Source organism: Nocardioides lijunqiniae, from assembly GCF_015024225.1.
GTDB classification, from domain to species: domain Bacteria; phylum Actinomycetota; class Actinomycetes; order Propionibacteriales; family Nocardioidaceae; genus Nocardioides; species Nocardioides lijunqiniae.
Genome location: NZ_JACJGM010000009.1, coordinates 55109 through 111651 on the forward strand (window position 1 = coordinate 55109; position 56543 = coordinate 111651).

General features: G+C 73.1%; 51 protein-coding genes (2 of these 51 running past the window's edge). 30 read left to right on the forward strand and 21 right to left on the reverse strand.

The window, feature by feature from the left end:
* Window positions 1-389 carry the 5' portion of a MarR family winged helix-turn-helix transcriptional regulator gene (locus tag IRQ30_RS07905; RefSeq protein ID WP_193612397.1) on the reverse strand. The gene continues 118 nt to the left of window position 1, outside the view, so the window shows 389 of its 507 coding nt (coding positions 1-389); it begins with the start codon at window positions 387-389; its stop codon lies off the left edge, out of view.
* A 39-nt stretch (window positions 390-428) separates the two neighbouring features.
* On the opposite strand from IRQ30_RS07905, the gene IRQ30_RS07910 reads away from it, so the two are divergent.
* On the forward strand, window positions 429-1343 hold the full coding sequence (locus tag IRQ30_RS07910; protein WP_227467201.1) for a DMT family transporter: 915 nt from the start codon (window positions 429-431) through the stop codon (window positions 1341-1343).
* Here the strand turns inward: IRQ30_RS07910 and IRQ30_RS07915 are convergent.
* Both IRQ30_RS07915 and IRQ30_RS07920 read right to left on the reverse strand, forming a co-directional pair.
* Window positions 1262-1831, reverse strand: a complete 570-nt coding sequence (locus IRQ30_RS07915; RefSeq protein WP_193608583.1) for a hypothetical protein — start codon at window positions 1829-1831, stop codon at window positions 1262-1264. The genes IRQ30_RS07910 and IRQ30_RS07915 overlap by 82 nt on opposite strands.
* A 73-nt stretch (window positions 1832-1904) precedes the next feature.
* Window positions 1905-2330 (reverse strand): nuclear transport factor 2 family protein, encoded by a 426-nt coding sequence (locus IRQ30_RS07920; protein ID WP_193608584.1) that lies wholly within the window; start codon window positions 2328-2330, stop codon window positions 1905-1907.
* Between the two features lie 46 nt (window positions 2331-2376).
* Here IRQ30_RS07920 and IRQ30_RS07925 point away from each other — a divergent pair, with 46 nt between their 5' ends.
* The 6 genes from IRQ30_RS07925 (at window position 2377) to IRQ30_RS07950 (ending at window position 8021) form a co-directional block, all read left to right on the forward strand.
* Window positions 2377-3255 (forward strand): TIGR03619 family F420-dependent LLM class oxidoreductase, encoded by an 879-nt coding sequence (locus IRQ30_RS07925; RefSeq protein ID WP_193608585.1) that lies wholly within the window; start codon window positions 2377-2379, stop codon window positions 3253-3255.
* Window positions 3252-4415, forward strand: a complete 1164-nt coding sequence (locus IRQ30_RS07930; protein WP_193612399.1) for a hypothetical protein — start codon at window positions 3252-3254, stop codon at window positions 4413-4415. The genes IRQ30_RS07925 and IRQ30_RS07930 overlap by 4 nt, the downstream gene beginning before the upstream one ends.
* Entirely contained in the window at window positions 4412-5269 is an 858-nt protein-coding gene (locus IRQ30_RS07935) for an SDR family oxidoreductase (protein WP_227467202.1), read from the forward strand. Before IRQ30_RS07930 ends, IRQ30_RS07935 begins: the two co-directional genes overlap by 4 nt.
* A gap of 1 nt (window position 5270) precedes the next feature.
* Window positions 5271-6428 (forward strand): sulfotransferase family protein, encoded by a 1158-nt coding sequence (locus IRQ30_RS07940; RefSeq protein ID WP_227467203.1) that lies wholly within the window; start codon window positions 5271-5273, stop codon window positions 6426-6428.
* Window positions 6425-7504: an NAD(P)H-dependent amine dehydrogenase family protein gene (locus IRQ30_RS07945; RefSeq protein ID WP_193612400.1), complete on the forward strand. Its 1080-nt coding sequence runs from the start codon at window positions 6425-6427 to the stop codon at window positions 7502-7504. Before IRQ30_RS07940 ends, IRQ30_RS07945 begins: the two co-directional genes overlap by 4 nt.
* A 70-nt stretch (window positions 7505-7574) precedes the next feature.
* Window positions 7575-8021 (forward strand): hypothetical protein, encoded by a 447-nt coding sequence (locus IRQ30_RS07950; RefSeq protein ID WP_193612401.1) that lies wholly within the window; start codon window positions 7575-7577, stop codon window positions 8019-8021.
* Here IRQ30_RS07950 and IRQ30_RS07955 read toward each other — a convergent pair.
* A complete protein-coding gene (locus IRQ30_RS07955) occupies window positions 7961-8944 on the reverse strand; it encodes an AraC family transcriptional regulator (RefSeq protein ID WP_193612402.1) in 984 nt (327 codons plus the stop codon). The genes IRQ30_RS07950 and IRQ30_RS07955 overlap by 61 nt on opposite strands.
* An 80-nt stretch (window positions 8945-9024) precedes the next feature.
* On the opposite strand from IRQ30_RS07955, the gene IRQ30_RS07960 reads away from it, so the two are divergent.
* Window positions 9025-9480, forward strand: a complete 456-nt coding sequence (locus tag IRQ30_RS07960) for an anthrone oxygenase family protein (protein ID WP_227464189.1) — start codon at window positions 9025-9027, stop codon at window positions 9478-9480.
* Window positions 9481-9483: 3 nt separating this feature from the next.
* On the opposite strand, the gene IRQ30_RS07965 is transcribed toward IRQ30_RS07960, so the two are convergent.
* On the reverse strand, window positions 9484-9879 hold the full coding sequence (locus IRQ30_RS07965; RefSeq protein ID WP_193612403.1) for a hypothetical protein: 396 nt from the start codon (window positions 9877-9879) through the stop codon (window positions 9484-9486).
* 33 nt (window positions 9880-9912) lie between these two features.
* Window positions 9913-12372, reverse strand: a complete 2460-nt coding sequence (locus IRQ30_RS07970; RefSeq protein WP_338089617.1) for a metallophosphoesterase family protein — start codon at window positions 12370-12372, stop codon at window positions 9913-9915.
* A 174-nt stretch (window positions 12373-12546) separates the two neighbouring features.
* Here IRQ30_RS07970 and IRQ30_RS07975 point away from each other — a divergent pair, with 174 nt between their 5' ends.
* A complete protein-coding gene (locus IRQ30_RS07975) occupies window positions 12547-13287 on the forward strand; it encodes a response regulator transcription factor (protein ID WP_193612404.1) in 741 nt (246 codons plus the stop codon).
* On the opposite strand, the gene IRQ30_RS07980 is transcribed toward IRQ30_RS07975, so the two are convergent.
* Window positions 13200-14066 carry a hypothetical protein gene (locus IRQ30_RS07980; RefSeq protein ID WP_193612405.1) on the reverse strand — a complete coding sequence of 289 codons (867 nt, stop codon included), beginning with the start codon at window positions 14064-14066 and terminating at the stop codon, window positions 13200-13202. The two genes, IRQ30_RS07975 and IRQ30_RS07980, sit on opposite strands and share 88 nt — an antisense overlap.
* Window positions 14067-14125: 59 nt before the next feature.
* On the opposite strand from IRQ30_RS07980, the gene IRQ30_RS07985 reads away from it, so the two are divergent.
* Window positions 14126-15505 carry a M1 family metallopeptidase gene (locus tag IRQ30_RS07985; protein WP_338089618.1) on the forward strand — a complete coding sequence of 460 codons (1380 nt, stop codon included), beginning with the start codon at window positions 14126-14128 and terminating at the stop codon, window positions 15503-15505.
* On the opposite strand, the gene IRQ30_RS07990 is transcribed toward IRQ30_RS07985, so the two are convergent.
* The 6 genes from IRQ30_RS07990 to IRQ30_RS08015 all read right to left on the reverse strand — a co-directional run bounded on the left by IRQ30_RS07990 (window position 15502) and on the right by IRQ30_RS08015 (window position 23163).
* Window positions 15502-18435 (reverse strand): helix-turn-helix transcriptional regulator, encoded by a 2934-nt coding sequence (locus IRQ30_RS07990; protein WP_193612406.1) that lies wholly within the window; start codon window positions 18433-18435, stop codon window positions 15502-15504. The two genes, IRQ30_RS07985 and IRQ30_RS07990, sit on opposite strands and share 4 nt — an antisense overlap.
* 67 nt (window positions 18436-18502) lie before the next feature.
* A complete protein-coding gene (locus tag IRQ30_RS07995) occupies window positions 18503-18643 on the reverse strand; it encodes a hypothetical protein (RefSeq protein ID WP_193612407.1) in 141 nt (46 codons plus the stop codon).
* A gap of 74 nt (window positions 18644-18717) precedes the next feature.
* Window positions 18718-19428 carry a CDP-alcohol phosphatidyltransferase family protein gene (locus IRQ30_RS08000; protein ID WP_193608593.1) on the reverse strand — a complete coding sequence of 237 codons (711 nt, stop codon included), beginning with the start codon at window positions 19426-19428 and terminating at the stop codon, window positions 18718-18720.
* Between the two features lie 11 nt (window positions 19429-19439).
* Window positions 19440-20597, reverse strand: a complete 1158-nt coding sequence (hutI, locus tag IRQ30_RS08005) for an imidazolonepropionase (RefSeq protein WP_193612408.1) — start codon at window positions 20595-20597, stop codon at window positions 19440-19442.
* Window positions 20594-21964 (reverse strand): formimidoylglutamate deiminase, encoded by a 1371-nt coding sequence (locus tag IRQ30_RS08010; protein WP_193612409.1) that lies wholly within the window; start codon window positions 21962-21964, stop codon window positions 20594-20596. Before IRQ30_RS08010 ends, hutI begins: the two co-directional genes overlap by 4 nt.
* Window positions 21961-23163 (reverse strand): allantoate amidohydrolase, encoded by a 1203-nt coding sequence (locus tag IRQ30_RS08015; RefSeq protein WP_193612410.1) that lies wholly within the window; start codon window positions 23161-23163, stop codon window positions 21961-21963. Before IRQ30_RS08015 ends, IRQ30_RS08010 begins: the two co-directional genes overlap by 4 nt.
* Before the next feature lie 22 nt (window positions 23164-23185).
* Here IRQ30_RS08015 and IRQ30_RS08020 point away from each other — a divergent pair, with 22 nt between their 5' ends.
* The 3 genes from IRQ30_RS08020 to IRQ30_RS08030 all read left to right on the forward strand — a co-directional run bounded on the left by IRQ30_RS08020 (window position 23186) and on the right by IRQ30_RS08030 (window position 26716).
* Complete coding sequence (locus tag IRQ30_RS08020; RefSeq protein ID WP_193612411.1) at window positions 23186-23794, forward strand: nitroreductase family protein; 609 nt, start codon at window positions 23186-23188, stop codon at window positions 23792-23794.
* 106 nt (window positions 23795-23900) lie between these two features.
* Complete coding sequence (locus IRQ30_RS08025; protein WP_193612412.1) at window positions 23901-25238, forward strand: M20 family peptidase; 1338 nt, start codon at window positions 23901-23903, stop codon at window positions 25236-25238.
* A complete protein-coding gene (locus IRQ30_RS08030; protein ID WP_193612413.1) occupies window positions 25235-26716 on the forward strand; it encodes an MFS transporter in 1482 nt (493 codons plus the stop codon). Before IRQ30_RS08025 ends, IRQ30_RS08030 begins: the two co-directional genes overlap by 4 nt.
* On the opposite strand, the gene IRQ30_RS08035 is transcribed toward IRQ30_RS08030, so the two are convergent.
* Complete coding sequence (locus IRQ30_RS08035; protein WP_193612414.1) at window positions 26673-27419, reverse strand: dienelactone hydrolase family protein; 747 nt, start codon at window positions 27417-27419, stop codon at window positions 26673-26675. The two genes, IRQ30_RS08030 and IRQ30_RS08035, sit on opposite strands and share 44 nt — an antisense overlap.
* A 54-nt stretch (window positions 27420-27473) precedes the next feature.
* Between IRQ30_RS08035 and IRQ30_RS08040 the strand changes: the two genes are divergently transcribed.
* The 6 genes from IRQ30_RS08040 (at window position 27474) to IRQ30_RS08065 (ending at window position 32035) form a co-directional block, all read left to right on the forward strand.
* Window positions 27474-28022: a DnaJ family domain-containing protein gene (locus IRQ30_RS08040; protein ID WP_193612415.1), complete on the forward strand. Its 549-nt coding sequence runs from the start codon at window positions 27474-27476 to the stop codon at window positions 28020-28022.
* A gap of 140 nt (window positions 28023-28162) precedes the next feature.
* A complete protein-coding gene (locus IRQ30_RS08045) occupies window positions 28163-29266 on the forward strand; it encodes an HpcH/HpaI aldolase/citrate lyase family protein (RefSeq protein ID WP_227467204.1) in 1104 nt (367 codons plus the stop codon).
* Between the two features lies 1 nt (window position 29267).
* Window positions 29268-30146, forward strand: a complete 879-nt coding sequence (locus tag IRQ30_RS08050; protein WP_193612416.1) for an HpcH/HpaI aldolase/citrate lyase family protein — start codon at window positions 29268-29270, stop codon at window positions 30144-30146.
* A 122-nt stretch (window positions 30147-30268) separates the two neighbouring features.
* A complete protein-coding gene (locus IRQ30_RS08055; protein ID WP_193608672.1) occupies window positions 30269-30424 on the forward strand; it encodes a hypothetical protein in 156 nt (51 codons plus the stop codon).
* A 142-nt stretch (window positions 30425-30566) separates the two neighbouring features.
* The gene (locus IRQ30_RS08060; RefSeq protein WP_193612417.1) at window positions 30567-30932 is read left to right on the forward strand and encodes a PadR family transcriptional regulator; all 366 of its coding nucleotides are present in this window, start codon (window positions 30567-30569) and stop codon (window positions 30930-30932) included.
* A complete protein-coding gene (locus IRQ30_RS08065) occupies window positions 30929-32035 on the forward strand; it encodes an HAAS signaling domain-containing protein (protein ID WP_193612418.1) in 1107 nt (368 codons plus the stop codon). The genes IRQ30_RS08060 and IRQ30_RS08065 overlap by 4 nt, the downstream gene beginning before the upstream one ends.
* A 1-nt stretch (window position 32036) precedes the next feature.
* Here the strand turns inward: IRQ30_RS08065 and IRQ30_RS08070 are convergent, their stop codons facing one another.
* Genes IRQ30_RS08070 through hutH form a run of 3 tightly spaced genes read right to left on the reverse strand, consistent with a single transcriptional unit; the run spans window position 32037 to window position 36315 of the window.
* Window positions 32037-33050: a M48 family metalloprotease gene (locus IRQ30_RS08070; RefSeq protein ID WP_193612419.1), complete on the reverse strand. Its 1014-nt coding sequence runs from the start codon at window positions 33048-33050 to the stop codon at window positions 32037-32039.
* Window positions 33051-33094: 44 nt separating this feature from the next.
* On the reverse strand, window positions 33095-34756 hold the full coding sequence (gene hutU / locus IRQ30_RS08075) for a urocanate hydratase (RefSeq protein ID WP_193612420.1): 1662 nt from the start codon (window positions 34754-34756) through the stop codon (window positions 33095-33097).
* Window positions 34753-36315, reverse strand: a complete 1563-nt coding sequence (gene hutH / locus IRQ30_RS08080; protein WP_193612421.1) for a histidine ammonia-lyase — start codon at window positions 36313-36315, stop codon at window positions 34753-34755. The genes hutU and hutH overlap by 4 nt, the downstream gene beginning before the upstream one ends.
* Window positions 36316-36499: 184 nt before the next feature.
* Here hutH and IRQ30_RS08085 point away from each other — a divergent pair, with 184 nt between their 5' ends.
* From IRQ30_RS08085 to IRQ30_RS23300, 6 genes are all read left to right on the forward strand, one after another.
* Window positions 36500-37765, forward strand: a complete 1266-nt coding sequence (locus tag IRQ30_RS08085) for a choice-of-anchor P family protein (protein WP_193612422.1) — start codon at window positions 36500-36502, stop codon at window positions 37763-37765.
* An 81-nt stretch (window positions 37766-37846) separates the two neighbouring features.
* Window positions 37847-38641: an IclR family transcriptional regulator gene (locus IRQ30_RS08090; RefSeq protein WP_193612423.1), complete on the forward strand. Its 795-nt coding sequence runs from the start codon at window positions 37847-37849 to the stop codon at window positions 38639-38641.
* A 29-nt stretch (window positions 38642-38670) separates the two neighbouring features.
* Window positions 38671-41214 (forward strand): amidohydrolase family protein, encoded by a 2544-nt coding sequence (locus IRQ30_RS08095; protein WP_193612424.1) that lies wholly within the window; start codon window positions 38671-38673, stop codon window positions 41212-41214.
* 118 nt (window positions 41215-41332) lie between these two features.
* Complete coding sequence (locus IRQ30_RS08100) at window positions 41333-43390, forward strand: hypothetical protein (protein WP_193612425.1); 2058 nt, start codon at window positions 41333-41335, stop codon at window positions 43388-43390.
* Between the two features lie 137 nt (window positions 43391-43527).
* Window positions 43528-46932 carry a heterodisulfide reductase-related iron-sulfur binding cluster gene (locus IRQ30_RS08105; protein WP_193612426.1) on the forward strand — a complete coding sequence of 1135 codons (3405 nt, stop codon included), beginning with the start codon at window positions 43528-43530 and terminating at the stop codon, window positions 46930-46932.
* Window positions 46933-47414: 482 nt separating this feature from the next.
* Window positions 47415-47690, forward strand: a complete 276-nt coding sequence (locus tag IRQ30_RS23300) for a hypothetical protein (RefSeq protein ID WP_227467205.1) — start codon at window positions 47415-47417, stop codon at window positions 47688-47690.
* Here the strand turns inward: IRQ30_RS23300 and IRQ30_RS08115 are convergent.
* Window positions 47687-47956 (reverse strand): hypothetical protein, encoded by a 270-nt coding sequence (locus tag IRQ30_RS08115; protein ID WP_193612427.1) that lies wholly within the window; start codon window positions 47954-47956, stop codon window positions 47687-47689. The two genes, IRQ30_RS23300 and IRQ30_RS08115, sit on opposite strands and share 4 nt — an antisense overlap.
* 10 nt (window positions 47957-47966) lie before the next feature.
* Entirely contained in the window at window positions 47967-49688 is a 1722-nt protein-coding gene (locus IRQ30_RS08120) for a sodium:solute symporter family protein (protein WP_193612491.1), read from the reverse strand.
* 215 nt (window positions 49689-49903) lie between these two features.
* Between IRQ30_RS08120 and IRQ30_RS08125 the strand changes: the two genes are divergently transcribed.
* From IRQ30_RS08125 to IRQ30_RS08140, 4 genes are all read left to right on the forward strand, one after another.
* Window positions 49904-50446 carry a pilus assembly protein HicB gene (locus tag IRQ30_RS08125; RefSeq protein ID WP_193612428.1) on the forward strand — a complete coding sequence of 181 codons (543 nt, stop codon included), beginning with the start codon at window positions 49904-49906 and terminating at the stop codon, window positions 50444-50446.
* Window positions 50447-50519: 73 nt separating this feature from the next.
* Entirely contained in the window at window positions 50520-51344 is an 825-nt protein-coding gene (locus IRQ30_RS08130) for a DUF4097 family beta strand repeat-containing protein (RefSeq protein ID WP_193612429.1), read from the forward strand.
* 71 nt (window positions 51345-51415) lie between these two features.
* Window positions 51416-51565 (forward strand): hypothetical protein, encoded by a 150-nt coding sequence (locus IRQ30_RS08135; protein ID WP_193608616.1) that lies wholly within the window; start codon window positions 51416-51418, stop codon window positions 51563-51565.
* Between the two features lie 174 nt (window positions 51566-51739).
* On the forward strand, window positions 51740-52678 hold the full coding sequence (locus IRQ30_RS08140; protein ID WP_338089619.1) for a DMT family transporter: 939 nt from the start codon (window positions 51740-51742) through the stop codon (window positions 52676-52678).
* A 10-nt stretch (window positions 52679-52688) separates the two neighbouring features.
* Here the strand turns inward: IRQ30_RS08140 and IRQ30_RS08145 are convergent, their stop codons facing one another.
* Both IRQ30_RS08145 and dcd read right to left on the reverse strand, forming a co-directional pair.
* A complete protein-coding gene (locus IRQ30_RS08145; protein ID WP_193612430.1) occupies window positions 52689-53648 on the reverse strand; it encodes a siderophore-interacting protein in 960 nt (319 codons plus the stop codon).
* A 63-nt stretch (window positions 53649-53711) separates the two neighbouring features.
* Window positions 53712-54287: a dCTP deaminase gene (gene dcd, locus IRQ30_RS08150; protein WP_193608618.1), complete on the reverse strand. Its 576-nt coding sequence runs from the start codon at window positions 54285-54287 to the stop codon at window positions 53712-53714.
* A 58-nt stretch (window positions 54288-54345) separates the two neighbouring features.
* Here dcd and IRQ30_RS08155 point away from each other — a divergent pair, with 58 nt between their 5' ends.
* Window positions 54346-56543, forward strand: the 5' portion of a protein-coding gene (locus IRQ30_RS08155; protein WP_193612431.1) for a response regulator. It continues 550 nt past the right edge of the window; 2198 of the gene's 2748 nt are visible here — the first part of the coding sequence; its start codon is at window positions 54346-54348; its stop codon lies off the right edge, out of view.

Here is a 56543-nt window from a genome sequence, read left to right on the forward strand (position 1 = left end):
TCGACGAGCTCCCGGCCGCGCCCGGTGAGCCGGACGCGGCGGCCGCGGCCGTCGTCCTCGCTGGTCTGGCGGAGCACCAGCCCGGCGCCCTCCAACCGGTCGAGCCGCTTGGTCACCGCGCCGGAGGTGACCATCGTCGTCTGCGCGATCTGCCCCGGCGACAGCTCGTACGGCGCACCGGCGCGGCGCAGCGCGGCCAGGACGTCGAAGTCGCCGTCGGAGAGGCCCGCGGCGGCGAAGACCGGGCGCAGCTCCTCGTCGAGGAGCACGGCGAGGCGGTGCAGCCGGCCGATGACGCCCTGGGGCGAGACGTCGACCTCGGGCCGCTCGACGGCCCACTGGGCCATGATCCGGCCGACGTGGTCGGGCTCCTGATGGTCCGAGGACATGCGGGGAATATATCTTACCCGGAAGATATTATGTCTTCCATGGAAACTACTTCGTGGCGCACCGTCCTCGTCGTCAGCGTCGCGCCGCTGGCCTGGGGCACGACGTACCTGGTCACCGAGCGGCTGCTGCCCCCGGACCGGCCGCTGTTCGCCGCGGCCGTGCGGGCCCTGCCGGCCGGCCTGCTGCTCCTCGGCGTGCGGCGCCGGCTCCCTCGCGGCGAGTGGTGGTGGAAGGCGGCGCTGCTCGGCCTGTGCAACATCGGGCTCTTCTTCCCGCTGCTCTTCCTCGCGGCCTACGAGCTCCCCGGCGGGCTGGCCTCCACCCTCCAGGCGACCTCACCGCTGGCGGTGATGGCGCTCGCCTGGCTCCTGCTCCGGGAGCAGCCGGGCCGCCGCCGCGTGCTGTGCGCGCTGGTCGGCCTCGTCGGCGTCGCGCTCCTCGTGCTCCGCTCCCCGGGCGCCGTGTCGACCCTCGGGCTGCTCGGCGCCTTCGGCTCGGTGGCGGTCTCGGCGCTGGGGTTCGTGATGGTCAAGCGCTGGCCCGCGCCCGTCGACCTGCTCACCCTCGTCTCGTGGCAGCTCGTGGCCGGTGGGCTGGCCCTGGTCCCGGTCGCACTGCTCGTCGAGGGCGCACCGCCGCCCCTCGACCTCGACGCGGCGGCGGGGTTCCTGTGGCTCGGCGGGGTCGGCACCGTCCTCGCCTACGCGTGCTGGTTCCACGGGCTGGCGCGCATGCCCGCGGGCGCGGTCTCGCTCATCGGGCTGCTCAACCCGGTCGTGGGCACCGCGCTCGGCGTCGTGGTCGCCGGCGAGCTCTTCGGCTGGGCGCAGGCGCTCGGCATGGCCCTGGTCCTGGGCGGCGTCGTGGCCGGTCAGCGGATGGTGACGCGGACCTCGTTGGACGCCTCACCGCTGTCGGTGTCGACCACGCGGAAGCGGTTCTTGCCCGGCTGACTGGTCTGGATGTACGTCGTGAAGGTCTCGTTGCTCACCGAGGCGGTCACCGGGAAGATCCCCCAGGCGCCGCCCTCCCACTGCTGCACCTGCAGGATCGCGCCCTCGCCGCCGGGGTAGGTGCCGCGCAGGTAGATGCGGTCCATGGAGCCGACCTCGGAGGAGTCGGAGGTGAGCGAGATCTTCTCCTCGGGCTTCGCCGACGCGGTCGACGACGGCGCTCCGGCCTCGTCGCCGGGGTCGGGGGCCAGCGTGATCCGGGGGCCCGTGTCCTTCTCCGTCGGCGACGGCGTGGGCAGGTACATCGTCTCGCCGCCGGAGCTGCCGCCGTCGCTGGCGGTGTCGCCGCCGTCGAGGTTCAGCACCCGCGCGGCGAGCAGCGCACCACCGCCGAGCACGAGCCCCACGGCCAGCGCCACGGCCACGAGCGCGATGACGCCCGAGACGACGGGGTGTCCCTCTCGAGCGGGACGGTCTTCGTCGGCCACGTGCGGTCTCCCCTGGGTGGTGGTGCGTGGGCCCCATTGTCGGGGACGGGCCCAAGGGGACCAAACGCGAGCCTCAGAGGCCGCGCCTCCAGATGATCTCCTCGTGCAGCCGCGTGCTGCGCCAGCCGTCGGCGGTGCGGGCCAGGGTGTGGTGGTAGATCCCGCCGAACTCCACGATCCTCTCCCCGCCGGCGCCGTCGGCCATCGGCATCGGGTTGTGGAAGTACGCCGCGCACGTGGCGGAGTCGCCGTCCACGCGGATGTCGAGCTGTCCGAGCGTGTGCATCCGCTTCGGGAAGAACGCCGGCAGCATCTCGGCCAGCCACGGCTTCACCTCGGCGTACGCCGCCGCGATGCCGCCGGACTCGGTGTAGTCGATCTGCGCGTCGGCGGCGAACACCGTGTCCAGCGCGTCCCACTCGCCGGTGTCGATGGCGCGCGTGTAGCGCACCAGCACGTCGGTGATCTCGGCCCGGTCGCTCAGCATCTGGAGGTCCACGGGTGGACTCTGGCACAAAACTGGAACACGTTCTACTGTGTCGCCCATGCGATTCACCTACGCGGAGGCCATGACCCAGGCGACGTTCTACGCGCCCCTGGCCCAGGCCGCGGAGGCTGCGGGCTACACCAGCATGACGGTGGCCGACAGCCTGATCTACCCCAAGGAGTCGGACTCCAAGTACCCCTACACCGACACCGGCGACCGGGCGTTCCTCGACGGCAAGGAGTTCATCGAGACGATGGTGCTCTGCGCGCACCTGTTCGCGGTGACCACGACGCTGCGGCTGACGCCGTTCGTGCTCAAGCTGCCCGTGCGTCCGCCCGTGCTGGTCGCCAAGCAGGCCTCGTCGCTGGCGTTCCTGTCCGACAACCGCCTCGGTCTCGGCGTGGGCATCTCGCCGTGGCCCGAGGACTTCGCCAACCTCGGCGTCGACTGGGCCCGGCGCGGCAAGCGCATGGACGAGTGCATGGACATCCTGCGCGGCCTGACCACCGGCGAGTTCTTCGGCTACGACGGCGAGTTCTACCAGGTCGACGAGCTCAAGCAGTGCCCCGGCGCGAGCGAGCCGATCCCGCTCCTCGTCGGCGGCCACGTCGACAACGCGCTGCGTCGCGCCGTGCTCAAGGGCGACGGCTGGATGCACGCCGGCGGCGACGGCGAGGAGCTCGACCGGCTGCTGACCCGCCTCGCGGAGATCCGCCGGGAGGAGGGCGACACCCGCGACGACTTCGAGGTGCACGTCATCTCCTACGACGCCTACGACCTCGACGGCATCAAGCGCCTGGAGGACAAGGGCGTCACCGACTGCATCGTCGGCTTCCGCGTGCCCTACATCATGGGCCCCGACCCCGAGCCGCTGCAGGACAAGATCGACCACCTGAACAAGTACGCCGACCAGATCATCAGCAAGGTCGGCGGATGAGCGAGGCACTCGGCCTCACGCAGGTCCTGCAGGAGTCGATCGCGGAGGCGGAGGAGCTGGTCGCCAACGCGCCGTTCATCCGTACCGAGCAGGACCGCCTGGAGGGCTACGACTACCTGTCGGGGCGGATCCGGATGGCCATGCAGATGGCGTTCGACTACGACCTCGACCGGCCGCTGTTCGTGAACCCCACCCACCAGTTCTCCCGGCAGGGCCTGGACAACCCCGACGCGGTCTACCTCAACGCCTTCCTGCGCGAGGGCGTCGAGTACGTCGTGCGCGGGCGGCGCGGCAGCAGCGCCGACCTGTCCTTCCAGGTCATGGGCGGCGCCTACACCGCCGACTCCGCGGCCACGTCCCTGCTGGCCTTCGACGACCGCGAGCTGGACATCGCCGCCGACGGCACCTTCGAGTTCACCTACGTCGCCGAGCCCGGCGCCAAGACCATGATCGTGCGCGAGGTCTTCAACGACTGGGACACCGAGGAGCGCGGACTGCTCACGATCGAGCGCCCGGACACCCTCGGGCAGCCGGCCCGCGCGCTCACCCACGACCTGCTTCGCAAGAAGTACGAGGTCGCCGCGCGCAGCCTGGTCGGCAGCATCCAGACGTGGTTCGCCTTCCCCCATTTCTTCCAGTACAAGGAGCCGGTCAACACCCTGACCGCCCCGCAGTCGACCCCCGGCGGCCTCGCCTCCCAGCGCTCGTCGATCGGTCACTACGAGCTCGCCGAGGACGAGGCGCTCGTCGTGAGCGTGCCGGAGTGCACCGACTGCAGCTATCAGGGCATCCAGATCGGCTCCGACTGGTACGCCTCGACCGACTACGAGACCCACCAGACGTCGCTCACCAAGGCGCAGGCCGTCACCGACCCTGACGGCGTGATGCGCTTCGTCGTCTCCGAGCGCTCCCCCGCCGGCGAGGGCCGCGCGATCGCCAACTGGCTCGAGACGACCGGCCACCGCACCGGCTCGATGATGCTGCGCTGGCAGCGCCTCGAGCGCGACCTGACCCAGGACGCCGACGGTCCGACGGTCGAGCGGGTCCGGCTCGCCGACGTACCCGACCTCCTCCCGCACTTCACGCCCCTCTCCACCGAGGAGTACGCCGAGCGCATCGCCGCGCGACAGCGCTCCGTAGCCCGAAGGATGCTGAGTTGAACAACGAGACCGGGTCGAGCGAGCTGGGACTGGCCGAGGCCCACGACACGTCCATCGAGGAGCGCTACACGCCCGTGCCGCTGCTGCGCGGCAAGGTCATCGTGATCTCCGGGATCGGGCCCGGCCTGGGCCGGTCGCTGGCCGAGGAGGCCGCCAGGATGGGCGCCGACCTCGTGATCGCCAGCCGCACCGAGTCGCGGCTGCTGGCGCTCCAGGCCGAGCTCGAGGGCCACGGCGGCCGCGTCGTCAGCGTCGTCACCGACGTGACCGACGAGGACTCGCGGGTCAACCTGCGCGACCGGACCCTCGAGGCGTTCGGACGCGTCGACTGCGTCATCAACAACGCGTTCACGATCCCGCCGATGGACCCGATCACCCAGATCTCGCCGCGCAAGCTGGCCAAGGTCAACGAGACCAACGTCTTCGCCCCCCTGCGGCTCTCGGCGCTCTTCGCCGACGCGCTCGCCGACAGCTCGGGCTCGCTGATCATGCTCAACTCCTGCGTCTCGTTCAGCTCCCAGCCCGAGTACGCCGGCTACAAGCTGTCCAAGGGCGCGCTCGAGCACCTCGCCTCGTCGCTCGCGACCGAGCTCGGGCCGCGCGGGATCCGCGTCAACAGCGTGGCGCCCTCCTACATCTACGAGGACGTCAACCGCGGCTACTTCGACTTCCTCGCCGCCGTCGAGGAGAAGACGCACGAGGAGGTCTACGCCGAGAAGGCCGCGCCGACCGACCTCAAGCGCCTCGCGTCGTCGGAGGAGGTCGCCCGCGCGACGCTCTTCCTCGCCAGCGACCTGGCCTCCGCGGTGACCGGGCAGATGCTGACCGTCGACTGCGGAGAGTTCCACAGCTGACATGAGCGACAACATCATGGTGCGCGAGCGCCCGGACGTCGGGTCCTACGACGACATCGTCGCGGCCGCCGTGCGCACGACCGGCCTGTCCGACTTCGGCGGCACCACCCACGAGGAGGGGCTGCGGGTCCTGGTCGAGGACCTCGCGTCCGCCGAGGCCGGGCTCACCCCCCGCGGCAACTACTTCCAGCGCTCGGAGGTGAAGTCGGCCCTCGTCGGCGTGCTGCTCACGCAGGCCCAGCTGGCAGCCCACCCCGAGCACGCCGACGTGGCCGTCCCGCGGCCGGTGTTCGTGATGGGGCTGCCCCGCACCGGCACGACCGCCCTCCACCGGCTGCTGCACGCCGACCCCGCGGCGCAGGGGCTGGAGATGTGGCTCACCCAGTACCCCCAGCCGCGCCCGCCGCGCGAGACCTGGGAGTCCGACCCGATCTTCACCGCCATGCAGCAGGCCTTCTCCGCCCACCACGTGGAGTCGCCGGAGTTCATGGGGATCCACTACATGGACGCCACGACCGTCGAGGAGTGCTGGCGGCTGCTGCGCCAGACCGGCAAGTCCAACTCCTACGAGTCGCTGGCCCACGTGCCGCGCTACACCGAGTGGCTCTCGCGGCAGGACTGGACCGACGCCTACGCGCGCCACCGGCAGAACCTCCAGCTGGTCGGGCTCCACGACACCGACAAGCGCTGGGTGCTCAAGAACCCCTCGCACATGACCGCCCTCGACGCGCTGATGACGGTCTACCCCGACGCGCTCGTCGTCTACACCCACCGCGACCCGGTCGTGTGCATCGCCTCGTCCTGCTCGCTCTCGGCCGAGACCACGGTCGGCCACTCGACGACGTACGTCGGCGACGTGATCGGCCGCACGCAGCTGGACCTGTGGTCGCGGGCCTACCACTCCTTCCACGACGCGCGGCCGGCCTACGACCAGGCGCAGTTCGCCGACGTCGCGTTCCAGGACCTGGTCACCGACCCGCTCGGCACGATGCGCGGCGTGTACGAGCAGTTCGCGCTCGACTGGACGCCCGAGGCGGAGCACGCCATCACCGAGATCGACCGGGAGTCGAGGTCGGGCTCCGCCAGGCCGTCGCACTCCTACGACCTGGCCGACTACGGCCTCACCGAGAGCGACGTACGGAAGGCGTTCGACCGATGAGCTCCGAGGCCAAGCGCGTCGTCGTCTGGGGCACCGGCGTCGTCGGCTCGATGGTGATCGCCGAGATCGTGCGGAGCCCGGCCTTCGAGCTGGTCGGCGTCGGCGTGAGCAACCCCGCCAAGGTCGGCCGCGACGCCGGCGAGATCTGCGGCCTCGACCCCGTCGGCGTGCTGGCGACCGACTCCGTCGAGGAGCTGGTCGCGCTGCGCCCCGACGCGCTGGTGCACTACGGGCCGACGGCGCAGCACGCCGACGACAACATCCGCGTCATCGGCGCGTTCCTCCGCGCCGGGATCGACGTGTGCTCGACCGCGATGACGCCGTGGGTGTGGCCGGGCATGACGCAGACGCCCGCCGCCTGGATCGACCCCATCACCGCCGCGTGCGAGGAGGGCGGCGCCTCCTGCTTCACCACCGGCATCGACCCGGGCTTCGCCAACGACCTGTTCCCGCTGACCCTGATGGGACTGTGCGGCGAGGTGCGGTCGGTGCGGGCGTCCGAGCTGCTCGACTACACCGACTACGAGGGCGACTACGAGGACGAGATGGGCATCGGCCGGCCGCCGGAGTTCACCGCGCTGCTCGAGATCCCCGAGCTGCTGATCATGGCCTGGGGCGCGACCGTGCCGATGATCGCGCACGCCGCCGGCATCGAGCTCGACGACATCACCACCACGTGGGAGAAGTGGGTGACGCCGACCGAGCGCACCACCGCCAAGGGCGTCGTCGCGGCCGGCAACGTCGCGGCGATCCGCTTCACGATCAACGGCATCTACGGCGGTCGCGAGGTCATCTCGCTCGAGCACGTCAACCGGATCGGCCTCGACGCCGCGCCCGACTGGCCGGCCGGCTCCCAGGACGACGTCTACCGCGTCGACATCACCGGCTCGCCCTCGATCAGCCAGGAGACGTCGTTCCGGTTCACCGACGGCTCGGGACGCTCACCGGCCGTCGCCGGGTGCCTGGCCACCGGCCTGCGCGCCCTGAACGCCGTACCGGCCGTCAACGCGCTGCCGGCCGGCTGGGTCACCGCGCTCGACCTGCCGCTGGTGCCCGGGGTCGGCACGATCCGCTGAATCACGCTCCCGTCCACAGGCGGGAGGCGGCCCGGTTTGGCGGGGGTGCCGCGGCGAGCAGCCTCCGGGCATGTCGAACCCCGCCACCGACCTCGAGATCGCGCTGCCGCCCACCTGGCGCCGGCGCGAGGACCCCGACCACGGCGTGCTGGTCGCCGCGCGTGCCACCTCGATGCCCGCCAGCGGCGTTCGCCCCGAGCTCACCCTGACCTGCGTCACCGTCGAGCGGCCGCTGGAGGAGTGGCGGGCGGAGGCGATGGCGGAGCTGGCGGCCCGGCTCGACGACTTCGAGCTCGAGGACGACGACGTCTACGACCTGTTCGGCCACGACGTCGCCTACCGCCGCTTCGCCTACCGCCTGGGCGCCGCCGACCTGCTCTGCGACCAGTGGGCGTGGCGCACGGGGTCCGTGGGCGTGACGCTCACGTGCTCCGTCGCCCGCGAGGACTACTGGGACTACTGCGACGTCTTCGAGGCCATCGCCGAGACCGTCGACCTCTCGCCGCTGGCCGCCTGAGCGCGGTGCTCGCGCGGACTGACGCCCCGCTCCCGCTTGAAGGCGGTGCTCAGCGCGAACGGCGTCGCGTAGCCGACCCGGCGGGCCACGGAGCCCACCGTGGCGTCGGGCTCGAGCAGCAGGTCGGCGGCCAGCGTGAGCCGCCAGTCCGAGAGGAAGGCCATCGGCGGCTCGCCCACCAGCTCGGTGAACCGTCGGGCGAACGCCGCCCGGGAGGCGCCCACGCGCTCGGCCAGGCCGCCGACGGTCCACGCGTGCTCGGGGTGGTGCTGGAGCAGCCGCAGCGCCGGACCGACGACGGGGTCGGCGTGCGCGGCGTACCAGCGCGGCGGGTCGGCCTCGGGCCGGTCGAGCCAGGCGCGCACGACGCTGATCACGAGCAGGTCCAGGAGCCGGTCGAGCACCGCCTCCTGGCCCGGACGGTCGTGCCGCATCTCCTCGCCCAGCAGCGCGACCAGCGGCAGCCCGAGCTCGCTCTCGGGCAGCACCAGCACCGGCGGGAGCGCACGGAGCAGCCGCCGCCCGACCGCCGACTCGACCAGGTAGGCGCCGGTGAGGAGCATCGTCTCCCCGACCGGGCTGTTGCCCCAGCTGCGCACGCCCTGCCGCATCTCCTCGGCCAGCTCGTGGCCGTCGGGGGCCCGGCAGACCTGCCCCGGCAGGATCACCGCCTGGGGCGGCGTGCCCAGGTCGTCGGCGATGGTCGCGTGGCCGGGCCCGCGCAGGACGGCGATGTCGCCGGGACCGAGCAGGGTCGGCGACCCCTGGTCGGGCGCCAGCCACATCCGGCCGCGGACGACGGCCGTGACCGACAGCGGCGACTCGTCCTCGAGCCGCACCGACCAGGGCGGGTCCATCAGGCAGCGCAGCAGGAACGCCTGGCGGGCGCGTGGCCCGTCGAGCAGCCCGGTGAGGACGTCCATGGCATCACCGTAGACGCTCAGGTATGGATCCGGCGCTCTGGTCGATGGTGCGTCTCTCCGGGTCGGGTTGGAATGGACCCATGATCGACCTCCTCGAGCCCCTGCGCGGTCCCCTCCTGCTCGGCGCCGCCGTCACGGCCGGCCTCCAGGCCGGCACCTACTACACCTGGGCCTCCGGCGTGATGCCCGGACTGGCCCGGGTCGACGACCGGACGTTCGTCCACGCGATGCAGGAGATGAACGTCGCGATCGTCAACCCGGTCTTCCTGGCGAGCTTCCTCGGCGCACCGGCCCTCGCGGTCGCGGCCGCGCTGGCCGTCGACGCACCGGTCCGGCCGTGGGCGGTCGCGGCCGCCGGTCTCGCCCTGGCGACGCTGATCGTCACGGCGGCCGGCAACGTGCCGCTGAACGACGCCCTGGCCCAGACCGGCGTACGCGCGGACTTCGAGTCGGCGTGGGTGCGGCTCAACGCCGTGCGCGCCGTGACGTCGACCGCCTCGCTCGCCTGCCTGGCCTGGGCCGCCTGGCGTTCGTAGCCCTCAGCAGGTCACGTAGACCGAGCCCTGGAAGTTGTCCGTGACCTTGACCCAGCGGGGACCGGTGAAGTCCTTGCGCCAGCCGGTGGTGCCCTGGACGTACTTCGTGCAGCCGGAGGGCACGTAGTAGCCGTCGGCGTCGTGCAGCTGGCCGCCGCTCGACTCGCGCGGCGAGAGCGTGATCGTCTTGCCGGTGGGCCTGCCCTGGCTGTCGCTCCAGTTCTCCCCGGCGAGGATGTTGCCCGTGCTGCTGCCGTAGTTGGTGATGGTGCCGCAGATGCCGGTGGTGCTGCAGAGCGGGCCGGCCTGGGCCGGCGTCGTGGCACCGCCGACGAGCGCCGTGCCGGCGGCCAGGGTGACGGCGCCGAGGGCGAGGCCGGTACGGAGGAGCTTCTTCATGGGTCGCTCCCTTTCGTGGGGGGATGGGGAGGTTCACGACCGGCGCGGGAGCCTGAAGGTCACGGTCCCGACCGAGCGTCCGACCGACGTCGATCCTGGGTAGACGACGCGGAGGGTCTGCTGTCCCTGGCCGAGCTTGCGGCGCGGGAGGTTCACGACGACGCGGCCGCGGCGCAGCCGCGCCCGGCGCACGAGGTCGCCGTTGGCGCGGCGGATCTCGACCCGCCCGGAGGCGGGGCCGCCGGCTGCCTGCACGCGGACGCGGAGGCGCACCTGGGTGCGCAGGACCTTGAGCACGCTGGCGGTGACCACGGTGCGCGCCGGCGGGACGGGAGCCGGGGCGTCAGGGTCCGGGACGGTGACGGCGAGGGTCATCGAGGTCGCGAGGTGCGTGCGGGTCCGGTCGAACACCAGGCTCAGCGAGTGGCCGCCGACGTCCAGCACGCCGGCCGGCAGCGTGGTCGCGAACGTGCCGCCGGTGACCGTGGCCCGGGCCAGCTCCTGACCGCCCTCGGAGATGACGACGGTGCCGGAGGCGGCCGTCTCCGAGCGGACGGTGCCGGCGACGCGGACGCCGTCGGTGCCGGTCATGGTCGCCGAGGCCGTCATCAGCGTGGCGCCGCGCCCGACGGTGAACTCGTCGATCACCCACGGTGCCGTGTCCGGCTGCTTGACGTCGTAGACCCAGCTGGTGACCGTGCGGGTCTCGGTGTCGAGCGCGGTGAAGACGCACAGGTCGTTGCTCTGCACGAAGGGCAGCGGCAGCCCGTCGGGGTTGGTGAACGGCTTCACCGACGGCAGGATCGGCTCCAGGCCGCCGGGGTTGCCCAGCGCGAGGTAGTTGTCGGAGTTCCACGGCGCCGGAGGCAGCGGCCGGACCCGGTTGGAGAGCCCGTCGAAGGCGCCGTAGGTGTTGCCCGTGTTGGAGGTCTCCAGCCAGTTCGTGCCGCTCTCCGAGCGGTAGCGGTTCCACAGGTGGCTGTGGCCGTTGAGCACCAGGTCGGTGCCGGCCTCCTCCAGCAGCGGCTGCAGGTCGTGCAGGAGCATGTTGTCGCGCGGGTGGTACTCGTAGCGCACGGAGGTGAGCGCGCCCAGGGCGTCGCGGGTCTCGATCCGGTCGGGCTCGGCGAAGACCGGCATGATGTTGTCGCCGAGTCCCTGCGGTCCCTCGTGCAGCACCACGACGGTGATCTTGGCGCGGCGGAACTCCTCGCTCGCCAGCTCCTTCTCGAGCCACTCGTACTGCTCGCTGCCGGAGGCCAGCGACTCGAACACGAACTCGCCGTACCCCTGGGCCATCGGGTCGGCCAGGGTCGCGGCGGACTCCTGGTAGCGGCTGGTCGCGGTGCGGTCGGCCGGCAGGGTGTTGGCGGTCGCGCTGCGCCAGATGCGGGTGGAGAACAGGCTGATCAGCCGGACGTCGCCGACCGTCGTGGCGTAGTACTTCTTGCCGCCGGGCGAGTCCTCGGGGAGGGAGAAGATCTCCTCGTAGGTGGTGGTGCTCCAGGAGTTGTCCTCGAGCCACTGCTCCTTGATCGCGGCGTCCCCGGTGGGGTTCACCGTCGCGGCGACGTCGCGGTAGCGGCGCTCGGCGACCTCGCGCGGCACGCAGTTGTTCAGGTTGAGCGCCGTCGTCCCGTCGACGCGGCCCTGCACCTCGTGGTTGCCGATCGCGGGGTAGAGCACGGCTGACTGGAGGATCTCGCCGCCGACGTAGGAGCGGCCTCCGGTCGAGACCCGGCCACCGCGGCCCTGGAGCGCGGGGAAGAAGCCGCTGCCGCGGGTGTCGTCGAACCACTCCGAGGCGCGGTCGGGCACGTTGACCAGGTCGCCGGCGAGGAAGACCGCGTCGATGGTGCCGATCGTCGCCTTCGCCAGCTCGAGGTTGGCGGGGGTGTTGACCATCGCCTGGTGGTCGCTGGTGAGCAGGATCCTGGTGCGCGAGCCCGGCTTGGGCGCCGGCGCCAGCTCGAAGGTGCCCGAGGCTCCGAAGGCGCCGGCGTCGGCGCTCACGATCCGGTACGGCGTGCGGCCGCTGAGGCCGGTCGCCACCGCCTCGTGCCGGTGCACCTCGCGCGGGGTCATCGTGGCCGGCTTGACCGGCACGTTGGACGCGGCGTCCTCGACGACGCGCGACAGCCGGAAGGAGTCGGCCGCGAACACCCGCACCCCCGAGGTGGGGGTACCGCCGGCGGCGGCCAGCAGCTGAGCGTCGCTGAGACCCGTGACGGCCTCGCCGACCAGCAGCGCGTGGCCGGAGCCGGCGTACTCGGTCATCCAGACCACCGAGACCCCGTCGGCCGTCGGCGCCTGGAGGAAGGGGTCGGTGAGCAGGCCGAGCGTGCCCGCCCGGGCCGCCGACAGGGCGCGGCCCGTGCGCGCCGACGCCGACCACACGAGGGCCGGGCTCAGCGCGATCGCGGACGCGGCGACCGCGCCGGCTCCCACGACGGCGCGGCGGGACAGGGAGCGGTCGAACGAGACCAGGGACACGGTGGCGGATCCTTCGGACGGAGGCGGGTGTGCCACCAGCGAAGCCGCCGCCGGACGGTGCGGGGAACCAACAAAAGCGCAAAGGCGGCCGGACCGACGAGTGTTGGGCTCCCGGCCACCTGGGCGCCACCAGGAGTCCACGAGGGATGCCTTGCCGCGGCGATGGTGGTCGCCATGGAGCTCTCCGGTGCGCGCGTCTCGCTGGTCGACGACGCCGCCGCGGTGCGGGCGGCGGCCGCCACGCTCCTGCCCGAGGGCGCGGTCGTCTCCACCCACAGCTGCGTCGAGGACCTGCTCGACGCCTCGCCCGCCGTGTCCCTCGTCCTGGTCGAGGTGCACCTGCGCAACCAGCGCCAGCCGTCGGCCCTGCACGGTGTCGAGGCGGTCACGGCGCTGACCCGTGCCGGCTACGACGTGTGCGTCTACACCCGGGAGGAGCGCCCGCACGTGCTGGCGTCGTGCCTGGCCGCGGGCGCACGCGGGGTGGTGTCGAAGTCCCTGCCGCTCACGGACCTCCCCCGGATGCTCGACGCCGTCGCCGCCGGCGAGCCCGTGGCGCCGGCGCCGGTTCTCGAGATCCTGGGGACCCTGCGCGAGCGCGGCCACCTGACCCTCCTCACCGACCGCCAGCGCGAGGTGCTCGGCGGCCGGGCCCGCGGCCTCACCTACGCCCAGCTCGCCCGCGACCTCTTCGTGTCGTCCTCCACGCTCCGCGGCTACTGGCGCGAGATCACCGAGGCCGTGGGCCGGCACCTCGCCGAGGCCTCGCCGGGGGACATCGAGCACGCGCTGGGGCTGCGTCCGGGCGACCTCCTCGACCGGCGCGCTCAGCGGACGGGCGCCACCAGGTCGCGGAAGCGCGCCAGCGCGGCCGGCGTGCCGAGCTCGGCGCGCGCCTCGGGCTCCGCGAGGTAGAACCGGCAGAACGCCACCACGGCGTGGGGGTCGCTGGCGATCTTCTCGGCGTCGAGCGTCGGGTCCTCGGTGCGGGCCATGCGCCCCAGCGCGTTGAGGCCCTGGACCGCACCGGGCGTCACCTCGAAGGAGAGCCAGTTGTGGATGGGGTCGTCGGGCGAGGGGATCAGGTCCGTCACCGCGCGCTGGCGGGTCCAGTGCGGCCAGACGCCGCGCACGGCCTCCCACCCGAACACCATCGGCTCGGTCTGGGTCCGCAGGACGACCCGGGTCGGGGTGAGCAGGATGCCCTTCGACGGCGTCATCCGGCTGCGCACACCGCCGTAGGCACCCACGAGCAGGAGCAGGCCGAGCAGGAGGACGAAGACCGAGATCACCAGCCCGAGCACGCGGTCCCCGCCCCGGTCGTGGAGGACCTCCCGCAGCGCGAGGGCGGGCGCCACCACGAGGAGCAGACCGAAGACCAGGAGGGCCAGGACCGAGACGACCCGGACCGCGTGGATCGGCAGCAGCGTGCCGCGACCCTCCGGCCCGTCGTAGGTGGCCGGTGGGAGGCGGCGTCGGGAGTTGCCGAAGGGGATGACCGCGACGGCCGCGGCGAGGACGAGGAGCAGCACCCCGGCCGCGACCTTGCCCAGCAGCAGGGCGCGGAGACCGGCGAGCGCGAGGACCGCCCCCACCACCGTGGCGGCGCCGATCAGCAGGAACCGGCGACGCGGCTTGAGGTGCCAGCCCGCGCCGGAGTCACGGAACGTCAGCGGGGTGGGGGTGTCGGTCACGGACCCGTCCTACCCCACGGCGACGCCGCCCACACGAACATCCGGTCTAGGCTCGCCGGGTGCCCTCACTCCTGCGCGGGCGGCTCGCGCCGCTGCTGGCCGTCGTCCCGCTCGTGCTGGCCCTGGTCCCGGCCCTCGGGGCGCCCGCCGCGGCGGGCCCCGACACGCTCTTCCCGCGGCTGGGCGACGCGAGCTACGACGCCCGTCACTACGACGTCCGCCTGCGCTACGACCCGTCGACCAACCGGCTGAGGGCACGCACGTCGCTGCGCGCGGTGGCACCGACCCGGCTGACGTCGTTCCAGCTGGACCTCGTGGGCATGCGCGTCACGTCGGTCCGGGTCGGGGGCGCGAAGGCCCGGTGGCGGCGCAGCGGTCAGCAGCTGGTCGTCACGCCGCGCCGGCCCGTCGAGGGCCGCTTCTCCGTGACCGTGGCCTACCGCGGGGTCCCGCGCACCTACCGCGACCCCGACGGCTCCCGCGAGGGCTGGGTCCGCACCGGCGACGGCGCCATCGCCCTGGGCGAGCCGGTCGGCACCATGACCTGGATCCCCTCCGACAACACCCCCGGTGACAAGGCCAGCTACACCTACCGGATCACGGTGCCGACGGGCACCACGGCGGTCGCCAACGGCGACCTGGCGCGCCGCGCCACCCACGGCCGGCGCACCACCTGGACGTGGAGGGCCCGCGACCCGATGGCGACCTACCTCGCCATGGTCGCCATCGGCCGGTTCCGCGGCTACCACTCCACGGCCCGCTCGGTCACCGGCCGGCGGATCCCGGTGTGGACCTTCGCCGACCGCGACCACGACGTGCCGCGCTCGGTGCGCCGCACGCTGCCGCGGGCGCTGAGGTTCGCGGAGCGCCTGTTCGGGCCCTACCCGTTCACCTCGACCGGGATGGTCGTCGACGACGCCGACGTGGGCTACGCGCTCGAGACCCAGACCCGGCCGTTCTACCCGTTCGCCGTCGACACCGTGACGCTCGTGCACGAGATGGCGCACCAGTGGTTCGGCAACTCCGTGACCGTCAGCGACTGGCACGACCTGTGGCTGGCCGAGGGCTTCGCGACCTACACGGAGTGGCTCTGGGAGGCCCGCCGGGGCGGCCGCACGCCGGCCCAGCAGTTCGACTCGCTCTACGCCCAGCCGGCGTCCGCCCGAATGTGGAGCCCGGCGCCCACGGAGTTCACCGACTCCCGGGACCTCTTCGGCGCCCCCGTCTACCAGCGCGGCGCGATGACCCTCCAGGCCCTGCGCGAGCGGATCGGGGACGCCGACTTCTTCGCCTTCCTCAAGATCTGGGCGCGCACGTACCGGCACGGCAACGCCACCACCGCCGACCTCGTGCGCGTGGCCGAGCAGGTCTCCGGCCAGCAGCTCGACCAGCTGTTCGCCGACTGGCTCGAGCTCGACGGCAGGCCCGCGGGCTACTAGTCCAGCAGCCCTCGGCGACGGGCGATGGCGGCCGCCTCGGTGCGGCCGGAGGCGCCCAGCTTGCCGAGGATGTTGGAGACGTGGACCGAGACGGTCTTGGTCGAGATGAACAGCTGCTTGGCCACCTCGCCGTTGCTGCGACCGTCGGCCACCAGCGCCAGGATCTCCCGCTCCCGGGCGGTCAGCGCGTCGGGAGCCGCGGAGCGCTGCGCGGCCCCGCCGATGGCGCGCAGCTCGTCGAGCAGCGGCCGGGCGCCGAGCGCGTGAGCCGTCGCGCGCGCCAGGTCACCGACCTCGCGCGCACCGGCGACGTCGCCGGTGGCCCGCAGGATGCCCGCGAGACCGACCCGCACGGCGGCGAGCTCGTGGACGTGGCCGAAGTCCTCGAAGAGCACGACCGCCTCGCGCCAGGTGTCGACCAGGACGTCGAGCGGCGGGGCGCCGTCGCCGCCCGCGCGCCAGCGGGCGCGCAGCGTCTCGGCATCGAGGCGCTTCATCCAGGCGCGGCCCTCGGGGCCCCAGTGGCCGGAGGGATCGGTGTAGCGGTCGAGGACGTGGTGCCCGTCGGCGCACAGCCGGTCGACCGCGGCGCGGTGGTCGCTGCGCTCGGCGGTGCTCATCCGCGGCATCGACGCGGAGACCGCCGCGATGGCGGCGGCCGCGAGCCGGATGCGGGCGCTGAACCAGGGGTGCCAGATGCCGCTCAGCACCGCGACCGCGTCGGCGTAGACGCCGAGGGCGGCGGCCGGGTCACCGCGACGGCTCGCGGCGGTGATCTCCAGCTCGGCGGCGTGGATCGCGATCGAGCCCTCCCGGGGCCAGAACGGGCGCAGGGCCCTGACCTCGCGCTCGACGTCGGCGCCGCGCGCCTGCTCGATGTGCAGCCGCAGCGGCAGCATCAGCGCCCGCGGGATCGGCGGAGGAGGCGGGTCGCTGACCTGGATCAGGCGGAGGACGTCGTCCCACTCGCCGCGGTAGAAGTGGACCAGCGCCTGCTGCCAGCGGGACTCGAAGGCGTAGGGCGCCCACGGGATCCCGGCCGCCTCGGCGCGGTCGATGGCGGTGCTGAACCACCGGATCGCGTCGTCGAACTCGCCCCAGTCCTCGTAGGAGCGGCCCAGGAAGAACCGCCCGCGCAGCTCCGCGTGGATCGCGCCGACCCGCTCGGCCCGCACGACCGCGTCGCCGAGCGCGGCCCGCAGCCCCTCCTTGGGACCCGCCTTCTTCAGTCCGCCCAGGGTGGTGATGGCATCGGAGGCGAGCTCGTTGAGGTCGAGCCGCTCGGCCAGGGCGAGGGCGTCCATGGCGAACGTCTGCGCCTCGTCGAAGCGGCCCCAGGAGGCGAGGATGCGGGCGTGGGTCGCGAGCGCCCGCGCCCGCAGGGGGCTCTCGCCCTCCGGCGCCAGCTGCAGCGCCCGGGACGAGAGGTCGGCGGGGTCCTCGGCGCTGTCGGTGACGTAGAGGGCGTTGGCCTGGGCGGTGAGCATGCGCGCGCGCCACACGTCGGAGGCCTCGGCCGGCAGCCGGTCGAGCTGCTCCTGGATGACCGCCACCGCCCGCTCGGGGTCGCCACTGGCGGTCAGCGCGTCGGCGGTGGCCACCACGAGCTTGGAGAGGTCGACGTCGGCGCCGGCGCAGCGCTCCGGGTCGGCGAGCAGCTCGAGCGCCTGCTGGTAGTGGTAGGCGGCCTCGTCGGGCCCGCCGACGGTCGAGGCCTCGTCGCCCGCGCGCACGCTCGCGCTCAGCGCCGTGTCGAGGTCGTTGGCGAGCCGGGCGTGCCGGGCGAGCTCGGCGGCGGTGCCGCGCGCCCTGCCCTCGCTGAGCGCCACGGCGTACTGGCGGTGGAGGCGGACGCGCTCGCCGGGCAGCAGGTCGTCGTAGACGGCCTCGCCCAGGAGCGCGTGGCGGAAGGAGTAGTGGTCGCCGTCGGCGACGAGGACGTTCATCTCGACGGCCCTGCGCAGGCCCTCGTCGAGCGCGACGGGAGCCAGGCCCGAGGCGGCCTCCAGCATCTCGTGGGCGACCTTGCGACCGCTGGCGCTGGCCGCCCGGACGACCTGCCGGGCGTTGTCGTCGAGGCGGTCCAGGCGCACCAGCAGGACGTCGGCGAGGTCGGCGGGCACCCAGCTGCCGGGCAGGGACGCCGCGCTCGTCAGCTCCTCGACGAAGAACGCGTTGCCCTCGGCTCGGGCCACGATGTCGCCGAGCTCGGCCTCGCTGAGGCCCCCCGGCACCAGCTCGGCGACCAGGGCGCGGACGGCGTCGTCGGGCAGCGGCGCCAGCGCCATCCGGTCGACCCCGCGCAGCCGGGACCACTCCGCGACCTGGCGGCGCAGCGGGTGGCGGCGGTGCAGGTCGTCGGAGCGGTAGGAGGCGACGATCGCGACCGGGCCCTCGAACTCGCGGGAGAAGAGGAAGCCGAGCATGTCGCGGGTGGACCGGTCGGCCCAGTGGGCGTCCTCGATGACCAGCAGGAGCGGGCGGCGCTCGGCGGCGGCCTCGAGCATCGCGTGCACGGCGCCGAAGAGGTCGGAGCGGTCGAGCGACTGGGTGTCGTCGCCGGAGGAGGCGGACAGGACGCGGCGGCCCGGCTGGAGGCGGGCGAGAGAGGGGTGCACGGCCGCCACCGCGCCGACGACGTCGGGCAGGTCGAGGGCGAGGCGACCGAGCACCTCGGAGAACGGGAGGTAGGGCAGGGCGCTGTCGCCGAAGTCGAGACAGTGGCCGGCGACGACGTGCCAGCCCTCGGCGACCGCCAGGTCGCGCAGCTCGAGCAGCAGCCGCGTCTTGCCGACACCGGCGTCGCCGGAGAGCAGGACGGTCCCGCCGTCGCGACGCGTGCCGTCCGCGGCCGGACGGACGCCGAGCGACGAGGCGATCTGCCTCAGCTCGGCGTCGCGACCGACCAGGGTCGTGCTCGCGTGCGTCATGGGCCCCATGATGTCGCCTGCCGGCGACATCGGCCCGGGACTTCTCGCCTCCGGCACCTCGTCGGCCCTAGCTGCCGAACTCGGTCCTCTCGGCGGGGCGGCGCACGAACGGCAGCCGCGCCCGACCGCGCCGGTTGCGGACGGCGCTCTGCCGGATCCGGTCGCTGCGGTAGCTGGCCTCGGTCTTGATGTAGATGCTGCTGCTCATAGTGGTGCTCCTCAGGTCTCGTTGACCCCCTGAGGCTCGCCGTCTGAGGTAGCCCGGCACATCGGGCAGGTGCCCTAGTTCCTCGACTCGGCGCGCATCGTGAGCCACAGGCTCAGCACCAGGTAGTAGACGAGGTAGGCCACCGAGCCGGCCACGACCAGCCCGTGCGGGTCGGGCAGCTGGGCGACGATCACGGCGTACGCCGCGAACCACAGGGCCGTGAGCACGAAGGTCAGCTGCCACAGCGCCTCGGTACGCGAGGGGTAGACGTAGCGGATCGGCACGAAGACCAGCACCGTGCACACCAGCAGGACGGCCGCGGTCACGCCGGTGTCCAGGCTCGTGGCGACGACGTAGAAGGCGACGATGTTCCAGTAGCTGGGGAAGCCGAGGAAGAAGTGCTCGCCCGCCACGACCGGCTTGGCGTCGGTGCGGCAGAACTGCACGCACGAGGCCAGCAGCGGCACGGCCGCGCAGATCCCGCCGAAGAGCCCCTCGGGGAGGTAGCCGTTGGCCCACAGCAGCGCCATCGGCGCGAGCACGTAGGTCATGTAGTCGACGATGTTGTCGAGCAGCGCGCCGTCGAAGCCGGGGAACAGCTCCTTGACCCGGAAGCGGCGCGCGAGGATCCCGTCGGTCCCGTCGACGACCATGGCGGCGAGGAACAGCCACAGCACCGTCTCCACGTCGCCGCGGTAGGAGTAGTGCACCATCAGCAGCGCCAGCACCGATCCGCTCGCCGTGTAGGCGTGGACCGCGAGGGCGGCCAGTCGGGCGCCGGACATGGTTCGTCTCCTCAGGAGAAGGGGGTGAGCAGTCGGCCACCCATCCAGACGCTGCTGACCAGCGGGACACCAGGACGATAGGCCAGGTGGACGTGGCTCGGGGCATCGACCACGACGAGGTCGGCGCGGCGCCCCGGCTCCAGGACGCCGACGTCGTCGCGGTCGAGGGCCGCCGCGCCGGTGGCGGTGGCGGCGCGCACGGCCTCCAGCGGGGTCAGGCCCATCTCGCGCACCGCGAGCGCGATGCAGAAGGGCAGCGAGCTGGTGAAGCTCGAGCCGGGGTTGCAGTCGGAGGCGATCGCGACGCGGACGCCGGCGTCGAGGAGACGGCGCGCGTCGGGGTAGGGCTGGCGTGTGGAGAACTCCACGCCGGGCAGCAGGGTGGCGATCGTGCCGGAGTCGCGCAGCGCGTCGACGTCCTCGTCCTCGAGGTAGGTGCAGTGGTCCACCGCGACCAGGCCGAGCTCCGCGGCCAGGCGCACGCCGGGGCCCGGTCCGAGCTGGTTGGCGTGGAGGCGGCCGCGCAGGCCGTGGGCGCGGCCGGCCTCCAGCACCGCACGCGCCTGGTCGGCGTCGAAGGCGCCGGTCTCGCAGAAGACGTCGACCCACCGCGCGTACGGCGCCGCCGCCTCGAGCATCGGGCCCGTCACGAGCTCGACGTACGCCGCCGGGTCGCCCTCGGGCACCACGTGGGCGCCCAGGAACGTCGTCTCCTCGGTGAACTGCGCCGCCACGGCCAGGCTGCGGGCCTCGTCGCGGACGGTCAGCCCGTAGCCGGACTTGATCTCGACGGTGGTCGTGCCCTGGCGGCGCATCTCCTGCACGAGGCGCCCGACGTGGGCGGCGAGCTGCTCGTCGGTGGCGGCGCGGGTGGCGGCGACGGTGGTGCGGATCCCGCCGGCGGCGTAGGGCTCGCCGGTCATGCGGGCCGTGAACTCCGCCGACCGGTCGCCGGCGAACACCAGGTGGCTGTGGCTGTCGACGAAGCCGGGGACGACGGCGCGCCCGCCGAGGTCGACGCGCTCGTCGGCGTCGGGCGCCTGCGTGGCGGGCCCGACCCAGGCGACGGTCGCGCCCTCCATCACGAGGGCGGCGCGCTCCAGGGTGTCGGGGCCGTCGGTGGCGAACGTGGTCAGCTCGGCGATGCCCGTCAGCAGGGTGCTGGTCATGCCCAGGTCCTCTCGATGGCGTCGGCGAGGTCGCGGCCGACCCGCTCGCGGTCGTCGTCGCGGAAGGTGACGCGCCCGTCGGCCACGACGTGGACGACGTCGGCGGCCGTGGCGGCGAACACCGCGGTGTGCCCGTCTGCGCCGGTGCCGGCGGTGCGGGCGCTCGCGGTGTCGAGGGTGACCAGGTCGGCGCGCTGGCCGACCGCGATGGCGCCCGCGTCGGGGAAGCCCAGGCTGGCGTGCCCGGTGACGGTGGCCGCGGCGAGGAGCTCGGCGGCCGTCCAGTGGCCGCGGGTCCGGGTGGCGAGGCGCTCGTCCATCTCGACGGCGCGCATCTCCTCGAAGAGGTCGATCACGGCATGGCTGTCGGAGCCGAGCGTGAGGGGGCTGCCCGCGTCGTGCAGCCGTCGGCTGGGGCCGACCCCGTCGCCGAGGTCGCGCTCGGTGGTCGGGCAGAAGCACGCGCGCGCGCCGGCGCCCCCGAGGAGGGCCACGTCCTCGTCGGTGAGGTGGGTGGCGTGGACCGCGGTGGTCAGCGGTCCGAGCACGCCGTGGTCGGCCAGCAGCCGGGTGGGCGTGACGCCGTGCGCCGCGCGGCAGGCGTCGTTCTCGGCCGTCTGCTCGGACAGGTGCACGTGCAGGGGTCGCCCGGCGCTCGCCTCGACCACCGTGGCCAGCTGGTCGGCGGGCACCGCCCGGACGGAGTGGACGGCCGCGCCGACGACGGTGGCGTCCTCGGGTCGCAGCAGGGCGACGCGCTCGGCCCAGCGCCCGGCGTCGCCGTCGGAGTAGCGCACCTGGGCGCCCTGCGGCGGCTCGCCGAAGCCGCTGCTGAGGTAGCAGGTGTCCAGCAGCGCGATCCGCACGCCCGCCTCCCTTGCGGCCTCGACGAGGGCGAGGCCCATCGCGTTGGGGTCGTCGTACGGCGTGCCGTCGGGCTGGTGGTGCAGGTAGTGGAACTCCCCCACGGTGGTCACGCCGGCCGCCGCCATCTCGCCGTACGTCGCCCGCGCGAGCCGGTGGTAGGTGTCCGGGTCGAGCCGTCCTGCCACGGCGTACATCTGCTCGCGCCAGGTCCAGAACGTGCCCCGCTCCCGCTGGGTCCTACCTCGCAGCGCCCGGTGGAAGGCGTGGCTGTGGCAGTTGGCCAGGCCGGGGAGGGTGAGGCCCGGGAGGCGGTGAGTTTCACCGGGTACCCGGTGAAACTCACGCTTCCGGGGTGAAGTCTCGTCAGGGAAGCGTGAGTTTCGCGACGCCGCTGTGACAGAAGTGAAACGTCCGCCCTCGATCGTCACCAGCACGTCGTCGGCGACGTCGCCGTCGACCCACGCCCGCTCCAGCAGGTACGCCGTCGGGTCGGCGCTCACCGCGCCAGCCGCTCGAGGGTGTCGGCCAGGGCGCTGACGCCGACGAGGCAGTCGGCGATCCGCGCCGACTCGGCGGGCGAGTGCGAGACGCCGGTCGGGTTGCGCACGAAGAGCATGGCCGAGGGGATGCCGGCGGCGGACAGGATGCCGGCGTCGTGACCGGCCTGGGTCGGGACGACCGGCCAGTCGCCGCCCTCGTGGTCAGCGGCGATCCTCGCGGCGAGGTCCGCGGCGAAGACGACCGACGACGACACCGACTCGGCGGTCACCTCCAGCGACGTGCCGTCACGCCCCGCGCGGTCTGCCCCTTGCCGGGAGACCGCCTCCACCAGCGTCGCGAGGTCCTCGTCGCTGGCGCAGCGGGCGTCGAGCCACGCGGTGACCCGCGACGGGACGGCGTTGGTGCCGTTGGGCGTCACCTCGAGGCGACCGAAGGTCGCGCGGGAGCCCGCCAGCCGGGCCTGCTTGTTGGCGGCCAGCGCCGTCATCGCGTAGGTCAGCATCGGGTCGGCGCGGTCCTCCATGCGCGTGGTGCCCGCGTGGTTGGCCTCGCCCGTGAAGTCGAAGCGGTAGCGCCCGTGCGGCCAGATCCCGCTGGCCACGCCCACCGCGGCGCCGCGGTCGACCAGGTCGCGGCCCTGCTCGACGTGCAGCTCCACGAACGTCGCCACGCGGGCCAGCGACATCACCGAGCCGTCAAGCCCCGCCGTCTCGAGCGCGTCGGGGAGCGCGACGCCGTCGCGGTCGCGGAGCTCGCGGGCATCGGCCCACGACAGCGCCCCGCTCGCCAGGCGCGAGCCCAGGCAGGCCAGGCCGAAGCGCGAGCCCTCCTCCTCGGCGAAGACCGAGACCCCGATCCGCCTGCGGGGCACGACGCCGCGCGAGCGCAGCAGGTCGACGGCCGCGAGCGCGGAGACGACGCCGAGCGGACCGTCGTACGCGCCGCCGTCGAGCACGGAGTCGAGGTGCGAGCCGGTGAGGACGTCGCCCTCCTCGACCACGGGGGGCTCCCACCAGGCGACGAGGTTGCCCAGGCCGTCGGCCTCGACGCTCAGGTCGCGCGCGGTCGCCTGCTCGACGAACCAGGCGCGCAGCTCGGTCTCCGCGGAGAGGTAGGGCTGGCGGAAGTAGCCGCCGGAGGACGCGGACCGCCCGACCGGCGCCAGGTCCGCCCACATCCGCTCGAAGTCGTCAGCCATGGTGCCTCCCATACTGGTGCACATGGAGTTCCAGGACGTCGTACGGCGCCGCCGCATGGTCCGCCGCTACGCCGACCGGCCCGTCGACCCCGCGATCGTCGACCGGGCGCTCGAGAACGCCACCCACGCGCCGAGCGCCGGCTTCAGCCAGGGCTGGGCGTTCGTACGGCTGGACACCCCCGAGGACGTGCGGCGCTTCTGGGTCGCGTCGTCGGACCGGGTGGACGACCCGGACGCCTGGCTGGCGGGGCTGATGACGGCACCGGTGGTGATCGTGCCGTGCTCGAGCAAGGCGGCGTACCTGGAGCGCTACGCCGAGCCGGACAAGGGCTGGACCGACCGCGACGAGGCGCGCTGGCCGATGCCGTTCTGGCACATGGACGCCGCGATGGCCTCGCTGCTGGTCCTGCAGACCGCCACCGACGCCGGCCTGGGCGCCTGCTTCTTCGGGGTCTTCGCCCCGCACGAGCAGCGGGTGCGCGCGGAGCTCGGCATCCCCGACGACTACGACCCGGTCGGCGTGATCACGATCGGGCACCGGGTGCCCGACACCGGCAACTCCGGCTCGCCCGCGCGGCGAGCGCGCACCCCGTGGACCGACGTCGTCCATCGCGGTCGCTGGGGGCACTGACCCAGCGAAGCGTCCGCGCGGTGGGCGGTCAACGGCGACGAGGCTGCCGCCATCTCGGATCCGAGACTCCGGACGGGACGGCACCGCGGGCAGTACGGTGCCTCCCATGTCCTTGCCGGGTGAGCCGACGACTTCGCGCGCCGTGGCCAAGCTGCAGGCGCTCGTGCGGATCCCGACCGTCAGCGACCGCGACCCCGCGAAGGTCGACGTGCAGGCGTTCGACGACTTCGTGACCGAGCTGGCCGTGCAGTTCCCCGTGCTCCACGACACCCTCGAGCTGACCCGGGTCGACAGCCACGGGCTGCTCTTCCACTGGCCCGGCGCGAGCGCCGAGCGGCCGGTGGTCCTGATGGCGCACCTCGACGTGGTGCCCGTCGAGGGCACCTGGCAGCACCCCGCGTTCGGCGGCGACGTGGTCGACGGCCACATCTGGGGCCGCGGCACGCTGGACGACAAGGGCTCCCTGGTCGGCATCTGCGAGGCCGTCGAGACCCTCCTGGAGCGCGGCTTCACCCCCGCGCAGGACGTGTGGCTGTCCTTCGGCTGCAACGAGGAGGTCTCGGGCACCTCGGCGGTCCTGGCCGTCGAGGAGCTCGCGCGCCGCGGCGTACGACCGTGGTTCGTGCTCGACGAGGGCGGCGCCGTGGCGAGCGAGGCGTTCCCCGGGGTCAAGGCTCCGATCGGCGTCATCGGCCTCACCGAGAAGGGCGTCACCAGCCTGGAGCTGCGCGTCGAGGGCCGCGGCGGCCACGCGAGCACCCCGACGCCGATGGGTCCGACGGCGCGGATCGCACGCGCGATCGTGCGTCTCGACCGGGCGCCGATGGCGCCGCGCACGCCGTCGCCCACGATCGAGCTGTTCCGCCGGATGGCGCCGCACGGCCCGCTCCCGCTGCGCCCGGTCTTCGCCAACGCCGCCCGGCTCAAGCCGCTGCTCACCCGCGCGCTGCTGGCCGCCGGCCCCGAGACGAGCGCGATGACGCGGACGACGTTCGCGGTGACGACCCTGTCGGGATCGCCGGCCCTCAACGTCATCGCCGCCACCGCCCGCGCGGGCGTCAACATCCGGATCATGGTCGGCGACACCGTCGCCGACGTGCTCGAGCACGTGCGCACGGTCGTCGCCGACGACCAGGTGGAGGTCGACGTCGTCGAGCGCAACGAGCCCAGCCCGGTCTCGCCGATGGACGAGGCGTTCGAGCTGCTCGAGGCCACGATCGGCGAGGTCTTCCCGGACGCCGTCGCGGCGCCGTACGTGATGATGGCCGCCACCGACTCCCGGTTCTTCACCGAGATCTGCGAGCGCGTCTACCGCTTCGCGCCGTTCCGCATGACCAAGGCCCAGCGGCAGGCCATCCACAGCTACGACGAGCACCTCGGCGTCGACGCCTTCGTCGACGGCGTCCGGTGGTACCAGCGCCTGATCGAGAGGATCCCCGCATGAGCAGTCCCCGGGTGCCGTCGAGCGGCCGCCAGGCGGTGAAGGGGCTCGGCCTCATCGTCGGCTTCCTGGTCGCGGTCGAGATCGCGAGCGGGGTGCTCCAGGGCTACTACACGCCGATCTTCCCGCAGATCGCCGACCACCTCGAGATCAGCGAGGGCGACGTCAACTGGTTCGAGGCGGCGCAGCTGATCGTCAGCGCCCTGTGCGTGCCCCTGCTCTCGCGGCTGGGCGACCTGATCGGGCACCAGCGGGTGCTGCTGCTCTCGACCGCCGTGACGGCGCTCGGCTCCTGGCTGCTGGCGTTCGCGCCGTCGTTCGAGACCTTCCTCATCGGCTGGGCGCTCCAGGGCGCGTACGTCGTGTGGCTGCCGCTCGAGGTGTCGATCATCCACCGGCGCACGCGCGACTCCGGCCGCCAGGAGCTGCTGACCCGCCGCGGCGCGGCCGTCCTCGTGGGCGCGCTCGAGCTGGCGGTCATCGTCGGCGCGCTGAGCAGCGGGATCCTCGTCGAGTCCCTCGACATGAACCTGATCCTGGCCATCCCCGCCCTGGTCGTCACCGCGGTGTTCTTCGTGATCCTGGTCGGCATCGAGAACGCGCCGGGTGAGGCCACCGGCGGCATCGACTGGGGCGGCCTGGGCCTGATCACCCTCGCGCTCGGCCTGGTCATGGGCGGCTTCGTGGTGCTGCGGCTCGAGGGCGCCGGCAGCCCCGTGGCGTGGCTGCTCATCGTGGCCGGCCTCGCCGCGCTGGTGCCGTTCTGGCGCTACGAGGTGCGTCAGGCCGAGCCGATGGTCGACGTCCGCCTGCTCGCCAGCGCCCGGCAGTGGCCGATCCAGGCGACGGCGTTCCTGTTCGGCATCCCGGTGCTCGGCGGGCAGATCCCGCTGTCGACGTTCGCCCAGGCCGACCCGGCCGAGCGCGGCTACGGCCTCGGCGCCGACTCGGCGTTCGTCTCCACCCTGATCGGGGTCTATGTCATCACGCTCGCGATCGGCGCGTTCACGCTGCCGCTGACCTCGCGCTGGCTGGGCGTGCGTCGCGCGCTGATGGTGTCGTGCCTGCTGGTGGCGCTGGGCTACGCCCTGTGGATCCCGTTCCACGACAGCACCGCGCAGGCGCTGCTCAACATGGGCATCGCGGGGCTCGGCTCGGGCGCCCTCGTCGCCGCCCTGCCGGCAGCGGCGGCGGCCGCCGCGCCGCCGGACCGCACCGGCTTCGCGACCGGCATGACCAACGCGACCAAGACCGTCGGCGGCGCGATCGCATCCTCGATCTTCGCGATCGCCCTGGCCAGCAAGGGCATCGAGGGCGTGACCGAGGCCGAGGCGCCGCTGTCGGGCTACCTCACCGTGTGGGCGGTCTGCTCCGTGGCCGCGCTGCTGGCGGCGGTGTCGCTGCTGGCCGCGCCGAAGCACGCCTTCTCCGACCGGGTCACGTCGGAAGGGCCCGAGCCAGCAACGCCTGCAGCTCGGTGAAGTGCCGCTCGGTGGCGGCCTCGTCGTACGCCGAGGTGTCGGACATCGTGTAGCCGTGCGGCGCCCCGGGGTAGACCTCGTTGCTCGCGGTCAGGCCGTGCGCGAGCAGCGCCTCGCCCAGGGCGTCGACGGCCTCCGGGGGCATCGAGGGGTCCTGGTCGGCGTGGCCGAAGACCAGCTCGGCCCGCGCGGAGCCGAGCCCGGCGTGCGGGCTGTCGGGCTCGTCGGTCACCAGGCCCCCACCGTGGAAGCCGGCACAGGCCGCGACGACCGCGGGGTGCGAGGTGGCGGCGCGCAGCGCGAGCCGGGCGCCCATGCAGTAGCCGACCGTCCCGATCGGGCCCTCGGCCATGCCGCTCAGACCGCGCAGGGTCTGCACGTAGGCGGCGATGTCGGGCACCGCCAGGTCCGACGTGAGGCCGTGCACGCGGGGCATCGCCTCGGCGAAGAACTCCTCGCGGGCGCCGGGCTCGCGCAGGTCCCGCCGCGGTGCGATCTCGGCCACCGTGCCGTCGCGGTAGAGGACGTTCGGTGCCAGCACGACGTACCCCCAGCCGGCGATGCGCTCGCCCATCTCCTGGATCCGCGGGCGCAGCCCGATCGCGTCCATGAACAGCAGCACGCCGGGTCCCGAGCCGGTGGCGGGGCGGGCGAGGAGCGCCTCGGCGGTGCCGTCGGCGGCGGGGAGCTCGATGAGGTCCATGCCGCCGACGCTAGCCAGCGGCCGCATATCCTGGAGGCCTGGGGAGTGATGACGATGACCGACCACGACAAGCAGCGCGACGACCGCACCGGCAGGAGCGCTGCCGCGGCGCGGATGGCCCACCAGCACACCTGGGTGGACCAGCAGATCCGGATCGCCATGGAGAAGGGGCAGTTCGACGACCTGCCCGGCGCCGGCAAGCCGATCAAGGACCTCGGGGCGAGCCACGACCCCGACTGGTGGCTCAAGAAGCTGGTCGAGCGCGAGCGGATCGCGGTCCTTCCACCGTCGCTGCAGCTGCGCAAGGACGACGCCGAGCTCGACGACCGCCTGGACGAGCTGTTCGCCGAGGCGGAGGTGCGCCGCGAGGTCGAGGACTTCAACGCGCGGGTGATGCGGGCGCGCTACTCCCCCCAGGACGGCCAGCCGCCGCTGGTCACCATGCCGCGCGACGTCGACCAGACCGTGGCCGGCTGGCACCGGCGGCGCGAGGTGCGGCGTGCGGCCCGGGCGGCCGCGGCGGCGGCTGCGGCCGCGTCGGAGCCCTCCGAGCAGGCGGGCCGGCCGGGTCGGCGCCGTTGGTGGCGTCGCTCCCGTCACTGACGTCCCAGTGCCCGTACGAAACTCACGCTTCCCGGCCGAAACTTCGCACCGGAAGCGTGAGTTTCACCGGGTACCGGTGAAACTCCCGCGCGTTAGATCGGTCATACCCGCCCGGCGAGCCCGCTGGTACTTTCCCGGCCATGACCGCGTTGCGCAGCGCCAAGGACTTCTTCCGCCCGCTGGCCGTCGGGGCGCCCACCCCGCTGACCGAGATCCCAGCGCGGCCCAGCCGCGCGATCCACTTCTTCGACCCGAGCAACGAGAAGATGGCGGCCAAGATCCCGGCGATGGTCGGGACCGTCGACGTGCTGCTCGGCAACCTCGAGGACGCGGTCAAGGCCGACAACAAGCTCGCCGCCCGCGAGGGGCTGGTGCGCATCGCGCAGGACACCCCCGGTCTCGGAGGGCCCGACGCCGCGACGCAGCTCTGGACCCGCGTCAACAGCCTCGACAGCCCGTGGGCGCTCGACGACCTCACGACGCTGGTCCCGGCCATCGGCGAACGGCTCGACGTCATCATGGTGCCCAAGGTGCAGGGCGCCGAGGACATCCACTACGTCGACCGGCTGCTCGCGCAGCTCGAGGCCAAGGCCGGGCTGGACCGGCCGATCCTGATCCACGCCATCCTCGAGACCGCCCGCGGGGTCGCCAACGTCGAGGAGATCTGCGGCGCCTCGCCGCGCATGCAGGGCCTCTCGCTGGGCCCGGCCGACCTGGCCGCCGACCGCCGGATGAAGACCACCCGCGTCGGCGGCGGGCACCCCGGCTACCTCGTGCGCGAGGACCCGCCCCGCATCGACGGCGTCGCCAACCTGGAGGCCGGCCGGGCGACGTACCAGCAGGACCTGTGGCACTACACGATCGCCCGCATGGTCGACGCCTGCGCGATGCACGGGATCTACCCCTACTACGGGCCGTTCGGCGACATCGCCGACGTGACGGCGTGCGAGGACCAGTTCCGCAACGCCTTCCTGCTCGGCTGCGTCGGCACGTGGAGCCTGCACCCGAAGCAGATCGCCATCGCCCACCGCGTCTTCAGCCCCAGCGTCGAGGACGTCGCCCACGCGCGCCGGGTCGCGGCCGCCATGGGCGACGGCACCGGCGCGGTGATGATCGACGGCAAGATGGAGGACGACGCCTCGCTCAAGCAGTGCCTGGTGATGGTGCGTCTCGCCGAGCAGCTGTCCGCGATCGACCCCGAGCTCAAGGCGCAGTACGACGCCATCCCCACCCCGGAGGCCTGACATGGACGACCCCACCTTCCGCCCGCGCCGCTCGGTCCTCTACATGCCGGGCTCCAACGCCAAGGCGCTGGAGAAGGCCAAGACGCTGCCGGTCGACGGGCTGATCCTCGACCTGGAGGACTCCGTCGCCCCCGGCGCGAAGGCCGAGGCGCGCGAGGCCGTGTGCGCCGCCGCGGCGAGCGGCGCCTACGGTCGGCGCGAGCTGACGATCCGCGTCAACGCCGCCGACACCGAGTGGCACGCCGACGACCTGGCGGCCGCGTGCGCCGCCGGCCCGGACGCGATCGTCGTACCGAAGGTCGACAGCGCCGAGGCGGTCCGCACCCTCGTCGACACGCTGGAGCGCCACGGCGCCCCCGACCGCACCACGCTGTGGGCGATGGTCGAGACGCCGCGGGCGATGCTGCACGCCGAGGAGATCGCCGGCGCGTCCGAGCGGCTCACCGTCCTGGTGATGGGCACCAACGACCTCGCCAAGGAGCTGTACGCCGAGCACGTGCCGGGCCGCCACCCGCTCCTGGTGGGGCTGTCGCTGGCGTTGCTCGCGGCGCGGGCCACGGGCACGGCGATCCTCGACGGCGTCTACAACGACGTGAAGGACACCGAGGGCTTCCTCGCCGAGTGCCAGCAGGGCCGCGAGATGGGCTTCGACGGCAAGACCGTCATCCACCCGGGCCAGGTCGAGGGCGCCAACGCGGCGTTCGCGCCGTCCGAGCAGGCCGTAGCGGACGCCCGGGGCATGCTCGAGGCGTGGGAGGCCGGTCGCGGCAGTGGCGTGGTGACCTACCGAGGACGGATGGTCGAGAGCCTGCACGTGGAGACCGCCCGCCGCACGCTCGCGATCCACGAGACCATTGCAGCGTTACATGATGACGGGTAAAATCTGTCCGTAATCCGAAGATTCTCGCCCATACCCTTGCGCTGACCGGACAAAACCACCCGCGGGGGTGGTTCGGGCGGAGCCTGCCCACCGCCATGCTCGGAGAGACACATCTTGAGAGGATGGTTTTTCCCATGGTTGTACTCGGTCTGATTCTGCTCATCATCGGCCTGGTGGCATCGATTCCGATCCTCACCACGATCGGCGCGATCCTGTTGGTCGTCGGCCTGATCCTGAACCTCGTCCCGATCGGCGGTTCGCGTCGACGGGTCTTCTGACCCAGCTCCACTCCGAAGGACCCCCGGCCTACGCGGCCCGGGGGTCCTTCCCATTTTCCGGGACCCCCTCCCCGGGGCGCCGCGACGCGCCGTACTGGTTCGTTGCCCGCGGTACTGCGCGACGCGCAGTAGTGTGCCGTGCATGGACACCACGCAGCTCCTCAAGGGAGTGCTCGACCTGGCCGTGCTCGCGGTCGTGGAGGACGACGACGGCTACGGCTACGACGTGCTCCGACGGCTGCGCGCCGGCGGGCTGACCGAGGTGGGCGACGCCTCGGTCTACGGCACCCTGCGCCGCCTCTACGCCGCCGGCGCCCTCACCTCCTACGTCGTGCCGTCCGACGAGGGCCCCCACCGCAAGTACTACGGGATCACGCCCGTCGGCCGCACCCAGCTGGAGCAGCAGACCAAGGACTGGGCGACCTTCTCCGACACCGTCACCGCCCTCCTCGACCACCGCACGCTCGACCACCAGCCGCAGGACCAGACGCAGGGAGCAGCCTCGTGAACGACACCCGCACCCCCACCCGGCCCGAGGTCGAGGCCTTCGTCGCCGACGTGCGCGCCCGCCTGGCCGACCTCAGCGACGACGAGCGCGAGGAGCTGCTCGGCGGGCTCGAGGCCGACCTCTCCGACCAGGTCGCCGACGGCGCCGACGTGCTGGGCGACCCCGCGGCGTACGCCGCCGAGCTGCGCGCCGCGGCGGGACTGCCCGAGCGCTCCCGGAGCCGCCGACGGCTGCCGCTGCCCGGGCGACCGACGCGCGCCAGCCTCACCGACGACCTGGACCGGCTCCGCGCGCGTTTCTTCGAGCTCGTGGAGAGTCACCCCTGGAGCCGTCAGGCCTGGGCCATCGCCGAGGCAGCCCGCCCCGCGTGGTGGGTGCTGCGCGCCTGGATCGCGGTGACCTTCGTCGACCAGGCCACGGGAGAGTGGGAGTACGTCACGCTCCTGCCGACCCTGGGGGTCACCCTCCTCGGGCCCGCCGTGCTGCTCGCCGCCATCGTGGTCAGCGTGCTCATCGGTCTCGGGCGGCTGTGGCCCGGCTCCGGGCCGGACCGTCCGCTACTCCCTCGGCTGGCGCTCATCGCCGCCAACGTCGCGGCGGTGGTGGTGTCGCTCGGCTTCGCCTCCGCGGGGCAGCACGGCGACATCTACAGCGGCACCGGCTACAACGCCGGCTACCGTGCCGGCCACCACCAGCCCGGTTTGCGCGTGGACAGCGTCAAGGTGCGCAGCCTGTTCGTCTACGACGCCCAGGGGAACCCCGTAGAGGGGGCCCAGATCTTCCGCGGCAACGGCGACCCGCTCGCCATCGAGCCGGAGCAGGCGGCCATCGGCCGCCGCGAGAATCGGAAGGTCGGCTGCGGCTGGTTCAACGGGACGACCCAGCTCTTCAACGTCTTCCCCCTGGCCGAGCGCGAGCAGCGTCGCGGCACCTGCCTCGACGAGCCGGGGACCGGCGACGGGGCCGTCTCCGAGGCCCAGCCGCCGTTCGCGGTCGTGCCGCCGGTGACCTCACCAGTGCCGCCCGCGGTCGTCGCGCCGGTCCCGTCCGCGGGCCCCACCGCCGTCGTCACCCCGAAGCCCCAGCCGAAGCCGCGGCCGTAGCTCAGTCGGTGTCGCGGCGCAGCCTCTCGTCGAGCCAGAGCTTGACGCTGCCCGCGACGCCGGCGAGGTCGTGCACCATCTTCCCGAGGGCGTCCTGGGTCTGCTGGAAGGTGTCCGCGTAGCTGGCGGCCGCGGCCTTGGCGGCGTCGCTGACCTTGGCGTCGTCGTCGGCGCTGCGACGCGGGTAGTCGCCGGCGAGGAAGCGGGTGTACTCGCCCGAGTCGACCCAGCGGCGCAGCTCGGTCGCGCGGACGACGGCGAACGGGTGGGTGCGGTTCTCGATGAGCAGCAGCTTGAGGACGGAGTCGCGCAGGTCGGTGGCGTCGAGGTACTCCTGGCCCTGCGCGAAGAACGACGTGATGTCGAGCTCGTCGAGGTGGCCGCCGCTCGCCAGCTGCATGTGCACCCGGAACGCCGTGGCGGGGTCCTGGGTGGCCAGCAGCCCGGCCCGGTCGGCGGACAGCTCGGCCTTGCGCGACCACTCGTAGAGCGCCGCGACGATCGCGCGGACGCCGAGCGCGCCCAGCGGCAGGCTGTTGAGGACGCCGGTCAGCTGGAGGAGCCGCTGCAGGAGCGTCTGGTAGACGGCGTGGCCGCTGACCGCGTGGCCCAGCTCGTGGGCGATGACGTAGCGCAGCTCGTCCTCGTCGAGCAGGTCGACCAGCCCGGAGTTGAGCACGATGAACGGCTTGTTCATGCCGACCGTGATCGCGTTGAGCGTCGGGTTGGCGACGACGTAGAGCTCGGGCACCTCCGCGACGTCGAGCACGCGCGCCACGTCGAGCAGCTGGTGGTGCAGCGCCGGGAACTGGCGCTCGTCGACCCGGACGGCCGAGCCCAGGAACACCAGTCGGAACGCCCGCTCGTTGAACATCCCCGACACCGCCTTGAGCACGGTGTCGAACCCCTTGAGCCGCCGCAGCGCCACCAGGGCCCCTTGGTCAGCGGGGTGCTCCCACGCGCGCGAGCTGATGTCGGTCAGGGTCGCCCGTGAGCGGGCCGGCTGTGACGTCACGCGCTCACTCTGCCACGGCCCTCCTCACCTCCGCCTGCAGAGCGCTACTCCCGCATGGGGATGCGGACGCCGCGCTCGGCGGCGACCTCGGCGGCGCGGTCGTAGCCGGCGTCGACGTGACGGATGACGCCCATGGCGGGGTCGTTGGTGAGGACGCGCTCGATCTTCTCGGCGGCCAGCGCGGTGCCGTCGGCGACGCAGACCTGGCCGGCGTGCAGGGAGCGACCCATGCCGACGCCGCCACCGTGGTGGAAGGAGACCCAGCTGGCGCCCGAGGCGGTGTTGACCAGCGCGTTGAGGATCGCCCAGTCGGCGATGGCGTCGGAGCCGTCGAGCATCGCCTCGGTCTCCCGGTACGGCGAGGCGACGGAGCCGCAGTCGAGGTGGTCGCGGCCAATCACGACCGGCGCCGAGAGCTCGCCCGAGGCGACCATCTCGTTGAAGCGCAGCCCGGCCAGGTGGCGCTCGCCCTGGCCCAGCCAGCAGATCCGAGCCGGCAGTCCCTGGAACGCCACGCGCTCCCCCGCCATGGTGATCCACTTCCGCAGGCGCTCGTTGTCCGGGAAGAGCTCGAGGATCGCCCGGTCGGTGGCGGCGATGTCGGCCGGGTCGCCCGAGAGCGCGGCCCAGCGGAACGGCCCGCGGCCCTCGCAGAAGAGCGGCCGGATGTAGGCCGGGACGAAGCCGGGGAAGTCGAAGGCCCGGTCGTAGCCGCCCTTGCGCGCCTCGTCGCGGATCGAGTTGCCGTAGTCGAAGACCTCGGCGCCGCGGTCCTGGAACTCCACCATCGCCCGCACGTGCGTCGCCATGGACTCGCGCGCGCGCCGGGTGAAGCCCACCGGGTCGGCCTCGCGCTCGGTCGCCCACGCGTCGTACGGCGTGCCGGCGGGCAGGTAGTAGAGGGGGTCGTGCGCCGAGGTCTGGTCGGTGACGATGTCGACCGGGGCGCCGGACTCCAGGAGCTCCGGCAGCATCACCGCGGCGTTGCCGAGCACGCCGATCGACAGCGGCGTGCGGGCGTCGCGGGCCGCGACCGCCATCGCGACCGCCTCGTCGAGCGAGTCGGCGCGGACGTCGAGGTAGCGGTGCTCGAGGCGCCGCTCGATGCGGTCGGGGTCGCACTCGAGGCAGATGACCACGCCGTCGTTCATGGTCACGGCCAGCGGCTGCGCGCCACCCATGCCGCCCAGCCCGGCGGTCACGGTGATCGTGCCGGCGAGCGTCCCGCCGAACCGCTTGTCCGCCACCGCGGCGAACGTCTCGAACGTGCCCTGCAGGATGCCCTGGGTGCCGATGTAGATCCAGGACCCGGCGGTCATCTGGCCGTACATCGTCAGGCCGAGGTCCTCCAGCCGCCGGAACTCCTCCCAGTCGGCCCAGTCGCCGACCAGGTTGGAGTTGGCGATCAGGACCCGCGGCGCCCAGGCGTGGGTGCGCATGACGCCGACCGGCTTGCCCGACTGCACGAGCATCGTCTCGTCGTCCTCGAGGTCGCGCAGGGTCCGCACCAGCGCGTCGTAGGCCTCCCAGCTGCGGGCGGCCTTGCCGGTGCCGCCGTAGACGACGAGGTCCTCGGGCCGCTCGGCGTTGTCGGGGTCGAGGTTGTTCATCAGCATCCGCAGCGGCGCCTCGGTCTGCCACGACTTCGCGGTCAGCTCGCGGCCGCGCGCGGCGCGGATGGGGAGGCGGGGGTTGGGCACGGTCATGCGAGCTCTCCGATCACGTCGTGGACGGCGGTCAGGACGGCGCCGGAGCCGACGAGCGACACCGCCGCCTCGATCTCGGGCGCCAGGTGCCGGTCGGGGCCGGGGCCCTCGACCCCGCCCTCGCGCAGCAGCCGTACGACGGCAGCGGTGGCGGGCGAGGCGGCGAGCGGGGCGCGCAGGTCGAGCGCCCGCGCCGCGGTCATCACCTCGATCGCGACCACCCGGGTCAGCCCGTCGACGGCGCGGCGCAGCTTGCGGGCGGCCGACCAGCCCATCGACACGTGGTCCTCCTGCATGGCGCTGGAGGGGATCGAGTCCACCGACGCCGGCACCGCCAGCCGCTTCAGCTCGGAGACCACCGCGGCCTGCGTGTACTGCGCGATCATCAGGCCGCTGTCGACCCCAGGGTCGTGCGCGAGGAACGGCGGCAGCCCGTGGCTGCGCGACCTGTCGAGGAACCGGTCGGTGCGCCGCTCGCTCATGCTGGCCACGTCGGCGGCGACGATCGCCAGGAAGTCGAGCACGTAGCCCACCGGCGCACCGTGGAAGTTGCCGTTGGACTCCACCCGGCCGTCCCCGTCGGTGAGCACCACCGGGTTGTCGACGGCGCTGGCCAGCTCGCGCCCCGCGACGAGCGCCGCGTGCTCGACGGTGTCGCGGGCGGCGCCGTGCACCTGGGGCGCGCAGCGCAGCGAGTAGGCGTCCTGGACGCGGTTGCAGTCGGGCCCGCGGTGGGAGGCGACGACGCCGGACCCGGCGAGCAGCCGGGTGAGGTTGGCCGCCGAGAGCGCCTGGCCCGGGTGCGGACGGATCGCCTGCAGCTCGGGGGCGAAGACCCGGTCGGTGCCCAGCTGGGCCTCGACCGACATGGCGGCCGCGACGTCCGCCGTCCGCAGCAGGCGGCGCAGGTCCGCGATCGCCATCGCGAGCATGCCCAACATCCCGTCGGTGCCGTTGATCAGCGCGAGCCCCTCCTTCTCGACCAGCTCGACCGGCGTCAGCCCGGCGGCGGCCAGCGCCTCCCCGGCCGGCACCAGGACGCGGCTCGCGTCCCGGACGGTCCCCTCGCCCATGAGCGCGAGGGCGCAGTGCGCGAGCGGAGCCAGGTCGCCGGAGCAGCCCAACGAGCCGTACTCGTGCACGACCGGGGTGATGCCGTGGTTGAGGAGGTCGGCGAGCAGCCGGGCGGTGCCCACCCGCACACCCGTGTGGCCGGTGGCCAGCGTCGACAGGCGCAGCAGCATCAGCGCACGCACCACCTCCCGCTCGACCTCCGGCCCGGAGCCCGCCGCGTGCGAGCGCACCAGCGAGCGCTGGAGCTGGGCGCGGAGCTCGGCCGGGATGTGCCGGGTGGCGAGCGCCCCGAAGCCGGTCGAGATCCCGTACGCCGGCGTGGTGGCCGACGCCAGCCGGTCGACGACCTCCCGGGCCCGGGACAGGGCCGCGAGCGCCTCCTCGCCCATCAGCACCGGCGCCCCGTCGCGTGCCACGGAGACGACGTCCTCCAGGCGGAGGGGGCCGACGTCGACGAGCACGGGAGCGGGGGCGGGCGAGGTCATGGGCCCATCCCACCGCCACGCGACCGACTCCGACAGGGCCGCGAACCGGGCTCCGTCTCGGATCCGAGACGCAGGCGCTTCATGAATTCCGTGCACAAGTTCAGTGAACAGGGGGTAACTCACCTCACACTTTCTCGTTGAGCCAGCACCACCGGGCACTGCCCATCCCCCGAAGGAGTCCCCCATGAAGCGATCTCTGCGCATCCCCTCCGCGCTCCTCAGCGTCGGACTGGTCGCCGCGCTGACGGCAGCCACGCCGAGCACGGCGGCCGCCCCGGCGCCTTCGGCGGCCAAGGTCGTGAAGACCTCGTTCGCCCTCGGCGCGTCCGGCTTCGGCAGCGTCGCGCGCGGTGGCGACATCCCCGTCAGCTCGGGCGAGGCCACGGCGTACCAGTCGATCGGCTGCACCAACCGCGCCGGCGTCAACCGCACCAACTACGTCGCCGAGGCCACCCTGCCCGGCATCGGGAACGTCACCGGGATCCGCACCCGCGTCTGGACCGCCAAGCGCGGCAAGGTCGTCTCGTCGTACTCCACGCAGCGCATCGCCGAGGTCGTCATCGCGCAGGGCGCGCTCGGCCGGCTGACCCTCGAGGGCGTGACGTCGCAGTCGCGGGCATTCCACGACGGCTCCCGCTTCCGCACCGAGGGCAGCTCCAGCGTCCTCAAGGCCGTCTACAAGCCGGTCGCCGGACCCGCCCGCGAGGTCCGCGTCCCGTCGCTGAACCGCCCGCTCACCATCCCCGGCCTGGCGACCATCCGGATCGGCGTCACGCAGTCGCGCAGCCTGCGCAACGGCGTGCGCGTCACCACCGACGGCATCGACATCCGGGTGCTGCCCACGCGCACCCGCACGCAGGTCGCCTTCTCGGCCGCCAAGATCCAGAGCGGCGCCCGCCACGGCACCTTCAAGGGCTACTCCGCCGGCGTCCGGGCCTCGGCCCTGGCCAACAACGTCAAGGTCGGCCGCACGCCGTACCTGCCGATGCCCTGCACCGGCACCCAGGGCCGGATCGCCACCCGCGACACCGCGGGCGTCAACCTCCCGGGCGCGGCCACGGTCAACGCCCTGCGCACCCAGCAGATGGCCAAGCAGACCCGCCGCGGCGCCCGCATGTGGGAGCAGGGCTCGGTGGGCCGCATCCGCCTGGGCAACGGGCAGGTCGTCCTGCGGGGCGTCACCGCCCGCGCCACCGTGACCCGCAACGCCAAGGGCCGCCTCACGCGCAGCGCCACGGGCACGCAGATCGGCGCCCTGGTCGTCAACGGCGAGACGCAGCAGATCCCGTCGTCCGGCGTGATCGAGATCCCGGGCGTGCTGAAGATCCAGGAGAAGGTCGTGCAGCGACTCAGCGCCGGCGTCATGGTCATCGGCGCCCGCATCACCCTGCTCGACGGCACCGGCGCCGTGATCGACATCGGCATCGCGAACGCCCAGATCCGCCGCTGACCCCCGCTCCACCCGCTCACCCGACCGACCCCGCCCGGCCTGCCGGGCGGGGTCGGTCGCGTCCAGGGCACACTCGTGGCCATGAGCCAGGTCCCGGCAGCGACCCGCACGCTGCGGGTGCTGCGGTACCTCGCCAGCCAGCCCGACCCGGTCCCGCTCGAGCACATCAGCCGGGCCTGCGACCTGCCGCGGAGCACGGCCTACCACCTGCTGGCGGCCATGGTCGCCGAGGGCTTCGTGGTCCACCTGGCCGAGGAGCGCAGCTACGGCCTCGGCGTCGCCGCCTTCGAGGTCGGCAGCGGCTACTCCCGTCAGGCGCCGCTGCAGCGCATCGCCCGCCACCAGCTCGCGGCGCTGGTCGACCGCACCGGCGAGTCCGCGCACCTGGCGGTCCTCCACGGTCGCGACGTCCTCTACGTCGTCGAGGAGCGCGCGCCGGGGCGGCCGCCGCTCGTGACCGACATCGGGGTCCGGCTCCCGGCCCACCTCACCGCCAGCGGCCGGGCGCTCCTCGCGGCGCTGCCGGCGCCCCAGGTCCGGGCGCTCTACCCGGAGGCGGCGGCGTTCGTGGACCGCACCGGCCGCGGCCCGCGGCGTCCCAGCGAGCTGCGCTCCCTGCTGTCCGCCGTGCGCCGCGCCGGGCACGCCGAGGAGGACGGCGAGGTGACCCTCGGCTTCGCCAGCGTGGCCGCCGCGGTGCTCGACCACAACGCGCACCCGCTGGCGGCCGTCGCCGCCACCTACGAGGGCGCCCCTCCTCCCGGGCTCACCGAGGAGGTGTGCCGCACGGCCGCCTCGCTCTCGCGTCGCATCGGAGGGCGTGACGCCGGGGCCGCTCGGCCGTTGGTCCCTCGACAGGACCCGATGCGTGGGTGATCCTGTCGCCAGTCGACCCAGGAGCCCCCATGCGCCGTACCGATCCCCGATCCCGTCGCCGCGTCATCTGGGCGGCCGTGGCCTCCGGGGCCCTGCTCGTCGGCGCCCTGCAGTCGGTGCCGTCGTTCGGCCAGCGGGAGGGCTCGCTGCTCGACGACTACGACGCCAGCAAGGTCGCGGCGCTCGAGTCGCTGCCCCACGTCGACCCGCCGGGCACCCCGCCGCACGACCACCACGACCCCGCGACCAAGAACGCCGTCTCGCGCGCCGGTGAGGTCGGCACCGACACCCAGGACCCCACCACCGCCGCCCAGCGCCGCGCCGGCGCCGCCTACGCCGCCAGCCAGCGCCGGCTCCCCGACCCCCGGCTCACCAAGGTGTACCTCACGGGCAGGCGCACCGCGCTGCCGCGCACCCGCTACGCGATGGCCGGCGGCTGCTACGCCCTGAGCAGCGCGGGTCGCTACGTCACCCGCGCCGGCTCGGGCCTCGCGCTCAGCCGCGTGCGCGCCACCCGGGCCGCGCCCTTCTACTTCAAGGCCACCGACCTCGGCAGCTACCTCGTCTACGGCGCCAGGCGCGACTTCCTCTCCCGCGCCGGGCTCGCGGGCCGACCCAGCCCCGACGCCGACTGGACCGTGCGCAAGACCGGCGCGACGTTCACCTTCACCCTGCGCGGCGGCCGCAGCCTGCGCGCGGACGGCGGCCGGCTCGCCCTCGGCGCGAGGCCGACCGGCTTCCGGCTCGAGCGGGTGGGCGGCTGCTCCGCCTACCCCGAGTCGGGCATCGACGTCGTGGGCCGCCCGCACGGCGGCGTCACCCCGATCCAGGAGGTGCGTGGCTACGTCGACGCCCACACCCACGGCATGGCCTTCGAGTTCCTCGGCGGCGAGGCCCACTGCGGCAAGCCCTGGGACCGCTACGGCGCGCCCTACGCGCTGGTCGACTGCGCGGACCACCGCGCCACCGGTGGCAACGGCTCCGTCCTGGAGACCTTCCTGTCCGGGCAGCCGAGCCACGACCCGGTGGGCTGGCCGACGTTCAAGGACTGGCCCGCGCCCGACTCGCTGACCCACGAGGGCACCTACTACCGCTGGATGGAGCGCTCCTGGCGCGGCGGCCAGCGGCTCTTCGTCAACCTGCTCGTCGAGAACAACAAGCTCTGCGAGATCTACCCGCTCAAGCGCAACTCCTGCGACGACATGGACTCGATCCGGCTCCAGGCGCGCCAGATGCACAAGTTCCAGGACTACATCGACGCCCAGTACGGCGGTCCCGGCAAGGGCTTCTACCGGATCGTCACCAACCCCTTCCAGGCCCGCAAGGTCATCAACTCCGGCCGGATGGCCGTGGTGATGGGCATCGAGACGAGCATCCCGTTCGGCTGCACGTTCAAGCGGGTCCTCGGCAAGGACGTGCCGGCGTGCAGCGCGGGCGAGATCGACCGCCAGCTCGACGAGGTGCACAGGATGGGCGTGCGCCAGATGGAGCTGGTCAACAAGTTCGACAACGCGCTCGCGGGCGTGGCCGGCGACGCCGGGACCACCGGGGTGGTCATCAACTCCGCCAACTTCCTGGAGACCGGCAGCTTCTGGGACATGAAGCACTGCGAGCCGGCCGACGGCGAGACCACCGACCGGCCCCAGCTGGCCGCGCCGCAGATCGACGACCAGCAGCAGGACGCGCTCTTCGGGGCGATCGGCCAGCTCTTCGGCGGCGCCCTGCCCGCCGTACCCCTCTACGGGCCGCCGGCCCACTGCAACGCGCGCGGGCTGACCACGCTCGGGGAGAAGACCATCACCGGGCTCGCGAAGCGCCGGATGATCTTCGACCCCGACCACCTCAGCGTGAAGGCCCGCACGTCCGCGGTCGACCAGATCGACCGGATGAACTATCCCGGGATCGTCTCGAGCCACTCCTGGTCGACCCCCGACACCTACCCGCGCATCTACAAGCTGGGCGGCTTCATCACGCCGTACGCCGGCGACTCGACGGGCTTCGTCGGCAAGTGGCGCCGCCACCTCGGCTGGACCGACAAGCGCTACTACTTCGGCTTCGGCTTCGGCGCCGACATCAACGGCCTCGGCGCACAGGGCGACCCGCGCGGAGCCAACGTCGCCAACAAGGTGCGCTACCCCTTCCGCGGCCTCAACGGCGTCACCGTCAAGCGCCAGACGGCCGGCAAGCGGGTCTACGACATCAACAAGGACGGCGTCGCGCAGTACGGCCTCTACCCCGACTGGATCGAGGACCTGCGCAAGGTCGCCGGACGCGACGGCGGCGCGATCGTCGACGACATGTCGCGCGGCGCCGAGGCCTACCTCCAGATGTGGGAGCGCACCCAGGGCGTCAAGCCCGACTCCTGCCGCAACCCCGGCCTGCGCAAGCGGGTCTCGCGCGTCGAGCGCCTGGTGCGCCGCGGCATGACCACCCAGCGCGTGATGCGGGCGGTCGGCCAGCCCTACCAGCGCCTGGGCGCGACGTACCGCTTCTGCGCCAAGACGGCGACCAAGCGCAAGGTCGTCATGACCGTCGTCTTCAACCGCGCCGGGCGGGTCCAGCGCCTGCGCTGAGGTCCCGCGACGCACGCGAGCCTCGCGGTTGCGCGGCGACGGGATCCGTCGTTCGCCTGCGGGAGGGCCACGAGGGTGCTTGCATCGGTCCCTCCTGCTCCCGTCCCGAGGTTGACCCGTGCCCCTGCGCTCCGCCCGCCCCCGTCCCGCCCTGGCCCTCGCCGTCGTGGCGATCGCGGCGACCCTGTCCGCCCTCGCCCCGCCCGCCGCGACCGCCGACCCGGCGACGCCCGTGGCTCCGGTCTTCGCCGTGTCGGAGTGGAGTCGCAGTGACTCCAGCCGGCTCCCCGACCTGGCCTACTCGCAGATCGAGCTCTCCTCCAACGCGACCTACGGCATCGCCAGCGACGGCCGCCTCCACTGGGCGGCCGACTACTACACGGGCAGCACGCACGCCACGCCGTCGTTCGCGGAGAAGATCGTGGACGTCGCGGTCGGGCAGTCGTTCGGTCTCGCGCTCGACGACACCGGTCACGTGCACGTCTGGGGATCCGGGCTCGCCCTGGACGAGGAGGACGCCGCCGCGACCTACCGCGACGTCACGGCGTACCGGTCGCAGGCCATCGGCGTCACGACCGACGGCGAGCTGCGCCTCTGGGGCACCGACTCCAACCTGAACGAGCTGGGCTTCGACCCCGACGAGCTCGCCGGGCGCGAGTTCGTCGCCGCCGACACGTCGTACGGCGGCTCGGTCGCCCTGACCGACGACGGCAAGACGGTCTCCGCGGGCGTCTTCCTCACAGCGTCGTACAGCAACCCCTTCCCCGCGGACCGCGCCGACGAGACCATCGTCGAGGTCGACCTCGGCGACCAGAACGCCATCGCCCTGACCGACGAGGGCGAGGTGATCGCCTGGGGCGCCGGCTACGAGGGTCAGCTCGACGTGCCCGCCTCCCTCGCCGAGGAGACCGTCGTGGCGGTGTCGACCGGCTTCTGGTGGTCCGCGGCCGTGACCGCGGACGGCGAGGTCGTCACCTGGGGCGAGAAGGAGCTTACGGAGCTGCCGCCGCTCCGGTCGGACGCCCGGGTCGTCGGCGTCGAGCTCGATCGCTACCGGTCCGCGCTCACCTACGCCCGGATCGGCGCGCTCGAGGCGCCGACGCTGTCCGACGACGACCCGGTGGTCGGCACGCCCGTCACCGTCGAGGGCGCCGTGTGGTCGGTGGAGCCCGACTCGGTGAGCTACGCGTGGGAGGCCGACGGGCAGCCGCGCCCGGAGACGAGCGGAACCTTCACCCCGACCGCCGGCGACCTCGACGCGCTGCTGTCCGTCACGATCACCGCCCACAAGGAGGGCTACCTCGACGGGGTCGTGCGGGTGGACGCCGACGGCTACGTCGCGCCCGGGAAGTTCGAGACCGCCCCGGCCGTCACGGTGCGCGGCGTCCCGCGCGTCGGCGAGTGGCTCGTCGGCACCCTGGAGGCGGACACCTCCCCCCTGCCCGACTCCTACGACTACCAGTGGCTGCGCCAGTCGGAGGGCGAGGGGGGCCCCCGCCTGGACGCCATCGAGGGAGCCGAGGGACTGGTCTACGAGCCCACGCCCGCGGATGTCGGGCACCTCCTGACCCTGAGGGTCACCGCCGAGCGCAACGGCTTCGTCCCGGCCTCGGCGACCGGCTCGGCCGACGGCCCCGTCACCCTCGGCACGATGACCGGAGGCGGCGTCACCGTGACCGGCACGCCCCGCGTGGGGCGCTCGCTCGCCGTCACGACGCGGGCCACCGAGCCGGCCGCCGAGAGCACGTCGTACGCGTGGCGGCGCAACGGCGTCGCGATCCCGGGCGCCACCAGGTCGACCTACGTGCCGCTCGCGCGCGACCTCGGCGCCCTGCTCACCGTCGCCGTCACGACGACGACCGCCGGCTACGAGCCCGCCTCCGCGACCTCGACCGGGGTCAAGGTCGGGCTCCCGGCGGCGAAGCTGGCCATCAGCGCGCCCGCCAAGGCCGTGCGCGGCAAGCGGGTGACCGTGACCCTGAGCAGGCTCGCCCCCGGCGAGGCCTGGACGCTGCGCCTGGGCGGCAAGGTCGTCGCCCGCGGCAAGGCCACCGCGCGCGGCACGTCCGTCGTACGGCTGAAGGTGCCGAAGGCCGTCGGTCGCAAGGCTCTCGCGCTCACCGGGTCGTACGCCGACCGCTCGGCGACGCGGCCGCTCAAGGTGGTCGCACGCTGACACGGCGCGAGATCGAAGTTACCGCCGGGTAGGATTCCCTCACCCGGATGTGGCACTGACGGGGCGGGCCGGGACCTCTAGGCTCGCCTCGCCCGTCGCCTCTCGACCGGCAACCGTTCGACGAGGAGTCCTCGCGCATGCAGATCGTCGCCATCGTTGTCTCGCTGGCCATCACCGCCGTCGGCATCACCCTGTTCGTCCGGGCGATCCGCGACATCCTCGCCACACTCAGGATCGGCCAGCCGGCGGCCCGCACGGACAACCCCCTGGGTCGCACCCTCGTGATGCTCAAGGAGACGCTCGGCCACACCCGGATGCTCCAGTGGACGATCGTCGGGATCGCCCACTGGTTCGTGTTCGTCGGCTTCGGGCTGCTGTTCTTCACGCTGCTGACGGCGTTCGGGCAGCTCTTCGACCCGGAGTTCGCGCTGCCGCTGATCGGCACGTTCTTCCTCTACGAGTGGGTCACCGAGCTCTTCACGGTCGTCATGATCGCGGCGATCGTCGGGTTCATCGCCTACCGCGCCCGCCGCCCCAAGGAGCGCACCCGCGGCGTCAAGGGCCGCTTCTGGGGCTCGACCATGTGGCAGGGCTACTTCGTCGAGTCCGTGATCCTCGGCGTCGGCCTGTGCATCGTCACGCTGCGCGGGCTCGAGTACGCCCTGCTCTCCCACGGCTCGCACGCCGACCACGCCTCCGCGCTGCACTTCCCGCTGACGTTCTGGCTGGGCGAGGCGTTCTCCGGCCTGTCCGAGGGCACCCTCGAGAACCTCGTCTACCTCGTGGCCATGCTCAAGATCATCATCTCGTTCGCGTGGATGATCACGATCTCGCTGAACCTGACGATGGGCGTCGCCTGGCACCGGTTCTCGGTGTTCTTCAACATCTGGTTCAAGCGCGAGTCGTCCGGCCGCACGGCGCTCGGCGCCATGAAGCCGCTCACCTCCGACGGCAAGGCGATCACGCTCGACGACATCGACGACCTCGACGAGGACTCCAAGCTCGGCGTCGGCGCCATCGAGGACTTCAGCTGGAAGGGCATCCTGGACTTCTCGACCTGCACCGAGTGTGGCCGCTGCCAGTCGCAGTGCCCCGCCTGGAACACCGAGAAGCCGCTGTCACCCAAGCTGCTCATCACCGCGCTGCGCGACCACGCCTTCGCCAAGGCGCCGTACCTCCGGGCCGAGGGTGACGAGGCCCGCGCCGCCCTGCTCGAGGGCAACGACACGCTGACCCGCGAGGTCGAGCGCCCGCTGATCGGCGACACCGGCGACGACTGGTTCTACATGCCCGACAGCGGCGCCGCGGTGATCGACCCCGAGGTGCTGTGGAACTGCACGTCCTGCGGCGCTTGCGTCCAGCAGTGCCCCGTCGACATCGAGCACGTCGACCACATCATGGACATGCGTCGCCACGCCGTGCTGGTGGAGTCGAACTTCCCGGCCGAGCTCAACGGTCTCTTCAAGGGCCTGGAGAACAAGGGCAACCCGTGGAACATGTCGCCCAACGCGCGCATGGACTGGGCCAAGGGCCTCGACTTCGAGGTCAAGGTCGTCGGCGAGTCGATCGAGTCCCTCGACGAGGTCGACTGGCTCTTCTGGGTCGGCTGCGCCGGTGCCTACGAGGACCGCGCCAAGAAGACCACCCGCGCCGTGGCCGAGCTGCTGGACATCGCCGGCGTGAGCTTCGGCGTCCTCGGCAACGGCGAGACCTGCTCGGGTGACCCGGCGCGCCGCGCCGGCAACGAGTTCGTCTTCCAGGGCCTGGCCCAGCAGAACGTCGAGACGCTGAAGGAGGCGAAGGCCAAGACCGTCGTCTCGACCTGCGCCCACTGCTTCAACACCCTCAAGAACGAGTACTCCGACTTCGGCATCGAGCTCGAGGTCGTCCACCACACCCAGCTGCTCAACCGCCTCGTCCGCGAGGGCAAGCTGACCCCGGTCAACGACGGCGCCGGCGCCCACAAGCGCTCGATCACCTACCACGACCCGTGCTACATCGGCCGCCACAACGGCGTCTACTCCCCGCCGCGCGAGCTGCTCCAGATCCTCCCCGGCGCCGAGCTCGTCGAGATGGAGCGCAACTCCGAGCGCTCGTTCTGCTGCGGCGCCGGCGGCGCCCGCATGTGGATGGAGGAGAACACCGGCGAGCGGATCAACGTCAACCGCACCAACGAGGCCGTCGGCACCGGCGCCGACCAGATCGCGGTCGGCTGCCCGTTCTGCCGGGTGATGCTCTCCGACGGCCTGACCGCAGCCCAGGCGAAGGGCGAGGCCCGCGAGGAGGTCGAGGTCCTCGACGTCGCGCAGATGCTGCTCGCCTCGGTCAAGGGTGAGCAGGCCACCAAGCTCGCGCCCGGCGCGGGTGCCGGCGCCGGCGCCGCCGCCAAGGCCAGGCCTGCCGAGAAGGACCCCGACAAGGACGAGGCCACGAAGGCCGAGCCCGAGGCCGGCGACGACACGATCACCGAGGACACCGTCGTCGACACCGAGGACGCCGGGCCGCTGGCCAAGGCCTCCGGCGGCTCGTCGCTCTTCGACGACCCCGAGATGACGTCCCCCGACGACGTGGAGTCGACGCCCGACCCCGCGCCGTCGGCGAAGCCCGTCGAGAAGACGGGCGGCTCGCTGTTCGACCTCGGCGACGACGACGAGCCCGAGGCGACGTCCGCACCGGAGCCCGAGGCCCCGGCGGAGACGAAGGCCGAGCCCACCACGGACCTGGCGTCGGGCGGCGGCTCGCTGTTCGACCTCGGTGGCGACACCGAGGAGCCGCAGGCGAAGGCCGCCCCGGAGCCGGCGACGGCGTCCGAGCCGGAGCCTGAGGCCGAGGCCGCCCCGGCGGTGGAGCTCGGCTCCGGAGGCGGGTCGCTGTTCGACATCGCCTCCCCCGAGCCCGTCGTCGCCCCGGCGGCGAAGCAGGCCGAGCCCGAGCCCGCGAAGCAGCCCGAGCCCGAGCCGGCAGCGGAGCCTGCGGCCGAGGCCGCGCAGCCGACCACGGAGATCCCCGAGTCCGGGTCGCTGTTCGACATCGCCGCGGCCGAGCCGGCCCCGGCGCCCGCGAAGGCCGAGCCCGCACCCGCACCCGCGGCCGAGCCGGAGCCGGAAGCCGAGCCGGAACCGGAGGCGAAGGCCGAGCCCGCGCCCGCGGTCGCCGCGCCGGCAGCGGAGATCCCGGAGTCCGGGTCGCTGTTCGACATCGAGGCCCCCGCGCCGTCGGCGCCCGCGCCGAAGGCCGAGGCCCCCGCGGAGCCGGAGCCCGAGCCGGAGCCCGTGCCGGCGGCGCCGGAGGCCGAGGAGAGCACCTCCCCGGGCGCCGCCCTCAGCGCCGCCGCGACCTCGCTCGCCAGCGACGCCGACGCGCCGGAGGAGACGCCCGCGACCGAGCCGGAGGCGGAGCCCGAGCTCGAAGCCGAGCCGGAGGACGAGGCTGAGCCCGAGCCGCAGGCCGAGGCGAAGCCGAAGCCGGCGAGCTCCGGCGAGAAGCACCAGCCGAAGACCGACGTCGACATCAGCGACTCCGGCTCCCTCTTCGACCTGTAGGGCGCGACCACCGTCAGCGGGGGCTGCTTCGCCGCTTTCGTTGCTCCCGGTGCTGGCTCACGCTCGAGCCATGGACGAGGTGTCGCGGCTGATGCGCGAGCAGGACGGTGTCGTCAGCAGACGGCAGCTGCTCGCCGCAGGCGTGCGGCCCAGCAACCTGGCACGGATGGTCCGCCGGCGTGAGCTGACCGGCGTCCACCCCGGGGTGTTCGTCGAGCACACCGGACCGCTCACCTGGCAGCAGCGCGCCTGGGCGGGCGTGATCGACGTGGCCGTGCCGTGGGAGCGTCGGGTCGGGGCGCCCGCCGGCGTGCGCGTGGTGCGTCTGCGCGACTTCGGGGCACGTGTGCAGTGGAACCTCGGCCCGCCGCGCATCCGCTACGACGACGCGATCATCGACGTGGCAGCCGATGCGGCCGACGACCTCGGCGCCGTCGCGGCCCTGGCCGACGCGTGCGGGTCACGGCGCACCACGGCGGAGCGTGAGCCACCGGGAGCGAGGCGCGACCGTCTATCGCGACGTCGACTACGGCGGGGTCGTCGTCGAGCTGGACGGTCGGCTGTTCCACGACTCCACCGAGGCACGCGACCGCGACCTCGAGCGGGACCTCGACGCGGCGACGTACGGCGCCGCGACCGTGCGGCTCGGCTACGCCCAGGTGTTCGGGCGGGGCTGCTCGACCGCCGTCAAGGTCGCGCGGGTGCTGCAGCGCCACGGGTGGCCGGGCGCGGTGACGAGGTGCGGGTCCTGCCCCTAGGAGGCGGCGTCGTCGGAGTCGACGTGCTCGGGGACGACGACCGGGCGGATGCGGGCCCAGGCGATGAAGGCCAGGCCCACGGCGAGCATGATCAGGCCCGCCCACAGGTTGGCGTTGGGGCCGCCGGTCTTCTCGGTCTCGGGGTCGCCGAAGAGGCCCATGAGGGTGAGGATCACGCCGTAGACGCCGATCAGGCCGCCGATGATGTTGCGGATGTCGAAGGCGCCGGCCTGGTGCTTGCGCTCGGAAGTGCCGTTGGCAGTCATGCGTTGCTCCTCAGAAGACGAAGTTCAGGACGATGACGATGGCGAGCGCGACACCGGCGAGCGGCATCGTACGGCGGTACCACGGGTAGGTCGCCTCGTTGGCGTCGACCAGGTCCTCCCGCGGGGTCTCGGAGTAGACGAGCCCGCGCAGCTCCTCGGGTGGCTTCGGCTTGGTCATCAGCGAGACGACGACGCTCACCACGATGTCGACGACGAACGCCGCGCCGGCGGCCACGAACGACGCACCCTGGCCGCTGAGCGAGATCCAGCCCTGGCTGAGGCCGCCCAGGACGTCGGTGGAGATGATCCCGACCACGATGGCCGCCAACGTGCCGCTGACCAGACCGGTCCAGCCGGCGGTCGCGGTCATCCGCTTCCAGAACATGCCGAGGATGAAGGTCGCGAACAGCGGGGCGTTGAAGAACCCGAACAGCGTCTGGAGGTAGTCCATGATGTTCGAGAAGTTCGCCGCCAGCTGCGCGGTGCCCACGGCGATCACCGTGGCGCCGACCGTCGCGAGCCGGCCGACCTTGAGGTAGTAGGAGTCGTCGCGGTCCTTGACGAAGTACCGCTGCCACAGGTCGTAGCTGAACACGGTGTTGAACGCCGAGATGTTGGCCGCCATGCCGGCCATGAACGCCGCCAGCAGACCGGCGATCGCCACGCCGAGCAGGCCGTTGGGGAGCAGGTCGCGCATCAGCAGGATCAGCGAGTCGTTGTACTGCACCGTCCCGCCGGCCCCGCCCTCGACGGTCTCCCCCGCCTTGGTCTGCGCGATCTCGGTGACCAGGACCGCCGCGATCATGCCGGGCAGGATCGTGATGAACGGAACCAGGATCTTGGGGAAGGCGCCGATGATCGGCGTCTTGCGCGCCGACGAGATGGAGTCGGTGGCCATGGCGCGCTGGACCTCGACGAAGTTCGTCGTCCAGTAGCCGAACGAGAGCACGAACCCGAGACCGAAGACGATGCCCACGACCGAGAGGAAGTCGGAGTTGAAGCCGGTGAGCGCCGTGCCGGGCCAGGAGTTGAGCTGGTCGGCGGCCGGCGGGGCGCCGCCGGTGCCGGCGTTCTCGGTGATCTTGTCCTTGAGGCCGCCCCAGCCGCCGACCTGGTGCAGGCCGAGCAGCGTGAGCGGGAGCAGCGCCGCGACGATGACGAAGAACTGCAGGACCTCGTTGTAGATCGCGGCGGAGAGGCCGCCGAGGGTGATGTAGGACAGCACGATGACCGCCGCGACGAGCAGCGCGAGGAAGAGGTTCCACCCGAGCAGCGCGCGGATGATCGTGCCGAGCAGGTAGAGGTTGATGCCGGCGATGAGCAGCTGCGCGACCGCGAACGAGATCGAGTTGACCAGGTGGGCGCCGGTGCCGAAGCGGCGGAACATGAACTCGGGGACCGAGCGCACCTTGGAGCCGTAGTAGAACGGCATCATCACGACGCCGAGGAACAGCATGGCCGGGATGGCGCCGATCCAGAAGTAGTGGACGGCGGGGAGACCGAACTGGGCGCCGTTGGCCGACATGCCCATGATCTCGACCGCGCCGAGGTTGGCGGAGATGAACGCCAGGCCGGTCACCCACGCGGGCAGCGAGCGCCCCGACAGGAAGAAGTCGACCGAGTCCGACACCTGCCGTCGGGCGACGACGCCGATGCCGAGGACGACCGCGAAGTACAGCAGCACGATCAGGTAGTCGACCCAGCTGGCCGAGATGATCGTGTCGCTCGCCATGGCGACGGGGACGGACAGGGAGCTCGCCATCGAGCGGCCTCTTCTCTACCGATCCTGGTGGTGCGATCCGGGAGTGGACCACGGGCCCGATTCCCCGCTGAGGGCTCGTTGAAACACGATTGTCACCTCGCATTTCCGACGGTGGCGTCACCGCGACGCCATTCTGGCGTCACGCGACCTTGACATGACGTCACAGTGGCGTCAGAGTGGTGCACATGGACATCACGCCGTACGTCGACAGCCTCCGCCGGGACCTCCTGGCCGCGGCCGAGGGCGCGGGGCCGGAGGCCCGTGAGATCGCCGAGCGCCTCGGCTTCGCGCTCGACCCCGCCGCCCGCCTCGCGCTGATGGAGGCCATCTCCCAGGCGGCCTCCGAGATCACCGCCGAGATGCCGGCCGGCGGGGTCGACGTGCGGCTGAGCGGCCGCGAGCTCGACTTCGTCGTCGACACGCCCGCCCCGGCCCCGACGGCGCCGCCTGTGGCCCCGGCCACGCCGGCACCCGGGGGCGAGGCCGAGGAGGACGGCGGCGTCGCGCGCATCACCCTGCGGCTGCCCGAGTCCGTCAAGACCCGCGCCGAGGACGCCGCCGCGCAGGCCGGCCAGTCGCTCAACACCTGGCTCGTCAACGTCGTGCGCTCGGCCACCCACCACGGCTCGATCAACGTCGACATCGATCTGTCGAGCATCCCGTTCCTCGGCAAGGACCCCTTCGGGGGCGGCAACAAGCCCGGTCGCCGCATGACCGGCTGGATCTAGCAGACACCCACCCACCACCCGGGACCGGCGCCAGGCCGGCCCCGCGGACGAGCACACCCGAAAGAGGACCGCCATGACCGTGCACCACTTCGAGACCCGGCACCCCGTGCGCCTGTACGTCGAGCTCGGCAAGGGCTCGGTGCGGGTGAGCGCCACCGACACCACCGAGTCCCACGTCGAGATCTCCGGACGCGACGCCGCCGACGTGCTCGTCGAGCAGTCCGGCGACCAGCTCACCGTCGTCGCCCCCCGCCAGCGCGGCGGCTTCCTGAGCGGCGACTCCGCGCTGCACGTGGTCGTCACCGTGCCCACCGACAGCGACGTGGCCGTCAAGAGCGGCAGCGCCGACGTCGACTGCCGCGGCGCCTTCGGCGCGGGGCAGGTCAAGAGCGGCTCGGGCGACGTCACGCTCGAGGCCTTCGGGCGGCCGGCCACCGTCGAGACCGGCTCGGGCGACATCCGCATCGAGCGGGCCGACTCCGAGCTGCGGATCAAGAGCGGCTCCGGCGACGTCCACGTCGAGCACACCGCGTCGGCCGTGGCGGTCTCCACCGGGTCGGGCGACGTGCAGGTCGGCACCAACAACGGCCCGGCGACCGTCAAGACCGGCTCCGGGGACCTCAAGGTCGTCGAGGCCACCCACGACGTCTCGCTGTCCACGGGCAGCGGCGACCTGCACATCAGCACCGCCAGCCGCGGCCGGTTCACGGTCAAGGGCGCCTCGGGCGACGTCCGGATCGGCATCCCCGCCGGGGTCCCGGTCTGGACCGACATCTCCACCATCACCGGCCGCATCCACTCCACCCTGCAGGGCGCGGGCCAGCCCGAGGAGGGCGTCGACCACGTCGAGGTCCGCACCAAGACCGTCAGCGGCGACGTGGTCCTCACCGAGGTCTGAGCCGCCATCCGCACCCCACCCACCGCACCCGCACCACACGCACTGCCACCCCCACCGAACGGAGCACCACCATGAGCGCCTTCGACCCCCTGATGCTGACCCTCGCCCGCCACCAGATCGACGAGCGCGTCGCCAAGGCGTCGCAGCCGCGGCGCCCCGCGCGCCGCCACGAGCGCACCGCCCGCCGGCTCCGCGCGATCGCGGACCGCCTGGACTCCTGAGGCCCCGCCCGCCGAGCGCTCCCCGGGAAGTCGGGTGCGGCTCCCCGCCGGCGTCTGCCACCATCGACCTGTGACCCGTCACCTCCTCGGCACCCTCCCGCCGCCTCCGGTCGTCTGACCGGAGCCCGCGCCGCGCGCTCCGACGCCCCCACCCGCGGACCGTCCAGGAGCACCGTGCATCACCCCAGGCACCACGTCAGTCACCCGCACCCGACCCGTCTGGGCCTGCTGCAGATCTCGCTCGCCGGCGTCCTCTGGGGCACCGGGGGCCTCGCCGTCCAGGTGGTCCGCGAGGCCACGCCGATGTCGGTCCTGGTCGTCAGCGCCTACCGGATGCTCATCGCCGCGGCCGTGCTCGGCCTCGCGGTCGTCGCGCTGCGCCGGCTCGGGGCCGTGGCCACCCTGCTGCGCGCGCAGCCACGCCGGGCGGTGCTCGTCGGGGCCGGCACGGCGGCGTACCAGGCGCTCTACTTCGGCGCCGTGGTGCAGGTCGGCGTCTCCGTCGCCACCGTCGTCAGCCTGGGCCTCGCGCCGGTGCTGCTGACCGTCGGCGAGTCCGTGCGCGCCCGCCGGACACCCTCGCCCTCGAGGCTGCTCGTGCTCGCGGCCGCGGTGTGCGGCCTGCTGCTCGTCAGCCTCGGGGCGGGCGGCGACACCGGGCCGAACCCCCTGCTCGGCGTGCTCGCGGCGGTCGGCTCCGGGTCGGCGTACGCACTGACGACGGTCCTGGGCCGCCCGCTCGCGCAGGGCCACGCGCCGCTGGCCCTGACCACCGTCACCACGTCCGTCGGCGCCGTCGTCCTGCTGCCGCTCGCGCTGCTCAGCGGCCTGGCCGGCAGCCCGGTCGTCACCGCCGACCCGGTCGCCGTTTCCACGCTCGCCTACCTGGGCCTGGTCACGATGGCGCTGGCCTACGGCCTGCTGTACGCCGGCCTGCGCACCACCTCGGGCAGTGCGGCGGTGATCGCCACCCTGCTCGAGCCGGCGACCGCCGCCGTGGTGGCCGCCGCGTTCCTCGACGAGCGGATCGGGCTCGCCGGGGTCGCCGGCACCGCGCTGATCCTGGTCGCCGTGGCGGGGCTCGGCAAGGAGCCCTCGGTGCCTCCGGCCTAGCGGACGGTCCTCAGGACTTCATGGCGACGCCGAGCCGCCAGTAGCCCATGAACGCCACCTGCCGGCGGTCGACCTCGAGGTCCTTGACCAGGGCGCGGCGCAGGCCGGTGACGACCTTGGACTCCCCCGCGATCCAGGCGTAGAGGCCGTCGAGGTCGTGACCGACCACGCTGACGGCCTCGTCGATGTCCTCGCCGGAGGAGGAGTAGGTGGGGGTCTCCCACAGGTCGGGGTCGACGTCGTCGACGGCGTCGATCGGGGGCAGCTCCAGGGGCGCGCCCAGGTGGTCGAGCACCGCCTGCATCACGGCGACGCCGCGCTCGGCGCCGTCGCGCGGCAGCCAGGTGACGCGGACGCCCTCGGGGTGGCGCAGGGTCTGGACGTCGGCCGTCAGCGGCACCTCGAGGAAGGCCGCGCCGCGGGCGTCGGCCGGCAGGGCGGACAGGATGCTCGCGATCGCCGGTACGGCGGTCTCGTCGCCGGCCAGCAGCAGCCGGTCGGCCGCGCCGGGGACGAACTCGATGCCGCCGTAGGGCATGCCGCGGCGCGGCGCCATCACGACCACGCCGTCGCCGACGGCGACCTGCTCGGCCCAGGCGGCGCCGGGGCCCACCGGGCCGTGGCCGATGTGGAGCACGATGTCGACGACCAGGCGGGTGTCGGCGCCGGTGCCGCGGACGTCGCGCACGGTGTAGGTGCGCATGTGCCCGCGCTCCTCGGCCGGCCGCGCGTACCACGCCGCCATCGCGGCCTCGTCGATGCCGGCCACGTCGGGCAGCCCGTCGGTGCCGGGAAAGATCAGCTTGATGCGCTGGTCGAGCAGCGGCCCCTCGACCCCGAACTCCGCGAGCGCCGGCGAGCCCAGCTCGACCCGCACGAAGCTGGGCGAGAGCCGGTCGACCGAGACCACCTCGACGCGCTCGAGGAGGAGCGGCAGCGCGTTGGACGTGGCGGAAGCGGTCGTGGTCATCGGCGAGATCCTCGGTTAGGCAGTCCTAAGTTAGGACGACCTTACGCGGGATCCGGGCCGCTGTCAGATCGAGGTGCGGTGGAAGTTCTGGAACGAGCGCGACGGCGTCGGGCCGCGCTGGCCCTGGTAGCGCGAGCCGTACTTCTCCGAGCCGTAGGGGTGCTCGGAGGGCGAGGTGAGCCGGAAGAAGCAGAACTGACCGATCTTCATGCCGGGGTAGAGCTTGATCGGCAGCGTGGCGACGTTGGCCAGCTCGAGGGTGACGTGGCCGGAGAAGCCGGGGTCCACGAAGCCCGCGGTGGCGTGGGTCAGCAGCCCCAGCCGGCCCAGCGAGGACTTGCCCTCCACCCGGGCGGCGACGTCGTCGGGCAGCGAGACGACCTCGTAGGTCGACCCGAGCACGAACTCCCCCGGGTGCAGGATGAACGGCTCGTCGCCCTCGGGCTCGACCTCGCGGGTCAGGTCCGACTGGTCGGCCGCCGGGTCGATGTGGGGGTAGCGGTGGTTCTCGAAGACCCGGAAGAAGCGGTCGAGCCGCACGTCGATGGACGACGGCTGCAGCATCGCGGGGTCCCACGGGTCCATGGCCACCCGGCCGGCGTCGATCTCGGCCAGGATGTCGCGGTCGCTGAGAAGCACGGCACGACCTTAGTGCCTGAAGTACCGGCGAAGCGCCGGTCTCGTGGGACCCTGGACCGTGCAGCTCTCTCGTCAGGTCGGTCGCGTCAGCAGGACCGCGATCCTGGCGGTGGCGGGAGCGGCGCTGACGAACATCGCGCTGCTCGGCTACCTCGGCCTCCACGCCGACCCGGTGACCGCCCGCGCCTCCGACGCCGGTCGCGAGATCCGGCTCGCGCACCTGGCGATGCTCGACCAGGAGACCGGTCTGCGCGCCTTCCTGATCACCGGCAACGACTCCGACCTGGCGCCGTACGAGAAGGGCGTCGCGGACCTCGAGGAGCACCTCGCCCAGGCGCGCGAGGACCTCGCCGACGACCCGGACCTGCTCGCCCTCCTGGACACCCAGGAGGAGGCCATCGACCGGTGGTCGGAGCGGTGGGCCGTGCGGGCGGTGCGTGACGGGCGCGAGATCGCGGCCAACGACCGCGGCGCCGAGAAGCGCATCTTCGTCGACACCGGCCGGGTGCTCTTCGAGACCTACCGCGCCGCGAACGCCGATACCGAAGCTGCGGCCAACGACCTGCGCGACAACGCGGAGGAGCTCCAGCAGCGGGCGGTGCTGGTGTCCTTCGCCCTGCAGGTGCTCGTGCTGGTGGTCGGGCTGCTCGTGGTGCGCCGGCGCACCCGGACCCTCACCGCGTCGATCGTGAAGCCGGTCGAGGGCCTCCTGAGCACCATCGGCCACCTGCGCGACGGCGACCTCGGCACGCGCAGCACGGCCGAGGGGCCGGGGGAGCTCAAGGCGATCGGACGGGGCCTCGACGAGATGGCCGAGGCCCTCGAGACCGAGCGCGCCACCACCCGGCAGCGCTCCGCGGAGCTGATCGCGGCGCGACGGGAGGCCGACGAGGCCAACGCCGCGAAGTCGGCGTTCCTGGCCACGATGAGCCACGAGATCCGCACCCCCATGAACGCCGTCATCGGCATGTCCGGGCTGCTGCTCGACACCCCGCTGACCGACGAGCAGCGGGAGTACGCCGAGACCGTGCGACGCAGCGGCGACTCCCTGCTCACGATCATCAACGACGTCCTGGACTTCTCGAAGATCGAGTCCGGTGAGCTCGAGCTGGAGAAGCACGACTTCGTGCTGCGCGACTGCGTCGAGAGCGCGCTGGACCTGGTGGCCGCCCAGGCCTCCGCGCAGGGGCTCGACCTGGTCTGCCAGATCGAGCCGGAGGTGCCCCCCGTCGTCGAGGGCGACGTGACCCGCGTGCGCCAGGTGCTGGTCAACCTGCTCGGCAACGCCGTGAAGTTCACCGAGCGGGGCGAGGTGCTGCTGACCGTCAGCTCGGTGGGCGACGAGCCCGACGCCGACGGGCGCCGCACCCTCGCATTCGCCGTCGCGGACACCGGTGTCGGCATCCCGGCCGAGCGCATGGACCGGCTCTTCCGCTCCTTCAGCCAGGTCGACAGCAGCACGACGCGCACCCACGGCGGCACCGGGCTGGGCCTGGCGATCAGCCTGCGACTCGCGGAGGCGATGGACGGCCGGCTCGACGTCGCCAGCACCCTCGGCACCGGCTCGACGTTCACGCTCGTGGTGCCGCTGCGACCGGGCCTCGAGGTGGAGGACCGGGTGCGGGTCGCCCCGGCCGAGCTGCCCGGCAAGCGCGTTCTGGTCGTCGACGACAACGCCACCAACCGCCGCATCCTGCGCGCGCAGCTCGAGGCCTGGGGGATGACCGTCGACGATCACGGCCACCCCGGGCAGGCGCTCGCGCTCGCCGGTCAGGCCGCGAGCCCCTACGACGTCGCGCTCCTCGACATGAACATGCCCGGCCTGGACGGCGCCCGGCTGGCCGCCGCGCTGCGCCGCCTCGAGGGCTGGGAGGCGGTCCCGGTCATCCTCCTCACCTCGCTCGGCGAGCGGGTCGCGGTGCCGCAGGTGCCGGACGCCGTGCACCTCACCAAGCCGGTCAAGGCGGCGGCGCTGCGCACCACCGTCGCGCGCGTGCTGGGCTCCACCGAGGGCGAGACCAACGGCGTCGCGTCGCTCGACCACGTCGGGCGGCTGCGGCTGCTGCTCGCCGAGGACAACCCGGTCAACCAGCGGGTCGCGGTCCTGATCCTCGAGCGCCTGGGCCAGCGCCCGGTCGTGGTGGGCAACGGCCAGGAGGCGCTCGAGGCCGTGCGCAGCGCGCCGTACGACCTGGTCCTGATGGACGTGCAGATGCCGGTCATGGACGGCCTCGAGGCCACCCGGCGGATCCGCGC

Excerpts from the sequence above, each read along its gene's own strand:
- IRQ30_RS07910 (WP_227467201.1), top strand. The coding sequence starts at position 429 with ATGGAAACTACTTCGTGGCGCACCGTCCTCGTCGTCAGCGTCGCGCCG.
- IRQ30_RS07925 (WP_193608585.1), top strand. The coding sequence starts at position 2,377 with ATGCGATTCACCTACGCGGAGGCCATGACCCAGGCGACGTTCTACGCG.
- IRQ30_RS07930 (WP_193612399.1), top strand. The coding sequence starts at position 3,252 with ATGAGCGAGGCACTCGGCCTCACGCAGGTCCTGCAGGAGTCGATCGCG.
- IRQ30_RS07940 (WP_227467203.1), top strand. The coding sequence starts at position 5,271 with ATGAGCGACAACATCATGGTGCGCGAGCGCCCGGACGTCGGGTCCTAC.
- IRQ30_RS07945 (WP_193612400.1), top strand. The coding sequence starts at position 6,425 with ATGAGCTCCGAGGCCAAGCGCGTCGTCGTCTGGGGCACCGGCGTCGTC.
- IRQ30_RS07950 (WP_193612401.1), top strand. The coding sequence starts at position 7,575 with ATGTCGAACCCCGCCACCGACCTCGAGATCGCGCTGCCGCCCACCTGG.
- IRQ30_RS07955 (WP_193612402.1), bottom strand. The coding sequence starts at position 8,944 with ATGGACGTCCTCACCGGGCTGCTCGACGGGCCACGCGCCCGCCAGGCG.
- IRQ30_RS07960 (WP_227464189.1), top strand. The coding sequence starts at position 9,025 with ATGATCGACCTCCTCGAGCCCCTGCGCGGTCCCCTCCTGCTCGGCGCC.
- IRQ30_RS07965 (WP_193612403.1), bottom strand. The coding sequence starts at position 9,879 with ATGAAGAAGCTCCTCCGTACCGGCCTCGCCCTCGGCGCCGTCACCCTG.
- IRQ30_RS07975 (WP_193612404.1), top strand. The coding sequence starts at position 12,547 with ATGGAGCTCTCCGGTGCGCGCGTCTCGCTGGTCGACGACGCCGCCGCG.
- IRQ30_RS07990 (WP_193612406.1), bottom strand. The coding sequence starts at position 18,435 with ATGACGCACGCGAGCACGACCCTGGTCGGTCGCGACGCCGAGCTGAGG.
- IRQ30_RS07995 (WP_193612407.1), bottom strand. The coding sequence starts at position 18,643 with ATGAGCAGCAGCATCTACATCAAGACCGAGGCCAGCTACCGCAGCGAC.
- IRQ30_RS08000 (WP_193608593.1), bottom strand. The coding sequence starts at position 19,428 with ATGTCCGGCGCCCGACTGGCCGCCCTCGCGGTCCACGCCTACACGGCG.
- hutI (WP_193612408.1), bottom strand. The coding sequence starts at position 20,597 with ATGACCAGCACCCTGCTGACGGGCATCGCCGAGCTGACCACGTTCGCC.
- IRQ30_RS08015 (WP_193612410.1), bottom strand. The coding sequence starts at position 23,163 with ATGGCTGACGACTTCGAGCGGATGTGGGCGGACCTGGCGCCGGTCGGG.
- IRQ30_RS08020 (WP_193612411.1), top strand. The coding sequence starts at position 23,186 with ATGGAGTTCCAGGACGTCGTACGGCGCCGCCGCATGGTCCGCCGCTAC.
- IRQ30_RS08025 (WP_193612412.1), top strand. The coding sequence starts at position 23,901 with ATGTCCTTGCCGGGTGAGCCGACGACTTCGCGCGCCGTGGCCAAGCTG.
- IRQ30_RS08030 (WP_193612413.1), top strand. The coding sequence starts at position 25,235 with ATGAGCAGTCCCCGGGTGCCGTCGAGCGGCCGCCAGGCGGTGAAGGGG.
- IRQ30_RS08035 (WP_193612414.1), bottom strand. The coding sequence starts at position 27,419 with ATGGACCTCATCGAGCTCCCCGCCGCCGACGGCACCGCCGAGGCGCTC.
- IRQ30_RS08040 (WP_193612415.1), top strand. The coding sequence starts at position 27,474 with ATGACCGACCACGACAAGCAGCGCGACGACCGCACCGGCAGGAGCGCT.
- IRQ30_RS08045 (WP_227467204.1), top strand. The coding sequence starts at position 28,163 with ATGACCGCGTTGCGCAGCGCCAAGGACTTCTTCCGCCCGCTGGCCGTC.
- IRQ30_RS08050 (WP_193612416.1), top strand. The coding sequence starts at position 29,268 with ATGGACGACCCCACCTTCCGCCCGCGCCGCTCGGTCCTCTACATGCCG.
- IRQ30_RS08055 (WP_193608672.1), top strand. The coding sequence starts at position 30,269 with ATGGTTTTTCCCATGGTTGTACTCGGTCTGATTCTGCTCATCATCGGC.
- IRQ30_RS08060 (WP_193612417.1), top strand. The coding sequence starts at position 30,567 with ATGGACACCACGCAGCTCCTCAAGGGAGTGCTCGACCTGGCCGTGCTC.
- hutU (WP_193612420.1), bottom strand. The coding sequence starts at position 34,756 with ATGACCGTGCCCAACCCCCGCCTCCCCATCCGCGCCGCGCGCGGCCGC.
- hutH (WP_193612421.1), bottom strand. The coding sequence starts at position 36,315 with ATGACCTCGCCCGCCCCCGCTCCCGTGCTCGTCGACGTCGGCCCCCTC.
- IRQ30_RS08085 (WP_193612422.1), top strand. The coding sequence starts at position 36,500 with ATGAAGCGATCTCTGCGCATCCCCTCCGCGCTCCTCAGCGTCGGACTG.
- IRQ30_RS08090 (WP_193612423.1), top strand. The coding sequence starts at position 37,847 with ATGAGCCAGGTCCCGGCAGCGACCCGCACGCTGCGGGTGCTGCGGTAC.
- IRQ30_RS08095 (WP_193612424.1), top strand. The coding sequence starts at position 38,671 with ATGCGCCGTACCGATCCCCGATCCCGTCGCCGCGTCATCTGGGCGGCC.
- IRQ30_RS08105 (WP_193612426.1), top strand. The coding sequence starts at position 43,528 with ATGCAGATCGTCGCCATCGTTGTCTCGCTGGCCATCACCGCCGTCGGC.
- IRQ30_RS08115 (WP_193612427.1), bottom strand. The coding sequence starts at position 47,956 with ATGACTGCCAACGGCACTTCCGAGCGCAAGCACCAGGCCGGCGCCTTC.
- IRQ30_RS08120 (WP_193612491.1), bottom strand. The coding sequence starts at position 49,688 with ATGGCGAGCGACACGATCATCTCGGCCAGCTGGGTCGACTACCTGATC.
- IRQ30_RS08125 (WP_193612428.1), top strand. The coding sequence starts at position 49,904 with ATGGACATCACGCCGTACGTCGACAGCCTCCGCCGGGACCTCCTGGCC.
- IRQ30_RS08130 (WP_193612429.1), top strand. The coding sequence starts at position 50,520 with ATGACCGTGCACCACTTCGAGACCCGGCACCCCGTGCGCCTGTACGTC.
- IRQ30_RS08135 (WP_193608616.1), top strand. The coding sequence starts at position 51,416 with ATGAGCGCCTTCGACCCCCTGATGCTGACCCTCGCCCGCCACCAGATC.
- IRQ30_RS08145 (WP_193612430.1), bottom strand. The coding sequence starts at position 53,648 with ATGACCACGACCGCTTCCGCCACGTCCAACGCGCTGCCGCTCCTCCTC.